The organism is Rhodococcus sp. GQ147 (assembly GCF_059759155.1).
Window position 1 is genome coordinate 1 of the sequence record NZ_JCAXDU010000025.1, and the last position, 53,203, is coordinate 53,203.

The 53,203-nt window shown below is 66.6% G+C and carries 74 protein-coding genes, 2 tRNA genes, 1 other RNA gene and 2 pseudogenes; 22 read left to right on the forward strand and 57 right to left on the reverse strand.

Features of this window, described 5'->3' with window-relative positions; all coding sequences use genetic code 11:
• Window positions 1–150: 150 nt before the first annotated feature.
• Genes AC6CID_RS22115 through AC6CID_RS22190 form a run of 16 tightly spaced genes read right to left on the reverse strand, consistent with a single transcriptional unit; the run spans window position 151 to window position 13,850 of the window.
• A complete protein-coding gene (locus tag AC6CID_RS22115; RefSeq protein ID WP_498354472.1) occupies window positions 151–1,026 on the reverse strand; it encodes an alpha/beta hydrolase family protein in 876 nt (291 codons plus the stop codon).
• A gap of 1 nt (window position 1,027) precedes the next feature.
• Complete coding sequence (locus AC6CID_RS22120) at window positions 1,028–1,921, reverse strand: LamG-like jellyroll fold domain-containing protein (protein ID WP_498354473.1); 894 nt, start codon at window positions 1,919–1,921, stop codon at window positions 1,028–1,030.
• A gap of 12 nt (window positions 1,922–1,933) precedes the next feature.
• A complete protein-coding gene (locus tag AC6CID_RS22125) occupies window positions 1,934–2,404 on the reverse strand; it encodes a hypothetical protein (protein ID WP_498354474.1) in 471 nt (156 codons plus the stop codon).
• Window positions 2,404–2,697 carry a hypothetical protein gene (locus AC6CID_RS22130; protein ID WP_006550286.1) on the reverse strand — a complete coding sequence of 98 codons (294 nt, stop codon included), beginning with the start codon at window positions 2,695–2,697 and terminating at the stop codon, window positions 2,404–2,406. Before AC6CID_RS22130 ends, AC6CID_RS22125 begins: the two co-directional genes overlap by 1 nt.
• Window positions 2,698–2,708: 11 nt before the next feature.
• Window positions 2,709–4,034, reverse strand: coding sequence for a fibronectin type III domain-containing protein (locus tag AC6CID_RS22135; protein WP_498354475.1), 1,326 nt, complete (start codon window positions 4,032–4,034; stop codon window positions 2,709–2,711).
• Window positions 4,021–4,383: a putative phage holin gene (locus AC6CID_RS22140; RefSeq protein ID WP_498354476.1), complete on the reverse strand. Its 363-nt coding sequence runs from the start codon at window positions 4,381–4,383 to the stop codon at window positions 4,021–4,023. Before AC6CID_RS22140 ends, AC6CID_RS22135 begins: the two co-directional genes overlap by 14 nt.
• A complete protein-coding gene (locus AC6CID_RS22145; protein ID WP_498354477.1) occupies window positions 4,380–4,586 on the reverse strand; it encodes a DUF7620 family protein in 207 nt (68 codons plus the stop codon). Before AC6CID_RS22145 ends, AC6CID_RS22140 begins: the two co-directional genes overlap by 4 nt.
• A complete protein-coding gene (locus AC6CID_RS22150; RefSeq protein ID WP_498354478.1) occupies window positions 4,583–4,867 on the reverse strand; it encodes a hypothetical protein in 285 nt (94 codons plus the stop codon). The genes AC6CID_RS22145 and AC6CID_RS22150 overlap by 4 nt, the downstream gene beginning before the upstream one ends.
• A 3-nt stretch (window positions 4,868–4,870) precedes the next feature.
• Window positions 4,871–5,209 (reverse strand): hypothetical protein, encoded by a 339-nt coding sequence (locus tag AC6CID_RS22155; RefSeq protein ID WP_094980354.1) that lies wholly within the window; start codon window positions 5,207–5,209, stop codon window positions 4,871–4,873.
• A complete protein-coding gene (locus AC6CID_RS22160) occupies window positions 5,206–6,180 on the reverse strand; it encodes a glycoside hydrolase family 25 protein (protein WP_498354479.1) in 975 nt (324 codons plus the stop codon). Before AC6CID_RS22160 ends, AC6CID_RS22155 begins: the two co-directional genes overlap by 4 nt.
• Window positions 6,177–6,716, reverse strand: a complete 540-nt coding sequence (locus AC6CID_RS22165) for a murein hydrolase activator EnvC family protein (protein ID WP_094980352.1) — start codon at window positions 6,714–6,716, stop codon at window positions 6,177–6,179. The genes AC6CID_RS22160 and AC6CID_RS22165 overlap by 4 nt, the downstream gene beginning before the upstream one ends.
• Window positions 6,716–7,093 carry a phage gene 29 protein family protein gene (locus AC6CID_RS22170; protein ID WP_498354480.1) on the reverse strand — a complete coding sequence of 126 codons (378 nt, stop codon included), beginning with the start codon at window positions 7,091–7,093 and terminating at the stop codon, window positions 6,716–6,718. The genes AC6CID_RS22165 and AC6CID_RS22170 overlap by 1 nt, the downstream gene beginning before the upstream one ends.
• A gap of 1 nt (window position 7,094) precedes the next feature.
• Window positions 7,095–8,762 (reverse strand): Gp37-like protein, encoded by a 1,668-nt coding sequence (locus AC6CID_RS22175; protein WP_498354481.1) that lies wholly within the window; start codon window positions 8,760–8,762, stop codon window positions 7,095–7,097.
• Window positions 8,753–9,625, reverse strand: coding sequence for a hypothetical protein (locus AC6CID_RS22180; RefSeq protein ID WP_498354482.1), 873 nt, complete (start codon window positions 9,623–9,625; stop codon window positions 8,753–8,755). Before AC6CID_RS22180 ends, AC6CID_RS22175 begins: the two co-directional genes overlap by 10 nt.
• A gap of 50 nt (window positions 9,626–9,675) precedes the next feature.
• Window positions 9,676–13,578, reverse strand: coding sequence for a phage tail tape measure protein (locus AC6CID_RS22185; RefSeq protein ID WP_498354483.1), 3,903 nt, complete (start codon window positions 13,576–13,578; stop codon window positions 9,676–9,678).
• A gap of 11 nt (window positions 13,579–13,589) precedes the next feature.
• Entirely contained in the window at window positions 13,590–13,850 is a 261-nt protein-coding gene (locus AC6CID_RS22190; RefSeq protein WP_498354484.1) for a hypothetical protein, read from the reverse strand.
• Between AC6CID_RS22190 and AC6CID_RS22195 the strand changes: the two genes are divergently transcribed.
• Entirely contained in the window at window positions 13,842–13,994 is a 153-nt protein-coding gene (locus AC6CID_RS22195; RefSeq protein ID WP_498354485.1) for a hypothetical protein, read from the forward strand. The two genes, AC6CID_RS22190 and AC6CID_RS22195, sit on opposite strands and share 9 nt — an antisense overlap.
• On the opposite strand, the gene AC6CID_RS22200 is transcribed toward AC6CID_RS22195, so the two are convergent.
• From AC6CID_RS22200 to AC6CID_RS22385, 38 genes are all read right to left on the reverse strand, one after another.
• Window positions 13,991–14,476, reverse strand: coding sequence for a hypothetical protein (locus AC6CID_RS22200; RefSeq protein ID WP_498354486.1), 486 nt, complete (start codon window positions 14,474–14,476; stop codon window positions 13,991–13,993). The two genes, AC6CID_RS22195 and AC6CID_RS22200, sit on opposite strands and share 4 nt — an antisense overlap.
• Window positions 14,457–14,768, reverse strand: coding sequence for a hypothetical protein (locus AC6CID_RS22205; RefSeq protein ID WP_498354487.1), 312 nt, complete (start codon window positions 14,766–14,768; stop codon window positions 14,457–14,459). Before AC6CID_RS22205 ends, AC6CID_RS22200 begins: the two co-directional genes overlap by 20 nt.
• 71 nt (window positions 14,769–14,839) lie before the next feature.
• Window positions 14,840–15,667 (reverse strand): hypothetical protein, encoded by an 828-nt coding sequence (locus tag AC6CID_RS22210; RefSeq protein WP_498354488.1) that lies wholly within the window; start codon window positions 15,665–15,667, stop codon window positions 14,840–14,842.
• Between the two features lie 45 nt (window positions 15,668–15,712).
• Window positions 15,713–16,105, reverse strand: a complete 393-nt coding sequence (locus tag AC6CID_RS22215) for a hypothetical protein (protein WP_498354489.1) — start codon at window positions 16,103–16,105, stop codon at window positions 15,713–15,715.
• On the reverse strand, window positions 16,102–16,350 hold the full coding sequence (locus tag AC6CID_RS22220; protein ID WP_498354490.1) for a hypothetical protein: 249 nt from the start codon (window positions 16,348–16,350) through the stop codon (window positions 16,102–16,104). The genes AC6CID_RS22215 and AC6CID_RS22220 overlap by 4 nt, the downstream gene beginning before the upstream one ends.
• Before the next feature lie 48 nt (window positions 16,351–16,398).
• Entirely contained in the window at window positions 16,399–16,722 is a 324-nt protein-coding gene (locus AC6CID_RS22225) for a hypothetical protein (protein ID WP_498354491.1), read from the reverse strand.
• A complete protein-coding gene (locus tag AC6CID_RS22230; RefSeq protein ID WP_498354492.1) occupies window positions 16,719–17,228 on the reverse strand; it encodes a hypothetical protein in 510 nt (169 codons plus the stop codon). Before AC6CID_RS22230 ends, AC6CID_RS22225 begins: the two co-directional genes overlap by 4 nt.
• A complete protein-coding gene (locus tag AC6CID_RS22235; protein ID WP_498354493.1) occupies window positions 17,225–17,368 on the reverse strand; it encodes a hypothetical protein in 144 nt (47 codons plus the stop codon). Before AC6CID_RS22235 ends, AC6CID_RS22230 begins: the two co-directional genes overlap by 4 nt.
• Before the next feature lie 14 nt (window positions 17,369–17,382).
• The gene (locus AC6CID_RS22240) at window positions 17,383–18,654 is read right to left on the reverse strand and encodes a phage major capsid protein (RefSeq protein ID WP_498354494.1); all 1,272 of its coding nucleotides are present in this window, start codon (window positions 18,652–18,654) and stop codon (window positions 17,383–17,385) included.
• Window positions 18,651–19,436 (reverse strand): HK97 family phage prohead protease, encoded by a 786-nt coding sequence (locus tag AC6CID_RS22245; protein WP_498354495.1) that lies wholly within the window; start codon window positions 19,434–19,436, stop codon window positions 18,651–18,653. Before AC6CID_RS22245 ends, AC6CID_RS22240 begins: the two co-directional genes overlap by 4 nt.
• An 18-nt stretch (window positions 19,437–19,454) precedes the next feature.
• Window positions 19,455–19,727, reverse strand: a complete 273-nt coding sequence (locus AC6CID_RS22250; RefSeq protein ID WP_498354496.1) for an endonuclease VII domain-containing protein — start codon at window positions 19,725–19,727, stop codon at window positions 19,455–19,457.
• Window positions 19,728–19,960: 233 nt separating this feature from the next.
• Window positions 19,961–21,253, reverse strand: a complete 1,293-nt coding sequence (locus tag AC6CID_RS22255; protein ID WP_498354497.1) for a phage portal protein — start codon at window positions 21,251–21,253, stop codon at window positions 19,961–19,963.
• A 9-nt stretch (window positions 21,254–21,262) separates the two neighbouring features.
• On the reverse strand, window positions 21,263–22,783 hold the full coding sequence (locus AC6CID_RS22260; protein WP_498354498.1) for a terminase large subunit domain-containing protein: 1,521 nt from the start codon (window positions 22,781–22,783) through the stop codon (window positions 21,263–21,265).
• Window positions 22,731–23,009, reverse strand: a complete 279-nt coding sequence (locus AC6CID_RS22265; RefSeq protein ID WP_498354499.1) for a hypothetical protein — start codon at window positions 23,007–23,009, stop codon at window positions 22,731–22,733. The genes AC6CID_RS22260 and AC6CID_RS22265 overlap by 53 nt, the downstream gene beginning before the upstream one ends.
• Before the next feature lie 267 nt (window positions 23,010–23,276).
• Entirely contained in the window at window positions 23,277–23,717 is a 441-nt protein-coding gene (locus tag AC6CID_RS22270) for an HNH endonuclease signature motif containing protein (protein ID WP_498354500.1), read from the reverse strand.
• A 63-nt stretch (window positions 23,718–23,780) separates the two neighbouring features.
• Window positions 23,781–24,524 (reverse strand): hypothetical protein, encoded by a 744-nt coding sequence (locus AC6CID_RS22275; RefSeq protein WP_498354501.1) that lies wholly within the window; start codon window positions 24,522–24,524, stop codon window positions 23,781–23,783.
• A 364-nt stretch (window positions 24,525–24,888) separates the two neighbouring features.
• Window positions 24,889–25,836: a hypothetical protein gene (locus AC6CID_RS22280; protein ID WP_498354502.1), complete on the reverse strand. Its 948-nt coding sequence runs from the start codon at window positions 25,834–25,836 to the stop codon at window positions 24,889–24,891.
• The gene (locus AC6CID_RS22285) at window positions 25,833–26,210 is read right to left on the reverse strand and encodes a DUF4326 domain-containing protein (protein WP_498354503.1); all 378 of its coding nucleotides are present in this window, start codon (window positions 26,208–26,210) and stop codon (window positions 25,833–25,835) included. The genes AC6CID_RS22280 and AC6CID_RS22285 overlap by 4 nt, the downstream gene beginning before the upstream one ends.
• Before the next feature lie 252 nt (window positions 26,211–26,462).
• Window positions 26,463–26,870 (reverse strand): hypothetical protein, encoded by a 408-nt coding sequence (locus tag AC6CID_RS22290; protein WP_498354504.1) that lies wholly within the window; start codon window positions 26,868–26,870, stop codon window positions 26,463–26,465.
• Window positions 26,863–27,426 (reverse strand): hypothetical protein, encoded by a 564-nt coding sequence (locus AC6CID_RS22295; RefSeq protein ID WP_498354505.1) that lies wholly within the window; start codon window positions 27,424–27,426, stop codon window positions 26,863–26,865. Before AC6CID_RS22295 ends, AC6CID_RS22290 begins: the two co-directional genes overlap by 8 nt.
• Entirely contained in the window at window positions 27,423–28,412 is a 990-nt protein-coding gene (locus tag AC6CID_RS22300; RefSeq protein WP_498354506.1) for a hypothetical protein, read from the reverse strand. The genes AC6CID_RS22295 and AC6CID_RS22300 overlap by 4 nt, the downstream gene beginning before the upstream one ends.
• Before the next feature lie 145 nt (window positions 28,413–28,557).
• Window positions 28,558–28,704 (reverse strand): hypothetical protein, encoded by a 147-nt coding sequence (locus AC6CID_RS22305; protein ID WP_498354507.1) that lies wholly within the window; start codon window positions 28,702–28,704, stop codon window positions 28,558–28,560.
• A gap of 8 nt (window positions 28,705–28,712) precedes the next feature.
• On the reverse strand, window positions 28,713–29,117 hold the full coding sequence (locus AC6CID_RS22310) for a hypothetical protein (protein ID WP_498354508.1): 405 nt from the start codon (window positions 29,115–29,117) through the stop codon (window positions 28,713–28,715).
• On the reverse strand, window positions 29,114–29,386 hold the full coding sequence (locus AC6CID_RS22315) for a hypothetical protein (protein WP_498354509.1): 273 nt from the start codon (window positions 29,384–29,386) through the stop codon (window positions 29,114–29,116). The genes AC6CID_RS22310 and AC6CID_RS22315 overlap by 4 nt, the downstream gene beginning before the upstream one ends.
• Window positions 29,383–29,511, reverse strand: a complete 129-nt coding sequence (locus tag AC6CID_RS22320) for a hypothetical protein (RefSeq protein ID WP_498354510.1) — start codon at window positions 29,509–29,511, stop codon at window positions 29,383–29,385. Before AC6CID_RS22320 ends, AC6CID_RS22315 begins: the two co-directional genes overlap by 4 nt.
• The gene (locus AC6CID_RS22325) at window positions 29,511–29,885 is read right to left on the reverse strand and encodes a hypothetical protein (protein WP_498354511.1); all 375 of its coding nucleotides are present in this window, start codon (window positions 29,883–29,885) and stop codon (window positions 29,511–29,513) included. The genes AC6CID_RS22320 and AC6CID_RS22325 overlap by 1 nt, the downstream gene beginning before the upstream one ends.
• A gap of 11 nt (window positions 29,886–29,896) precedes the next feature.
• The gene (locus AC6CID_RS22330; RefSeq protein WP_498354512.1) at window positions 29,897–30,073 is read right to left on the reverse strand and encodes a hypothetical protein; all 177 of its coding nucleotides are present in this window, start codon (window positions 30,071–30,073) and stop codon (window positions 29,897–29,899) included.
• Window positions 30,070–31,065: a hypothetical protein gene (locus tag AC6CID_RS22335; protein ID WP_498354513.1), complete on the reverse strand. Its 996-nt coding sequence runs from the start codon at window positions 31,063–31,065 to the stop codon at window positions 30,070–30,072. Before AC6CID_RS22335 ends, AC6CID_RS22330 begins: the two co-directional genes overlap by 4 nt.
• On the reverse strand, window positions 31,062–31,955 hold the full coding sequence (locus AC6CID_RS22340; protein WP_498354514.1) for a YqaJ viral recombinase family protein: 894 nt from the start codon (window positions 31,953–31,955) through the stop codon (window positions 31,062–31,064). Before AC6CID_RS22340 ends, AC6CID_RS22335 begins: the two co-directional genes overlap by 4 nt.
• The gene (locus AC6CID_RS22345) at window positions 31,952–32,173 is read right to left on the reverse strand and encodes a hypothetical protein (RefSeq protein WP_006550329.1); all 222 of its coding nucleotides are present in this window, start codon (window positions 32,171–32,173) and stop codon (window positions 31,952–31,954) included. The genes AC6CID_RS22340 and AC6CID_RS22345 overlap by 4 nt, the downstream gene beginning before the upstream one ends.
• Entirely contained in the window at window positions 32,173–32,469 is a 297-nt protein-coding gene (locus AC6CID_RS22350) for a hypothetical protein (RefSeq protein WP_138941494.1), read from the reverse strand. The genes AC6CID_RS22345 and AC6CID_RS22350 overlap by 1 nt, the downstream gene beginning before the upstream one ends.
• A complete protein-coding gene (locus tag AC6CID_RS22355; RefSeq protein WP_006550331.1) occupies window positions 32,466–32,726 on the reverse strand; it encodes a hypothetical protein in 261 nt (86 codons plus the stop codon). Before AC6CID_RS22355 ends, AC6CID_RS22350 begins: the two co-directional genes overlap by 4 nt.
• Window positions 32,723–32,932 carry a hypothetical protein gene (locus AC6CID_RS22360; RefSeq protein ID WP_006550332.1) on the reverse strand — a complete coding sequence of 70 codons (210 nt, stop codon included), beginning with the start codon at window positions 32,930–32,932 and terminating at the stop codon, window positions 32,723–32,725. The genes AC6CID_RS22355 and AC6CID_RS22360 overlap by 4 nt, the downstream gene beginning before the upstream one ends.
• Window positions 32,929–33,276, reverse strand: a complete 348-nt coding sequence (locus AC6CID_RS22365; protein ID WP_497151493.1) for a hypothetical protein — start codon at window positions 33,274–33,276, stop codon at window positions 32,929–32,931. The genes AC6CID_RS22360 and AC6CID_RS22365 overlap by 4 nt, the downstream gene beginning before the upstream one ends.
• 64 nt (window positions 33,277–33,340) lie before the next feature.
• Complete coding sequence (locus tag AC6CID_RS22370; RefSeq protein ID WP_170318470.1) at window positions 33,341–33,514, reverse strand: hypothetical protein; 174 nt, start codon at window positions 33,512–33,514, stop codon at window positions 33,341–33,343.
• A complete protein-coding gene (locus tag AC6CID_RS22375) occupies window positions 33,511–33,858 on the reverse strand; it encodes a hypothetical protein (protein ID WP_006550334.1) in 348 nt (115 codons plus the stop codon). Before AC6CID_RS22375 ends, AC6CID_RS22370 begins: the two co-directional genes overlap by 4 nt.
• 222 nt (window positions 33,859–34,080) lie before the next feature.
• Entirely contained in the window at window positions 34,081–34,293 is a 213-nt protein-coding gene (locus tag AC6CID_RS22380) for a helix-turn-helix domain-containing protein (protein ID WP_006550335.1), read from the reverse strand.
• 11 nt (window positions 34,294–34,304) lie between these two features.
• Entirely contained in the window at window positions 34,305–34,529 is a 225-nt protein-coding gene (locus AC6CID_RS22385) for a hypothetical protein (RefSeq protein ID WP_006550336.1), read from the reverse strand.
• A 159-nt stretch (window positions 34,530–34,688) separates the two neighbouring features.
• Between AC6CID_RS22385 and AC6CID_RS22390 the strand changes: the two genes are divergently transcribed.
• The 3 genes from AC6CID_RS22390 to AC6CID_RS22400 are packed head-to-tail and all read left to right on the forward strand — an operon-like array spanning window position 34,689 to window position 36,783.
• A complete protein-coding gene (locus AC6CID_RS22390) occupies window positions 34,689–35,153 on the forward strand; it encodes a hypothetical protein (protein WP_498354515.1) in 465 nt (154 codons plus the stop codon).
• An 8-nt stretch (window positions 35,154–35,161) separates the two neighbouring features.
• Window positions 35,162–35,545 (forward strand): ImmA/IrrE family metallo-endopeptidase, encoded by a 384-nt coding sequence (locus AC6CID_RS22395; protein WP_039957791.1) that lies wholly within the window; start codon window positions 35,162–35,164, stop codon window positions 35,543–35,545.
• Window positions 35,545–36,783, forward strand: a complete 1,239-nt coding sequence (locus AC6CID_RS22400; protein WP_498354516.1) for a tyrosine-type recombinase/integrase — start codon at window positions 35,545–35,547, stop codon at window positions 36,781–36,783. The genes AC6CID_RS22395 and AC6CID_RS22400 overlap by 1 nt, the downstream gene beginning before the upstream one ends.
• A 4-nt stretch (window positions 36,784–36,787) precedes the next feature.
• On the opposite strand, the gene AC6CID_RS22405 is transcribed toward AC6CID_RS22400, so the two are convergent.
• Window positions 36,788–38,002: an acyl-CoA dehydrogenase family protein gene (locus tag AC6CID_RS22405; protein ID WP_498354517.1), complete on the reverse strand. Its 1,215-nt coding sequence runs from the start codon at window positions 38,000–38,002 to the stop codon at window positions 36,788–36,790.
• A 28-nt stretch (window positions 38,003–38,030) separates the two neighbouring features.
• On the reverse strand, window positions 38,031–39,425 hold the full coding sequence (locus tag AC6CID_RS22410) for an acyl-CoA dehydrogenase family protein (RefSeq protein WP_024101462.1): 1,395 nt from the start codon (window positions 39,423–39,425) through the stop codon (window positions 38,031–38,033).
• A gap of 166 nt (window positions 39,426–39,591) precedes the next feature.
• On the opposite strand from AC6CID_RS22410, the gene AC6CID_RS22415 reads away from it, so the two are divergent.
• Both AC6CID_RS22415 and AC6CID_RS22420 read left to right on the forward strand, forming a co-directional pair.
• Complete coding sequence (locus tag AC6CID_RS22415) at window positions 39,592–39,825, forward strand: MerR family DNA-binding transcriptional regulator (protein WP_232512219.1); 234 nt, start codon at window positions 39,592–39,594, stop codon at window positions 39,823–39,825.
• A complete protein-coding gene (locus AC6CID_RS22420; protein ID WP_052227240.1) occupies window positions 39,752–40,216 on the forward strand; it encodes a GyrI-like domain-containing protein in 465 nt (154 codons plus the stop codon). The genes AC6CID_RS22415 and AC6CID_RS22420 overlap by 74 nt, the downstream gene beginning before the upstream one ends.
• Window positions 40,217–40,261: 45 nt before the next feature.
• Here the strand turns inward: AC6CID_RS22420 and hisN are convergent, their stop codons facing one another.
• Window positions 40,262–41,047 carry a histidinol-phosphatase gene (gene hisN / locus AC6CID_RS22425; RefSeq protein WP_006550344.1) on the reverse strand — a complete coding sequence of 262 codons (786 nt, stop codon included), beginning with the start codon at window positions 41,045–41,047 and terminating at the stop codon, window positions 40,262–40,264.
• A gap of 146 nt (window positions 41,048–41,193) precedes the next feature.
• Here hisN and prfB point away from each other — a divergent pair, with 146 nt between their 5' ends.
• From prfB to AC6CID_RS22505, 16 genes and pseudogenes are all read left to right on the forward strand, one after another.
• A complete protein-coding gene (gene prfB / locus AC6CID_RS22430) occupies window positions 41,194–42,312 on the forward strand; it encodes a peptide chain release factor 2 (protein WP_006550345.1) in 1,119 nt (372 codons plus the stop codon).
• A gap of 21 nt (window positions 42,313–42,333) precedes the next feature.
• Window positions 42,334–43,221 carry a mechanosensitive ion channel family protein gene (locus AC6CID_RS22435; protein WP_006550346.1) on the forward strand — a complete coding sequence of 296 codons (888 nt, stop codon included), beginning with the start codon at window positions 42,334–42,336 and terminating at the stop codon, window positions 43,219–43,221.
• Window positions 43,218–43,724, forward strand: coding sequence for an Rv3103c transmembrane domain-containing protein (locus tag AC6CID_RS22440; protein WP_006550348.1), 507 nt, complete (start codon window positions 43,218–43,220; stop codon window positions 43,722–43,724). Before AC6CID_RS22435 ends, AC6CID_RS22440 begins: the two co-directional genes overlap by 4 nt.
• Before the next feature lie 55 nt (window positions 43,725–43,779).
• The gene (gene ftsE / locus AC6CID_RS22445; RefSeq protein WP_064061580.1) at window positions 43,780–44,469 is read left to right on the forward strand and encodes a cell division ATP-binding protein FtsE; all 690 of its coding nucleotides are present in this window, start codon (window positions 43,780–43,782) and stop codon (window positions 44,467–44,469) included.
• Window positions 44,470–44,518: 49 nt separating this feature from the next.
• The gene (gene ftsX, locus AC6CID_RS22450; protein WP_006550352.1) at window positions 44,519–45,424 is read left to right on the forward strand and encodes a permease-like cell division protein FtsX; all 906 of its coding nucleotides are present in this window, start codon (window positions 44,519–44,521) and stop codon (window positions 45,422–45,424) included.
• Window positions 45,425–45,493: 69 nt separating this feature from the next.
• Window positions 45,494–45,970: an SsrA-binding protein SmpB gene (gene smpB, locus AC6CID_RS22455; RefSeq protein WP_024101458.1), complete on the forward strand. Its 477-nt coding sequence runs from the start codon at window positions 45,494–45,496 to the stop codon at window positions 45,968–45,970.
• Complete coding sequence (locus AC6CID_RS22460; protein ID WP_051121498.1) at window positions 45,967–46,824, forward strand: DMT family transporter; 858 nt, start codon at window positions 45,967–45,969, stop codon at window positions 46,822–46,824. Before smpB ends, AC6CID_RS22460 begins: the two co-directional genes overlap by 4 nt.
• A 255-nt stretch (window positions 46,825–47,079) precedes the next feature.
• Window positions 47,080–47,448: a transfer-messenger RNA gene (ssrA, locus tag AC6CID_RS22465) on the forward strand.
• A 410-nt stretch (window positions 47,449–47,858) separates the two neighbouring features.
• Complete coding sequence (gene pgm, locus AC6CID_RS22470; RefSeq protein WP_498354518.1) at window positions 47,859–49,487, forward strand: phosphoglucomutase (alpha-D-glucose-1,6-bisphosphate-dependent); 1,629 nt, start codon at window positions 47,859–47,861, stop codon at window positions 49,485–49,487.
• Window positions 49,488–49,547: 60 nt separating this feature from the next.
• The gene (locus AC6CID_RS22475) at window positions 49,548–50,765 is read left to right on the forward strand and encodes an MFS transporter (protein WP_033097228.1); all 1,218 of its coding nucleotides are present in this window, start codon (window positions 49,548–49,550) and stop codon (window positions 50,763–50,765) included.
• Window positions 50,766–50,791: 26 nt separating this feature from the next.
• Window positions 50,792–51,283, forward strand: coding sequence for a MauE/DoxX family redox-associated membrane protein (locus AC6CID_RS22480; RefSeq protein WP_006550358.1), 492 nt, complete (start codon window positions 50,792–50,794; stop codon window positions 51,281–51,283).
• A 41-nt stretch (window positions 51,284–51,324) separates the two neighbouring features.
• On the forward strand, window positions 51,325–52,074 hold the full coding sequence (locus tag AC6CID_RS22485; protein WP_006550359.1) for a DsbA family protein: 750 nt from the start codon (window positions 51,325–51,327) through the stop codon (window positions 52,072–52,074).
• Between the two features lie 146 nt (window positions 52,075–52,220).
• Window positions 52,221–52,293: transfer RNA gene (locus AC6CID_RS22490), tRNA-Ala, on the forward strand.
• Between the two features lie 73 nt (window positions 52,294–52,366).
• Window positions 52,367–52,439: transfer RNA gene (locus AC6CID_RS22495), tRNA-Ala, on the forward strand.
• Window positions 52,440–52,602: 163 nt separating this feature from the next.
• Window positions 52,603–52,743 (forward strand): annotated as a pseudogene (locus AC6CID_RS22500) (IS256 family transposase); the annotation flags it as partial.
• Between the two features lie 220 nt (window positions 52,744–52,963).
• Window positions 52,964–53,167, forward strand: a pseudogene (locus tag AC6CID_RS22505) (IS1634 family transposase); the annotation flags it as partial.
• Window positions 53,168–53,203 lie beyond the last annotated feature (36 nt).

Genomic DNA, 53,203 nt, shown 5'->3' on the forward strand with positions numbered 1-53,203 from the left:
CTTGGATGCAGTCGCGGTGGTGGAGATGCTTCCCGCCCTGCGCGGCCCGCTTGCGCAATGCCGACATCATCAATTGCTGAACATCTACGGACATGAGCATGCTCACTTTCAGGTCATGTAACTGCCATCGCGGGATGCGTTACGAGCGGGTCAGGGGGTGAGTTGCACGAGCGATCCAGACACCGACGCCCACATGTCGCCTTCGGTCATCCCGAACGGCAACGGAGACAGACTGTCGGCCGGCGCGCCCGTCAGCCCGGCCGCGAGGAACCCGACCGCCTCCTGCGGGAAGTAGTTCGGCGCCTCCACGTGCCCGGCAGTGCCGGACACGTACACCACCTCATCCGCAACGGACGTGACCCGAGAATGGAACACGTCCGAATGCTGCACTTTCGGGATCGCAGTATCGGCAGGGGATGCCGACAGGAACAGTCGCTTACCCGCGAACCGCTGCACGTCGACCAGGCACGGATCATGCCCCGCCGTCGCAGTCGGATAGGTCGCATCGTCGGTGATTCCGTACGCGGTGCGGATGTGCGACTTATAGCTGGACGACGCCCACGCCGCGCCGAGGCTGAGAGACCCGTCTATGCTCACCACCCCACGGACTCGAGGGATCGCATCCCGCGCTACCACGTTGACCAAAGTCAACGCGCCCATCGACTGCCCGTGTAGCACTACGTCGGTAACCTGCCACTGCGAGGCCGCCCACGTGTAGAGCCGCTGGTAGTCGCGTAATGCCACCGCGTTCGACCAGGCCCGATCATGCGCGAACGCCGACATGACAACCCAACCCCGCTCGAGCATTGCGTCACGGGTGGGCAGCATCGCCGCCCCGTTGATGGTTTCCTCGGTCCCGCCCGACCCGTGCGCACAGATTGCGAGCACCGCCTCAGCCCCGAGGGCGACACCCGCCGGGATGCACGCCAGTGCCCGGTCCTGCACCCCGAGGGGGTAGATCACCACCTCGTCGTATGCGGTGCCGCCCGCTGTGGCCTTGGTTGTGCGGCTCGATTCGTTACGCATGTCAGATCCCGTAGTGAGCCATGAGAGCGGCGGACACGTCGGACTTTTCCTGCGTGGTCAGCGCCCGACTCCACACCAGCACCTCAGCGATGTGCAGCTTGTAGAACGAGGTGATCGCAGAGTTGGCACCGATGCGAACCCCGTCGAGTGTGTTCGCGCCCGCTGCGCCAGCAGAGACCGATGCGCCGTCGAGGGAATAGTCGGAGGTAGCGCCGTTGAACAGCGCGTGATGCAGGTGCCACCCGCCGTCGTTTACGACGGTTGAGACGCGACCCGAGCCGCCGTAAATCTGGAATCGTCCGTCAGCTGCAAGCCCGATGGTCTGCGACACCGACGTGGTAGTGGTGCCACCCCACAGGATCTGATTGCCTGTGACTGCGTCGGGATAGCGTCCGACAACCATCGTGGTCGATGGCTGCGCGATGGTCGACCCGAACGCGGCCGACAGATAATCGTTCACACCGTCGAGTTCGACGTAACGCCTTCCGTCCGCGTTGCGCAGTATCGGGCCGCCGGTCAGTGTCAGCGGCACCGTGCCCCCCATAGCGGGCCAGGACGTCACCGCACCGTCGAGTGTCCCGACGGCATCGTGCGAGGTCCAACGAGCCACCAAACCGGAGGTCGGCACGGCAGGGGGTGGCGTCACGACTGCGCCGGTTGTCGGCTTGAGCAACAGATCGACGCCGTCGAGGAACGCGGTGGGCTTCACGGTGCCGACCCAGATGCGTCGGCCCGGCGCTGTCCCACGCGGTGCGTTCACATCGTCGCCGTGCTGGATGAACACGACACCCGATTCGACGGGGGCATAAGTGGCATTCAGGTCTGTTCGTACCGCAGCTGGCAACCGTGATCCGGCGGGCTGTGCGTCGTCCAGAGAAATAAGCTTCTTGGCCATCGCGGCCTCCAATCAGATCAGGTACAAGCCGGGATTACTGGGGTCCTCAGTGAGGCCGGCGGATGACGGGGAGTACAGGCCGGAACCAGGCGGGTCCTCCACCAGCGTTCCGCCACCCCCGCCACCGGCTTCGGCCCGGTCGGCCGCGGCCTCGGCGCGCTGCACCAGCTCAGCCACCTCGGAGATCACCGGCTCGGTGTAGGAGTAGGTCTGCTCGCGTAGTGCCCACAGGTCGACGTTCCCGGAGTCGGGCACGAGCGCCTCGAACACGGTGTGCGCGCCCTCGGTCGTGATCGTCACGAGGATCGGGCCGGGTTCGACCTCGATCGGCGCGAACGTGCCGTCAGTGACGTCGACGGTTTTCGCGCCGGTGTCGATGAATGTGCCCGCCCGGCCGCGGACTTGCGGGGACTCGACGGTGATGTCGCCGTTCGATAGTCCGTTGGCGACGTTCTTGATCGTGGTGCCGGTGATCGTCGTCATCACGCCCCCATCTCATCGACCGAGTCCACCAGCCGATACCCGCCGGCCATCTGCAGCGTGAACGGATGATTCGGATCGTTCGTCGCGTGCGTCCCATGCGTCGGGCGGGAGTCCTTCACCTGCGCGTCCTCATCCGCGAGCAGCACGACCATCTGGCCGACCTGCCCGTACATCGGCGGCTGATGGAACAGCAGCAGGTGATCCTTGCCTTCGATGGGCGGGTCGACGCGGTAGAGGGTCGCGGGCCCGGCCCATCCGCCGAGCCCGTCGGCGACCTGTAGTGCTGTAGGCATCGAGTGCTCTCCTATGCGGTCGTGGTGAAGTTCAGGACGGTCGAGAAGGCCGACCAGTTGCCGTTGTCGTCGACAGCGCGCAGCTTCACCGCGTAAGCCGTGGACGGGGTGAGGCCGGTCAGCGGGAACGAGGTCGCCTCGGTGTAGCCGCGCACCACGTTGTTGACAAGGACTTCGTACTGGTCGACGCCGAAGTCGTCGGTCGACGGAGCCCAGGTGATCGTCGCCGTCGTGCCGGTGACCGCTGTCGCGGCGAGCCCGGCGGGCACTGAGGGTGGGACGACGCGGGTGTCGCTGATGCGGGTGGAGATATAACCGGCACCCGCCGCCCCCACGCCGCCGTTCCCGGCGAAACCGAAGGAGACGTACGAACCGCCACCGCCTCCAGGTCCCGAGGGCCAGCCCCCGTCACCCCCGCGGGCACCGTTGCCGGTTAGGTCCGCTCGCGCTCCGCCGCCCCCACCTGAGCCGACGCCGATTTTTCCTGCCGGGACACTGGCACCATTCTCCCCTTCACCAGACCCCACACCACCTTTACCGCCAGGGTCGAAGGATCCCGACGACCCACTGGTTCCATCGGCAGCACTGCCGGATCCACCGCCATTGCCGCCGCGCACCCGGTACGTGTTGTTTCCCTCACCGTATTTGCGGTCCACCGAACTTCCCCCGGTGGCCTGAGCAAGGATCGTGCCGTCCGGGGCGTAGAACGTGGTGGTCTTTCCGGTGGTGCCGTGTCCGCCGTCGCTCGTGGCCCCCGGTGCGGGTTCGCCGACGACGATGTCGATGTATGGCGGGCACTGGTCGTACGGGATGATGACCTTCTGCCAACCGCCTGACCAGCCACCGAGACCACCGCGGTAGGTGCCGCCCGATCCGCCGTTGTTCGACCGGCCACCGCCGGACGCCCCGGCGATGCAGTCGAACACGATGTCGCCGTACGCACCCGCAGGCTTCCACCACCGGCCCGAGTACCCGAACGTCGCGATCTGCACGACGCCCAACTCATCGGCGAGCGTGTCGATCCTGTTGTCGAGACGCACCACCTCACGTGCCAGACGAGACTCCGTGCCCCGGAATCGGTCCGCGAGATCATCGAGATTGAAGATCCCGAACGTAATCCCGTCCAGCGCATCGAGCAGATCACCGATGAAGTTGTTGATCATGTTGAGGATCCACTGCCCAATCAGATCCCCGAAGCTGTTGACCTTCCCGTACCGGCCCTCGACCTGACTGTAGATCGAATCCCGCCACTGCCCCTCGGTCGTGCGAGCGTGCGAGGACATCCCGCCCGAGCCGGAGAGACCACCGGACGGGACACCGCCGTTAGGTGACGTCACCGCGCACCTCCTCGTGCTGGAACCGCCACAACACCATGAGGCGATGCAGCAACGACAGCACTAGCACCGAGACCACAGCCGACCGCACCTCAGCGCGGAACGGATAGTCACCGAACCACCACACCGAGATCAGCTGCAACCCGATCAACCCGAGAGCGACCGCCGTATACATCAGCGTCTTGCCGGCCTCAGTGGTGCGCCACGGAGAACGGAACCCGTACAGCGCAACGAACAGCCACGCCAGGATTGTCATGGTCGTCAGCAGGATGCGGGCCTCTTCCTGTGGATCGAACACCGCAACCACTACACCGCACGCGACCCCAGCCGACGCCAGGGTGATCCGTCTCATGCGTTCCGCCTCCTCATCGCCGCCGCGGCAGACGCACCAAACCCGTTCACCCTGATGTGTTTCTCCGCAAGTTTGGCCAATTGCTCCACATACTCGCGTTGCGCCTGCACCTGCTCGAGCCGCTGCTCGGTCACAATCCGTTCCGCCCGCGCCCTCTTCACCGCCGTGGATTCGGGCTTCTGCTTCTTTCTCCACCACGTCACAGCCCCTCCCCTGCACCGAGTTTTTTCAGCGTTTCGGCCATGTGCACCGACAGTTCGATCTTCGGGATGAGCAGGGAGATTTGAGACGCCTGCTCGTCGATGATCTTGCGTTGCACCAGCTTGTCTTCGCGGTGCTCTTCGATCTGCCGGTCCTTCTCGGCGAGTGCAGCTCGGTGCTGCCTCCATGGGACGAGGCCGCCGAAGATGATGAGCAGTATGACTGCCGAGAGGATGCCGCCGAGGCCGATGTCGGAGGTGAAGAACGTCGAGAACTGCTCCATGCGCTACCCCCTGCGGATGAACGGATCGACGTACCGCTCCCGCAGATCGTTCACATGGTCGATACCTGCCTGCACGTGCGGCTGCGCACGCTGCGCGACTCGCTCGAACCCGACCTCAACGGCCTGCTCGATCTTCGCCTCCTGCGCAGGGGAGGTGCGGTCGACGAACAGGCTGGCAAGCAGGTTGCCGAGGGTTGTCAGCACCAACGTCGCGTACCCGAGATACTCGGCCGATTCACTCTCGGTGATCAGGCCGGCACCGACGGCGATGGCGCCGAGCACGGTCAGGATGCCGTAGATGACCTGCCGGATGGCCGGGTAGTTCTTCGCGATGCTCTTCACTGCGTGCCTCCGAGAAGTCGGTCAAGTTTGGATTCGATGCGGTCCAGCTGCGCCTTCTGCTGAACCTGGCGGGCGGCGATGGTCTGCACGAGCGCCACGAGGGAGCGGCCGACGTCGTCGGGGACGTCGGCGTATTCGGGGCGGATGTCGTAGCCGTCCCACGCGATCTCGTTCCAGAGGTCGCACCAGATGTCGTACGGCCACGGCTCGGCCGGGGTGCGTGTCGATGGGTTGACGTTCTGCTGCCGGTTGATCGGGCGCAGGCGGCCAGGCTGCGGATGCAGCTGCCCGGCTCCCTGCTCGACGATGTCTGCCACGGATTCCCCCTCGGGTTGGGCGCTGCCGAACAGCGCGCGAAGCTCGTTCTCGGTGCCACGGAAGGCGTTGACGTCGACGGCTTGGCCGGCGACCTGTCCGCGTTCGGAGAACTGCAGCAGGACGACCGGGGGTGCGCCGGTGTGGAACTCCGCCCATCCGGCGTGTCCATCGCCCGGGTAGAGGACGGAGGCGTAGCCGGTTCCGTTCACGTAGTGGCTGTTCCAGATCGGCGGGGTGCCGTCCAGTCGGGGTGCGCCCATGTGGCCGATCCAGTACCAGCGCGGCAGATAGTTCACGAACACCCGCATCCCGCGCTCTTCGATGGCCCGGATGAGGGCCTTCATATTGTCGATGGAGCCTCGGTTGCTGGTGTCCTCGTAGTCGAGCTGCACCGGAATGCTCGGGTCGCCAAGGTGTGCGAGGAGCGCGTCGGCCTGCCGGTTCACGTCGACGTTGTTGCGTGCGAAGTGGTATCCGCCGAACAGGCCCGGGAAGTGCTCGCGCATCTGGTCTCGGGCGCGGGGCCAGTACGGGTCGCGGTAGCCGTCACCCTCGGTGACTTTGTGGGTGGCGAACACGAACCCTTCTCGTTTGGCCGCCCCGAAGTCGAACTCACGCTGATGATTTGAAATATCGATGCCGTAGAGGGTCATCGGTTTCCCTTCGGTGGGACGAGTTGCGCGAACCCTTCCCGCACATAGTCGGAATAGCCCTCGCGCTGCGCACTGGATGCCGGCGTAGGGGGCACCTCGTCCGGGAACAGCGCCCCGGCGAGGAGTGGGAGTGGGTCGAGTCGATTCGGGCCGGGCGGTGACCACACGGCCCGGTGCCACTCGAGGTGCAGATGCGGCGCGACGCCGCCGTTCGTGCGGGAGTCCGGATTGATGTGCCCGATCCGCTGGCCCGCTTCGACGCGCTGACCCGCCCGCACCTCGGGAACGATGTGCCCGTAGACCGTGGTGCCCGAGCCATCGGCGGTCGGGTGATCGAGCACGACCCACTGTCCGAACCCCGAGGCAGGCCCGACGTTGACGACAGTGCCGCCCTGGACGGCATAGACCGGCATACCGGCCGATCCGCCGTCGCGACCGAAGTCCACACCCCAGTGGGTGCCGCCCCGCCACCTCTGGTAACCGAAGGTGTCGGTGACGGCATGCCCCCGCGTAAGCGGCCAATACCGGGGCGCCATCACTGCTCCTCGGGTGGCAACATGCCGCGCGCCCGCAGCTTCGCCTCATAGTCGGCTCGCTGCTGAGCCGCCAGACGCGCGTACATATCGGTGATCGGCTCCGGCTCGTCCGCCGGATTCTCGTACACCCACTGCCCGCGCTCGAGATGCTTGATCGGCTCCTCGACCGGGCGAGCGCCGAGCTCCCACAGCTGCTTCGAGACCTGCCGGTAGTAGTCCGGCCCCATGATCATCGACGCACCGTTGACGCCAGGCAGGCCGACGAACATCCACAGGAACGCTTCCTCGGGATTGTTCGGATCACAGTTCTCCCGAGTCGGCAGATCCTGCAGTACATCGACGGGGTTCTCTGCGCCCTGGTCGACTGTCTCGCTCATGTCAGAACACCCCTAGTGTCTTGGCGATGCCGTTGAGTTTTTCGAGCCGGGCCGCCATCGCGACTGCCGGATCTTCGTCCTGCTTCGGGCCGACGGTGACGCCGAAGTTCCCGCGGTCACCGCGCTTGCGCGTGTACTCCATCTGCGAGACGCGCTCGACGATGAGCTCGGTCGAGATGCCCTCGAGATCGGTGATCAGACGATCGCCGACCCAGAAATCACCGGTGCCGGGCCAGCCCGCCACGTACGGTTCGGCCGATTTGATCTGCATCGACGCCGACCGGAACGAGCGTGTTTCGTACATCGCCTGGCGGATCACCATGAGCGTGCTCAGGGTGTACGCCTTCCCGGCGGACTCGATGTGCTTCTCCCAGTAGTGCGACTCACCTTGTGACGCAATGCGAGGCGGAATCTTGACCGAGACCCAGGCGGCGACCGTGTCCTCGTAGAAAGGCTTGAGGATGGTATCGATAGATCCGCCAATGCTGCCTATTTGCAGCGCATTTCCGACGATATCTCCGATGGCCTGGATGCCTGCGGACATGGTTTCGTTCACGCCTGGGAACGAGTGACCACCCGTGTTGATGATCACGCCCTTGGATGGGCCCTGCGTGAACTTCTTCGACACCGCCGCCGGAGAGTCGTTCGGGAAGTAGACGTGTGGCCACGCCTTCTTCGTCCCACGCCCCGGCACGTACAGATCCGACGTCGGCGAATCGGTGAGCAGAGACTCGGTGGTGTCGAGAAAATCGGCGGTGAACTCGCGGATCGTGCGGAACAATCCGTCGAACATCGTGCCGCCGTGCGCCGTGCCCGTCATCGCGCCGGACTTGTCGACGATGTCGACGACCAGCGCGCCGTCCTTGATGTTCGCGCCGAGCCACGGATCCGGATCGCCGGTGCGCCACCGTCGCGTCACCACGGTCAGCTCAGCGTCGGCGAGGATCGGGGCCGCGATGTCGTGCCATGTTCCCCACCGCGAGGCGAACACGGCCCACTGGGTGCCGGCCGCCATGTCCTCGAAGAACGTCGTCGGATTCACGACGATGTCCCACGTCGACATGTTGAGCCCGTCGAGCCATGTCGACGGATCCATCGGATCGTCGGGGATCTGCCAGATCCCGGAGAACAGGCGCCACAGGTTCAGGAACAGTGCGGTCTTGAGCGTCCAGATCGCCGGGCCCGCGAGGATGAAGATCCGCGGGAACTGAAAGATCGCGGGCAGGAACGGGTTCGACCAGCAGTCGATCCACTTCAGATTTTCGTATTCGTGCAGGAACGTCAGCCGCAGATAGCGGCGCCCATCTTCGCCTTCCTCGACGTCGTGCGGTTCAGCCCTGCCGGACCACCTGACGCCCGCGACCTCCACCTCGATGTGGAGGTTCGTGCCCTCACCGCGCTTGCGCCGGCCTTCCTGGTCGAGGACCCATTCGGCGACGTAGTGATCGGCGTCGATCAGGATCGTGCACGAGCCTGTGTCGTTCTCGATGTCCTTGAACGACAGCTCGTGGTAGTCGAGCAGGAGGTGTCGGATGACCTGATTGCCGTCGGCGAGCTTGACCAGTGGGTCGTCGTTGCGGATCTCCCAGTCGCGGCGCTCCGCTTCGAGCGTCGCATGCCAGATCGCCTCGCACTGTTCTTCGAGTGAAGCCTCGAGATCTACCGCCATTCCAACCCCCATGCTCTCGACCACAGGCGTTCCATGTGGAGCTCAGCGCGCGCACCCCCCGCCGGCGCTCCGGTCACGGAGATCGGCAGCATTGTCTTCGGGGTGTACGGCGGGATGACGTGACGCAGCCACTTGCCCTGCATCCGGGCCTCGTACGGGGTGCCGGTCGCCGATGTGGCGTGCCGCTTCGACCGATCCATCTGGATCGTCACGCCACCGTCGGCAGCGGTGATCTCCGGCAGTGGCTGCACCCGGTTCGGGAAGGCGCCGCCCGGCTTGCGCTTACCCTTCGGTCCGGTCCACGTCGGATCGGGCAGAGTCCAGATTCCGCGGGTGAGTTCCCAGCGTTGTTCGAGCGGCCGGTCCGTCGGGTTCCACACTTCGATGAAGCCGGAGCCCGACGAGCCGGACGTCTCGAAGAACCGCATGTCCGGCTTCGATCGCCACATCGGCTGATACGCGCGCAGCTGATAGGTGACGTCGAACATCTCGTCTTCGATCGGATCGTCGTCGAGAACGACGTCCGGCGCCTCCGACATCCACACCTCGAGGGTGCGGGGCCCCGACAGCGGCGTGACGACCTTGACTCGCGGCGGCCGGAAGTCCGGATCCCACCGGTCGGGCTCGGCGACGAACGCCTGCCGCAGCCGCGACTCCAACTCACCGGTGCGCCCGAGGTACTCGTCCTCGAACGCGTAGAACCGCAGGATCATGTCGCGCACCGGATAGTCGACGCCGCGTAGCGTGCCGCCGACCTGCTTCACAGTCGAGTCGTGAATGACCGTGATCGGCGCGTCGAGGACCCCGTCGACACCCTTGTCGGAGATGACGACACCCGTGCGGCCGGCGTACTTTCCAGCCACCGGCCACACGGATCCGTCAGCGCCGAGGATTGTGATATCGACGCGATCTCTCACCTACTCCACCTCCCGAGATGCCGCTTCATGTCGAGCCGCTGCTCCTGGGCCCGGCGGCGGTAGTACTCGTCCTCGTCGCGGAAGGTGGCATAGGTGTTGTAGACATTCCCTCCACCGCCCACCGCGGCCCCCGCGCCGACGAGCTGATCGACCTTGTCGACGTTCGCCTTCGCGGTCTTCCAGTGCGCGTCCTTCAGGACGTACTCCGGCTCGGACAATCCGTTGAACCCGAACGTGTTCGGCTCCCACACACCACCGGTGTCGAACAGCCCGACGCTCTTGAGGAAGCCCCGAGCCTGCTCGAGCAGCGGCGCCACATTCAGATCACCCTTGATGCCGTTCGCCGGATCGAGCGGCGACAGTGGAGGTGGCGGCGGTGCCGGTGTTGCACCCGTCTCTGGCGTCGGTGTCGCGGCCGCCGTAGCGGTGCCGCCCTCCGCCTTGATCGTGTAGCGGTCCGCGAGGTCCAACCACTCACCGAGGCCGAGAGCCTCGACCGCGGCGTCGGCCCAGATCCCGCCGAGTTCCTCGCCGAACTGCTTGAACCGCTCACGGCCGGAGAAGGTCTGCGTCACCTCGGTACCCGACGTGCCCGCCGTCGACGCCCCCGACGACGTCGACGGTGAGCTTCCCGCAGTCCCCGGCGACGTGGTGCCGCCGGTCGACGGCATCGTCACGGTGCCGTTGTCACTCGGGAAGGTGATCGGCGAGACCTGCTCGACCGACGGCTGCACGAGCTGCGCGATGATCATCGGCAGGTGTGCGTGGTCGGTGAACATCGAGTCGCGGGCACCTGCCGCGCCACCGCCGTACTGGCCGTTGCCGCGGTTGCCGCCCATCTCGAAGTTCACGCCGTTCGGCAGCGTCGCCGCCGTGTGACCGCCGTACGGTCCGCCGTTGTACCAACCGACCTGCAGGGACCCCGCAGGGCCGAGGCCCGGCTTGAACCCGCGTGCTGCGAGCTCGGCCCCCTCGGTCATCGTGGCGAACCGCGAGGCGAACGGGGCGAGACCGGTCGCGAAGTTCGCCAGCGCGGAGACGGCACCGGAGCAGTCGCCCCAGTTCACGCCGCCCCACACGTACGGCTTCCCCTCGACCCCCTTGGCGAAGTTCACCAGCTGATCAGGTGAAACCACCGCGCCGCCCTCGGCATAGCCGGGAACCCAGCCAGCATTGAGCGCGGCGACGACCTGGTCGCCACCTGCGTCCATCGCCGACTTCTTGACGACTCCCTCGCCCGCCGACACGCGCGCCGTCGGAACGCCGCGAGTGTCGATGCCGAGGATCGAATCGGAGGTACCGGTGCCCGGACCCCACAGCGTGCCGTCGGAACGCCGTCCAGCGACACCGCCGGTGGCGAGCGTGGGGATGTCGGGCAGGCCGAGCACGAATCCGTCCCACTTGACCGGGCCGACCTCGAATCCGGGGATCCGGAACTCGAGGGCGTTCCACACCTGGATGATGTAGTTGATCGCCGCCTTGAAGGCGCTCTTGATGCCGTCCCACATACCCGACGCCGCCGACGCGATCCGCCCCGGCAGGCCGGTGACGAATCCGACGAGCTCGTTGAACTTGCCGACGACCCAGTCCTTCGCCTCGGTCGCCTTGGTTCCGATCCACGACAGGGCATTTCCGAAGGCATCGATACCGGTGGAGACGGCGCCCCACATCCAATCCCAGCCAGCCCGGATCGCATCCCATGCCGCGGTGACGATTCGCTGCCCGACTTCCGTCTGGGTAAAGAACCACACGAGGCCGGCCACAAGCGCCGCCACCGCTGCGATGATCAGGCCGATGGGGTTGGCCGACAGTGCCGCGTTGAACGCCCACTGCGCTGCCGTCGCCGTTGCTGTCGCAACAGCTCCTGCGACCATCACCGCGCGCTGTGCGATGAACGCTGCACCCTGCAGCGCGAGCGCGCCGACGGTCTTCGCCGACGATGCGACCCACGCGCCCGCAGCGATCGCCGCCTGCGCCGTAGCAGTGGCACCGGCTGCGATCCACTGGCCGACCATGATCGCACCGTTGGCGACCGCGGCAGCACCGGCAGCAACCCACCCGGCGACCGTCTTGTACTGGGCCGCGACCTGAGCCGCCGCCGACGCGATGGCCGAGGCCTGCGTCGAGATCCACACCGCGGTGAGCGTCGCGCCACTGGCGACCGCGCTCGCCGCCGAGGTCGCGAAGCCGATCGTCATCGACGTCAGCGCCGGAAGTAGCCCGACGGTGATGACACCAGCGACGATGCCTGCCACGACCTCGTGCTCACGGAACCAGTTCACGACACCGGCGACAGCGTCGGCGACCTCGCCGAGGATGCCGACACCGGTCTGCAGCGCCGACCAGATCGCGGGCAGGGTCGCCGAGGCAATACCGCCGACGACGGCACCGATCTGTTTCCACAGGTCCGCGTGCTCGACCAGGAACTGCGCCGCGGCTCCGATGCCGTCGGTGATCGTGGACTGGATGGTGTTCTTCAGGACCGTCATCGCATGGTTCGGTCCGGAGTTGACGGTGTCCGACATCTCCTGTGTGGACCCTGCGAATCCGGCCATCGCGTTCTCTGCGCCCGTCAGGCCCTGCAGGAACGCAGGGATCTGGTCGATCGACAGATCCTCGAGCGGAGTTCCGAACAATGCGATCGCGGTGTTCGCTTGCTCCGCCGGATCCTCGATCTCGAGCAGTCCACGCGCGGTGGCCTGCAGTGCTTCCTGCGCACCTTCTCCGCCAGCCGCGATCTGCTTCGCCATCTCGGCGGCGTCGAGGCCGACTGCCTTGAACGCGTCCGTCGAGGCGGTCGACATGTCCGAGCCTCTGATGGTGAATTCCTTCAGGGCGTCACCGGTCTTGTCGAGAGCGAACTTCCCCTGCTCAGCAGCGGCGACAAGGATGTTGAAGGACTCCTCGCCGTCGAACCCGAGCGCGCGGAAGTTGGTGCCGTACTCCTGCAGGATCTCCGGCAGTTCCTCGCGCATTGCTGCAGGCACGGTCTGGAAGGCCCGCGTCATCAGATCGAAGGCCTCGCTGCTGTCCTTCGCGAGTCCGTTCTGGATGAGCTGCGACGCGGTCTGCACCGAGCTGCCGACGTCCTGCTCGAAGACGTTCGCGAAGGTCGTTGCGTTCGCGGCGATCTGCTCCATCGAGGCTTCGCCCTCGAACCCCGCGTTGCGGAAGCTGTTGGCGACCATGCCGATCGCCGAGGCGGCTTCCTCCATCGAGCCCGCGATGCCGGACTTGTAGAGCTCACCCGCGTGTTCGCCGTACTCGGCGGCGAGATCACCGGTGGCGCCGAGCTGTGCCGCGAGGTTGCTGGTGACGTCCATGTTCTCGAAGGCCTGGCCGACGAGCTCCATCGCGCCGCCGATGCCGGCAGCTGCGACGGCCATTCCGGCAACGGACTTCGCGGCATTCGATGCCGAGCTTCCGATGCCGTCGAGCGAGTCACGCCACCGGCGGGTGGCCTGCTCGTCCTCGTTGGCTGCGCTGGCCGCCCGGGCGCGCGCTGCGGTCAGATCATTGACCGCAGCGATGCGCGCCTGCTGTGCGCGATCGGCACCGCGCTGCACTGATTCGAGACGCTCCAGCGCGGCAACATAGGCGGCCGTTCCCTCTTTGCCCTTGTCTCGCAGCTCCTGCAGCTTCGCCTCGGCGACGCGGACCTTACCGGCCGCGTCGGCTTCCTTGTCCCGAGCCGCGGCCAGCTTCGCCGATGCCTTCGACACCGCCGCCCGCGCGGACTCGATACCGGACGCCATGCCTTCCCCGGCGGCACGGCCGGCCTGCTCGCCTGCCTGCTGCCCGGCTTGGCGCATCGGTCCGGCGAGCTGCCCCGTGAGTTGCCCCGAGACTCCGCGCATCGTCGGGATGATCTGCAGCGAAGCCCAACCGATAGATGCCACTCAGGGGCCTCCTAACTTCTTGCGCGCAAAGCTCTTTCGCGGCGCGCTTTCGCACGCTCGAAGGCGGCCCGTTTCCGGCTGCCGCGTTGCGCCATCTGTTTCGACTGCACCTCGAGACGCCGCGGATTGCGGATCACCGGCGTGCCCTTCTTCTTGCCGCGGTTCGCTTCCTGCTCCCACCGGTCGGCGAGCAGATGCTCGACCATCGACCAGGGCATGAGTCCGCCGTTGTCGTCGATCGCCAGCGCAGAGTCGCGGGGCAGGTGACGCACGTACACCCACACCTGCCGGTGGGTCAGCAGGGGGAAACCCTCCTCGTCGCGCCGCCACAGGTCCCGAAGGTCGACGTCGTAGAAGCGGCGCAGATCCGCCTCTACGACGTCCGCCTTCCGGGACAGCAGCGCGAGGAGGCCTAGGAGTTTCCCACCGACTCGAATCCGCCTTCCTCGGCGAACAGCTCCATGACCTTGTTCGCGGCCTCGAACGGGCTGAGCCCTTCCTGGCGGGCCTTGATGCAGAACCAGCCGAACTGCTTCTGCCCGAGCAGACCCTTGACCATCTGCAGCGGATTCTTGTTGACGGCACCTTCCTGGAAGTCCCAGGACACGGCCATCGCGGAGCGGTCGATGCGCAGTTCCTCGTCCCAGAGGGTGAGGACGATCTCGACGTCCTCGGCTTCGGCCTGCTGGGCGGATCGCTTCGGCTGCCGGTCCCGAGGCTGTGGTGCGGTCTCAGGAATGGTGACGCCGCTGCGCTTCTTCTTCCCGCGTCGCTCACCTCGGTTCGGGTGCCGGCGGACGACCTGCGGTTCGGCGATCTCGGTGTCGAGGGGTTCGTTCTCGAACTCGTCCTCGTCGTAGACCTCGTCGTCGAAATCGTCATCGTGGACCTTCGGCATGTGCAGCTCCTTGGTTCGCGCGCCAGACGTCGGGCGCAATTGCCGCGACCACACGGGCCGCAGCGTCGTCGGAAAGTCCGGCCCCGATGAGGCCGGCGAATGTGTCGGAGATGGTGGAGACGAATTCGGCCGACGAGGCATCACGTGCTTCGTCGGCCGAATCCATCTGCACCGCGAGTTGGAGTGCCTTCGCGACCTTCGCTCGAATCCGTGGTGGGACCGGATCACCCGGCTTCGTGTGGCCGAGCTGGACTGCGGCCTGCCTGATCTCGGACTCGGTTGGGGTACGCATCGCGATTCGCTCCTTGTGCAGCAGAGAGGGCCAACCGCCCGGCGGGCTGCACTCCACCGGGCGGCTGGGTCTTACGCCGGTACGGCCGCGGCAGCCGGGTTGGTGCCACCGGTCAACCCCGCACCGCTCACGGTCAGCGCACCGCCGTCGGGCAGGGTGATCGTGTACGGGCCGCCGGCCGAACCGGTGACCGTCGCACCGTCCACCGTCGACAGCGCGTTGATCGCGGTCTGCACCGCCGTCGCCGTCGCGTTGTAGGTGATGCCCGTCGTGGTCTGGCCGTTGACGGTGATCGTGAACGTGCCACCGGTCGGGGCGCCGGTGATCGTGACGGACCAGGCGGTCTCGCCCTCGATCGTCTCGACCCGCTCGAACACGTCGCGGTTCGGATCGTTGGCGTGATGCACGGTGATCGCGTACATCTCCTGCTCACCCTCGGCCTTGGTGAACGAGCCGAGCTCGAACAGCGCCGGGCGCAGCGACACCCAGATGTCGGTGATGATGTCCTCGTCACGCAGGACGTACATCGTGTAGAAGTACACGCCCCGCGGGGCGCCGATCTTCTTCGCCGTCGAGCCGGGGAGGACGAACTTCCGGGTCACCGAGTTGTCCTCGAGTGCCGTGAAGCCCGTCGACACGGTGCCCTTGCGCGCCTTGCTGCGGTACCGAGAATGACCGAAGGCGTCGTAGTGGACGATCTCCATCTCGGGATTGACGGGGATGCCGGCGGCCGCGTCGAGCAAGCCGACGAACTCCCACGCCTCATGCGGTTCGTCGTCGACCTTTGTGGGGATGAACGGCGTGATGTTGCCGCCGGGGACGGCCGAGCGAGCCAGGACGTAGACCTCGGCCTCGTCCCAGATCCTCGACGCATCGGGATTGACAGCTGGTGCGGTCATGCGAAATACACCCCTTCCAAGGGTGGTCGGTCACCTCGCGGCGACTCAGAGAGATTTGGTGCGAATCTTGGCGATGACGGTGGCGCTCGCCATGAACCCGCCATTGTCGGGATCGCGGTCGTCGATCAGGCCGGAACCCGGGCCGACGTGAGCCAGCCCAGGAACGCGGTGCGACAGGAGCAGGCCGATGCAGCGGCCCGCCAGATCGCGAGCGCGAGTGCGGCCGTCGGCCCAGACGGTGACGCGGATCGTCGACGTCGTCGACACCGGCCACTGCTGCGGGCCGCTGTCGTCGAACACCACCACGGCCGGCGTATCGGTAGGCGTCCACTTCTTCGGCAGGGACATGCCGACGGTCAGCACGGACGAGTCGAACTGTCCGTACAGGAACTCTTCGACCCGATCCGCGGCGTCGGCCGGCGCGCGCGCCGCCTTCACCGCGACCTCACCTCGAGACCCACCATCGCCGCGGCCCGAGTGAGCGAACCGTGCTTGGCCTGCATCGCCTTACCTGCCGGGTGGCAGATCGCCACCGAGACTGCCGCGCGGTCGGAGGTGTAGCTCGTCACCGATACCGTGTCAGCGATGTCCGGCCGCAGTGACGACCGGAGGGCAGCAGCCACCTGCTCACCAACTCCGTTGACCATGTCCCGTACCGCCTGCGAGGTGAGAAGCTCACGCACGCCCGCACGGTCGAGTCGGAACTGAACTCCACTTCGAGATGCCATGATTCACCCCCTTCCGATCACGGCGAGGACTTCCATTGGGTGACGACCCGTACCGAACGGTGACAGCCCGTAGTCGAGAACGCGGACATTGCATATCAATCCGCGGATCTCAAGCTGATCGTCGTTCGTCAGGTCTGGTGCCTTCTTGAAGTAGGCCGTGTACTCGATGGTCTCGCCGTTCCGAGCCTGCCGCGCGTTACGACGAGAGGCGCCGGGGGCTACCGCGCTCGCCTGTAATGGCGTCCGTTCGACCGTGGACGGGATCGGGTTGTTCTTCCGATCCAGACCGCCGGGGGTCTTCCGGATCCGGTACACCACTTCGCTCATGGCAACCTCGGCAGCCGATACCGATCGAGGATCTGCAGCTCGTGCGCGTACATCACCGTCGACCCCTCCGATGCCGTGAAGCTGAACGGGCCGATGGTTTCGGCGGCACCCCCGAGTTCGGAATTCACCGCCCGCGCCGCAGCGTCGACCAGGACGCCGAGCAGATCCGCCGGCTGGTCGTAGCCGTGCTCCATCGTCACCTCGATCGACCGCCACCGGTCCGGCCACCTGCCGCGCAGGCTTCCGTCCGATGACCACTCGACGTCCTCGACCGCCTCACCCTGCACCTTGACCTCCACGAGGGAGATCAGGCGCAGGGTGGGCAGGTTGAGGATCGTGCCGCCGTCGCCGTCGAGCGTGACGGTTTCGACGAGGACCGGTGTGACGTGCCATCCGCAGTACGAGCGGATGGCCGCGGAGGCGACGCCGAGCTGCCACTCCTCGAGTCCGGATCCCGCAAGTAATTCGCGGAACTGTGCGATCCCGACGAGTGGCTGCATGGTCACGCCTCCTTGTTGCGCGTGCGGGAACGTGCCTTGTTCGCCGGAGGCTTCGCGGCCCGGGTCGCGACCTTGTCGGTCACCCCGAGCTTCTTCGCCTCGTCGTCGGACAACTGCACCGTGTGGGTGATCCCGCCAATCACCATCCGGTACTCACGCATCACGGAGCCGTGGTGCCGAGGGTCAGCTTCACGAAGCCGAGGGGCTGACGGACCGCGAGCGCGATGCGCTCCTCGGCGCGGATCGTCACCAGGTTGTTCGTGAAGTCGTCGTCGTGCGAGTTCGTCGACTCGACCCGGACGCCGCCCTTGCGGTACAGCGTCGCCGCCTGAGTGAACGCGCCGACGAGCACGGTGCCGGGAGTGATCGCTGGGGTGACGACGGTGCGCTGACCCCACAGCGGCGGATCCATCGGGACGCCGCCGTTGCCGTACTGCCCGGAGAAGAACCCGCCGCCGAAGTACTGGCCGTTCGCGTCCTTGGACAGCCGGAACTTCTGGTAGTCGATCGGGTTGATGACGATGCCGTCGGCGTTCAGACCCGAGGCAGTCGCGATCTTCGTGATCGCGCGGAACACCGCATCGGCGTCGTCGGCAGGATCTGCCGAAGCCTCGGTCTGGATACCGGACCGATTGAGGATGCCGAGCTGGTTCTGACCGGTGCCGCTGCCATTGAGCAGCTGCTGCTCCTCGAAGACGCCGAGCTTGTAGAGCAGGCGGTTGTCGATCTCGGTCTTGAGGAACGGCGCGTCCTCGACGAGCTCGTCCGAGACCTTGATCCAACCGGCGATCTTCTTCAGAGCGTCGGTCTTCGGCTCGGGCTCAAGGAAGTGGAGCTGCGGCTTCGCGGCACCTTCGGCGACGCCGGCGAAGTCACCTTCAGCGGCCTGCTCGACGAGGTAGGTGATCGCGTTCCCGGAGATCTGCCCCTTGCCGAGCAGGTCGGCGATGACCAGCTTCGGGCGGTAACCCTGGACGATGGTGCGATCGAAGTCCGTCAGGTACGGGGTACCCGCGGTCCAATCGCTGATCGTGTGGGTATCAGTGGCCGCCTTGAAGTCAGGTGCCGACAGGGAGAACCGCCGGCCCTTCACCTGCTTGAGCGAGTCGCCCGCTTCCTTGATGAAGTGCTCACCGAGGGTCATCGCCTTGCGGCCCGAAGAGGTGAAGCCCTTCGGGGCACCGGGCTCGCCTTCACCGCCGTCGTCGCCGCCGGCTGCGGCCGATGCCTCGCCGAGGGCGTCGAGGGCCGACAGCAGCTGGTCACCCTTGAGTGCCGCTGCGATCTGCTCGTCGAACGCCTTCACCTGATCGATCAGACCCTGGACTTCTGCGGCCTGCTCGGGGGTGAGTTCGACGCCGCCGGCCTTCGCGCCGTCGATGATGCCCTGCGCCTTGGCGTACGCCTCCGCGCGCTTTTCCTTGAGGTTCACAGCGAACCCCCTTCTGCCGCCCACATCGGGGTGGCGAGTAGTTGCATGGATAGCGCCAGGGAGACGGACGGATTTGGCGTGGCCTCATCCGGCGCCGACTTGCTGGTCGGCCCGGAGGACGGTTCCTTACCGCTGGCCTGTTCCTGGTCTTGTGCCTCACTGAGAACAGCGAGGACTTGCCCGATAGAGGCAGATGCCTCATCGAGTTGCTTCTGGGCGTCACGCAGAATGTTCTCGTTGGCGGCCGAGAGTGCCCGGCCAGCCTTGGCGCACATCGCCTGTGTGACGGATTTGACGGAGAGGATCTCTGTCTCCTGGTTCGCACCGATCGGCACAACGGAGACTTCGTAGAGCTTCACCTCATCGAGGGACACATGGTCAGGTAGTCCAGCGCCTGCCTTGACATCACGCTTCTTGACGATGTCGAAGGCGAACGACATCTGAGCCAGACGCCGTCCCTTGAGGAGTCGGTAGACCTGAGCGCCCTTGGGTGTGTCTACGTCGATTCTCGCGTGAACCTTCAGGCCGCGATCGTCCTCCTCAGCGGAGATGACAGCGCCGACGTTGAAGTCTGGGTCGCTCATGTTGTGGCCGTAGAGGACCGGCAGGACATTCCCCGACTCGGCCCACTCTTTCAAACTGTTCGCGAATGCGCCCTTGGCAACTACTTCCCCGTAGCTGTCCACATTTCCGAAGACGCTGGCGTAGCCGATGAACTCACCCTCAGCCAGGCCATCGTCTTCATCTTCCTTGACGCTGATCGCGAAGTCCTTAAGCTCCACGGTGCGTTCCTCCTGGTATCAGGTTCGGGGGCATCCGGCGCCGCCTCTCTCGAGATAGGCGATCGCGGATTTCAACCGCTCGATGTCGTCGCCCATATGACCGATCGCGATGTTGCAGCCCATGCACAGCAGGCCACGGACTTCACCGGTCTCGTGGTCATGGTCGACATTCATCAGTTCCCGACCGGAACCCGGATCGTCGGTGCCGCATATTGCGCACCGACCGGACTGCTCTGCGAACAACCGGTCGTAGTCCTCGGGGAGGATCTTGTAGAGGCGCCAGAGCTGCATCCGTCGCCGTTCCTCGGCAGACCGCTTCGGCCGTTTCCGTTCGTACTCACGCAGCCGCTCCGCGTTCTTGGCACGCCAGGCCGCGTTCCGCTTGGACGAGCACGGTTTGCAGTACGGGTACAGGCCGTCCCGGGCTCGCTTGTGAGCGTGGTAATCCGACCTCGGTTTCCCTTCGCCACAGTCGCGACACACCTTCAGCACGTCGGTCGTCTCAAGGGGTACTGACTCAACGCTCACGGTTGTACCTCCTCGGCCGGGTCCGTCCCCGGTGGTTGTTCGTCCGTCGGTTCAGGTGGCGGTGATGATGCGGGCGGATCCGATGCAGCCGGAGCCTGGTTCAGGTTCGATACGAGCAGCGCTGCGTCGCCACCAAGCGCCGGCATGTTCTGCGTTGCACGCGCTTCGTCGGCAGTCATCCACGGACGACCCACCGCGGTCTGCAGCGAGCTGGCTTCCTCCTCGAAGGAGCCGCGCATCTTCTCCTTGACGTTGAACTCGACGAACCGGCCCGGCTGGATCCGCGGTACGAGGAACGTATTGATGCGGTCCTGGATCATCCGCAGCGTCGGGCCGAGCGTGTCGGAGTAGAGCATTCGTGAGAACTCTTTGACGTTCGAGTAGTTCGCGTTGTCGAGGATGCCGACCATCACCGGGTTCACGTGGTAGACCGACGCGACCGTCGTCAGCGACAACTTCGCCGCGTCGATGTACTCGTCTTCCTTCGAGGAGAACCCGAGCCGCTTGAGCTCCATGCCATCCTCGAGCAACGGTGTGCCACCGGCGTTCGTGCCGTTGCCCGAATAGGACTCGCGGTACTGCTTCGCCCACTTCGACTTCGCTTCGTTCGACCACGGCGGCGCCGAGGCAGGGCGTGTGATGAACGCGTCGACGCGGCCGCCGCGCTCCCACCGTTGGCGCCGGTACTCGGTCGCGGCGATCTGCTCGCGCAGTGTCGCCTTCAGCGCCGACACCGGCGACGACCCGATTCGGGCGTCCTCCGGATTCCAGCCGTGGAAGACGAGCATGTCCTCGGCCGGGATGATCACAGACTCGGTGATCTCCGGAAGCGAGACCTCGTACTCCTTGATGCCGAACGCGCCATCGGCTTTCGCGTCGGTCACCCACGTCGGGCGGATCGGCCGGATCGTCCAGCCCGCATCCGACTTCGTGTCGGGCACTACCGCCCAGTACGCGATGTCGTACAGCGCCAGCGTCGCGACCAGGTCGTAGATCAGCTCGTACGTCGTCTGCTGCGGATTCGGCAGCTTGATGAGATCCGACAACGCACCCTCACGCACCCGCACGTGGTTGCCGTCGTCCGACCGCTCGAACACATGGAGTCCGAGCTGTGCGACGTTGCGAGCGAGGAAGTTCACCACCGTCCGCAGGTTCGGCTGATCGCGCCACAGCTTCTCGACGGACTGTCCTCGCAGGCCGTCGAGGTTGACCTCTACGGCCGGCGCCGAACCTGCGGTCGCGCCAGCAGGAGCCTTCGCTCCGAAACCCAGCCAGGAGGCAAGGCCCATCACTACCTCCTAGAGCATGATGAAATCTGATTCCTCATAAGCGGATTGCTGCGGTTCCTCGTCGACGTCGGCCCACATACCGAAGCGGGCCAGTGAGACGCAGACCATCGGCGAGATCACCGAGCCCGTCTTGCGGTCCCAGGTCCACGCGCCACCCGCGCCGGCCGATCGCTTCTCGGCTACCTGCAGCGCGCTCTCGAACAGCTCGTCACCGGTGTGGGAGGTGAGATCCGCTGCGAGCTCGTCGACGAGCGCGCCGTTCGCCTGCGCCTGCTGCTGCTCGTTCACCAGGATGATCTCGACACCGGCGTCCTCGAGGTCGGGGACGATCGACATCGCAGGCGACGAACGCGAGACGCACACCGCGCGAGGATTCTTCTCGTTGACCTTCGTGAGAGTCTCGACCGCGTCGCGGGCCTTGCCGTGGAAGACCACCTCGTAGTGGATGCCGCCGTCGACACGCCGCGTCGCCGCGCCGATCGTCAGCACCGAGCGATCCTCGGGCATATCGAAGGAGACGGCGAAGTCGTCGAAGTCCAACTCCGGCTCGGCGACCACGTGGTCACGCCATGCGTCGAGATCGATCACGGGCTCGAACCTTTCGCCGCTCAGGTCGGTCGGCCAGCGGCCACGACCGAGGATCTCGACGTCGAAGCTGATCTTTCCGCCGGCCGTCACGCCGAGCTCGCGCTGCGTGTTGCGGATCTTCGCCGCCGTCTGGATGACGCCGTACGACGGGCTCGCGTATCGCCAGGTGTCCTCGGAGTCGCGGTCCATCTCCTCCGGAGCCATGAACTCCGAGAAGTACACATCGTCCGGCTCACCCGACAGGCCGAGCTCACGCAACCCCGAGAGCACGAACCCGTCCGGGTGCTGCGCCTCGTTCACCGCCGACGAGGCGAAGATCGTCTGCGGATCGTCGGCAGCCATCTTCAGCGGCGCGAGAGCAGACATCTCGCCGTCGGTCAGCGAGTACGCCTCGTCGTAGATGATCAGGTCGAGCTTGGTGAAGCCGCGGCCGGCATCGGCAGACCGGGTCGTGAAGACGACCTTCCCGCCGTTCTTCAGGTGGATCGTGCCGCGGCCCTGCGAGCAGGTGTGCTTGACGACGTTCCGGAGCAGCGACGGCTGCCCCTCGATCAACGCCCAAATGCGCAGGTAGATGTCCTCGGCGGTCGTCCACCTCTGGGCGGTGTAGATGATGTTCTCGCCCAGCTTGAAGAGCCCGAACAGGACGCGGACGATCAGGATCTCGGACTTACCGTTCTGACGTGGGCAAATGATCACGCACAGCGGGTGCGTCCACATCCCGTCCGGCCGCTTCGCCAGGATCGCGAGCTGAGCATCACGCTGCCACGGCATCGACCGGCTGCCGGCGCGGGCCGCGAGCGTGAGGGCCTTCTCCCCGAGGTCGTGATCTCCGGCCTGCTCGAGGAGGTGGTGCGGCTTCTGCCGGCCGGTGAGTGTCGGCCAATCCTCATAGGTCGGCGAGGATGTCGTCCTCTCGATCGTCGCTCCCGCCGCTGTCACTGCGCCCCCTCATGATCTCCGCACGGATCTGCTTGAGCACGACTGCCTGCTGCCTGGCTTCCTGCATCGCCCCGGTCACTCGGAGCACGTACTCGGTGGAGTCGTCCCGGGCCGGGATCAGGCGCAGCCACTCGTCACTCGCCCCGGTCAGCACCGCGTCGAGCCGGGCCAGCCGGTCGGCGATCCGGGCGGCCTCGGCTGCGAGGGCCAGGTCCACAGCGGCCATACAGGGCGACGTGAGCTCGTCCCAGACAGCGACCCCAGCGGGACCCATGCCCGATGGTCGGAGAGCCTCGGCTCGGCTGACTGGGGGCATCCTGGGGCACCTCCTGCACGTGGCTACAGCGGGCGCGTAAAAATCGCTCACTCGCGGCGACCGAAGGAGTGAGGGGACCGGGGAGCCTGGTGATCTCCAGGCCCCCCGGCTTCGGCCCCAGCGCGCTCATGCAGCCGCCCAGCTGCCTCGCTGGCAGCCCGTCGCGTCAGGGGTCGATCAGGTGGTCACGGCATGGCCGCTTGGAGTGCCGGCCCTGTCCCGATATCGACGGGATGCCTCGGCGCGACAGGTGCGGCAGTGGCGCCGTCCCTGGGAGTCGAGCCAGGTGTTTTCGGCGGTCCGCACATGCCCCTTTTTGCACCGGCCCGTCTCGCGCGACTCGCAACCCCTACGGATGTTCTCCTCGTTGGTCACCGGCTCCATGTGGTCAGGGTTGACGCAGTGCCGGACCCTGCAGAGGTGGTCGATGTGGAGGCCGTCCGGGATCGCTCCCCGATGGCGCTCGTATGAGACACGGTGAGCGGATAGAGGCCTGCCGCCGACCTTGATGCGCCCGTACCCATCTCGATCCAAACATCCGGCCCACTCCCAGCAGCCGGTCTCCGGATTGATTGTGCTGTTGCGCTGAATGCGCACACTGAGGTCTACCCTTGCCATGTCGACTCCTAGACAGTCGTCAGCCCCGGGCCTGGTAGCACAGGCGCCGGGGCGTCTTGGTAGTTACAGCCACTGCCTCGTGGTCAGCGGCTTCTGTGGTGCCGGCTCTTCGCTCGATGCGATAGCCGGCCGTTCATGGTCTCGGGATCCATCGCCGCGAGATCGGTTGCAGTGCCGGTGAAGCAGCCGGTCGGCTGTGACGCCGCCCTGCGACCGTGAGGTGCTGTGGTCGGCCTCGAGCTGCGCCCCGTCCCAGTTCTGTGCGGGATCGCGGTACATAGCCCTGTTGCACCACCAGCACAGCGTGCCGTCGACGTGGGATGCCTTGAGTCGCTCGCGCTGCTTCTGGTGTTGCCACCCGAGGTTCGGGTCGGTCTTGCGCTTGGCCTTGCTGATCCCACGGGTCGGGTCCTGCTGGGCGTACCAGTTGCGGATGGCACCTTGCATCCACCATGGCCGCTCTCGCTTGGCGCGTTCGAGGACGACGTCCATGCCAGGGTCGATCACTTGGATGTGTGCGCCTCGGGCTCGGTAGGTGTCGAGCAGCTGGCGGCTCGGCGTGGAGTGGATGAGGTAGACGTCGACGTCACGGCTGAGGGTGAGTGCCTTGTCGATGGCAGCTTGGCGCGCCGCCTTGGTCACAGCCTTCACTGCTTTGCTGTGCTCGTGCTTGGACTCGCCGTCGCGTGGCGGTGAGAGGGCGAGGGCGATGAGGTCGTGGTCGATGATCACGTCGTCAGGTCCGGCCTGCTGCCGGCACCAGGTGCTCTTGCCTGCGGCGGGCGGGCCGATGACGACGGTGAGCATTGGCCCTCCTTCACTCCCGGATGGGCGGTGTCACCACCACACGCCGGTGGATATCACGCCGAGGATGTACGCGATCGTGATGACGACTGCCGCAATGGATGCGGCGGCGGCGAGAAGGGCTAGAATCGCGAGTCTCCATGTCGGCACGGTCAGCTCCTCAAATTGGGACCACTCGGGCAGCGTGCCCCTCTGCTCATGGGAGATCGGGCGTCGTGGGGGTGCTTCGCCGGCGTTGCTACGACGTTGGGACCCGAGTGGTGGTCGAGGGGTCTCGGCATGTGGCCTGAGACGACGAAACCCGACGGTAGAGACACGTCGGGTAGTTCGCCTTCATGATTACACGCAGGTCAGCGCGTTGTCACCTTCACGCGCCCACGTTGCGTGTCGCCGCCTGTCGACGCGCGGCTTGCGCGATGAGCACGCGCACATCACCGAGCCGGTAGACGGGCTGATCGCTGCGCCGGATCCAGTGGTCGGTGATCTGCCCGTCGGGTGTGCGCCAGCCTCGCGGCCGTAGCTCACGCCGATTCGCCCACACGTGAATCGTGTTGGGGCGTACGTCTTCTCCGTACGCGGCGAGGACGCGCACGAGATCGGGCACAGTGAAGCTCATCTGCTCGGCGTTGCGCAGCGCCTGGTCGTCGAGGATCTGCACGTTGTGCATGGCGCCACACCGCCGGCACCTGACCCAGTCCTCACCACGCTCGGCGTAGAGGTCGGTCTCGCACAGGCCGCCGTCGACGATGGCACTGCACGGGCCCTTGTAGACGAGACCAGGCTGGTTGTCGATGGCCGAGCGTGCGCTGGCGACGACGTCGGTGATCTCGTCGTAGAGCTCGTCGATGTACGGGTACCGGCGCAGGTCGTGATGATGGCAGGCGAGCCACACTGCGGCGAGCTCGATGGGCAGCAGTGGTTCTCCGGTGAGCGCTGCCGGGTCGGGTCGCCCGCCGCCGCGGTTGTTGCCGGCGAGCTGGCGCAGGCCTCGGCGCTCGAGGATGTCGGCGAGATCGACGTCGAGCGTGTCGGCAACGCTGCGTGCCCATCCGCCGACGGCGTTGACGACGGCATCGAGCGGGAAGGCTCGCGGGTTGCCGTTGCGGTCGGCTGCGTAGGGCAGGAGCGTTTCGGCGCTCTTGCCGACGGTCTTGCCACGGCTCATGCGGGCTTGCCGGGTGAGGGTGACGGTCATGTCGGCGATGAGGCTCGGCACGGCGAGCAGGTCGCTCGTGAGCGTCCCGGTACAGGTCTCGCAGAGCGGGAAGTGGTCGGCGACGGTGCGGCCGCAGTTGTGGCATTCGACGCTGGTCACGGCGCCTCTCCGTTCGCGATCTCGAGCAGGACATCCGCGTGGCAGGGACGGTCGGGCGGGCACCAGCATGCAAGGTCACGGCCGGCGAGCTCTGCGCGGATCTCGTCGATGCTCGGATAGGTCCACTCAACCGGGCCGCGGCCGCCACTGACGTAGCGCCAATTTGGGAATGCGAGCCTGCCTTTCGTAGCGAGAACCCGGAAGTCGCGGACCGTGAGTGTGGCGACTCCGCGCTCGTCGAGGCTCGGGTACTGGGCTGCCACGTCGGATAGCCCGATCGGGTTGCCCCATTTGCTTCCGCGGCCGACGTAGACGACACCTTCGGGCATCCGCCATCCAGCGGTGCGTCGGCGCTGAATCCGTGTCGGGTTCATCGGTTCCTCCTGCGTCGCTGACGGTTCGGTTGGACGGCCCACATGGGCGGCTCGTTGGACGGGCGCGGCAGGGCGCGCTCCTGTGGCGTCTGCGGTTCCGTCTCGGGCTCGGGATCAGTCGCGAAGGGATTCGGCGGAAGAGTCCACGAGAGGCCGACGTCGTTGAGTACGTCCCGCATCACGTCCTGAATCGAACGCAGGCGATTTTCCAGGACCTCAGCGGGAGTCAGGGTGAACGGGATTCCCCGCCGCTCAAGAAAGGGGTTCGACCACATCTCGCTTCGGACCACCATCAAGCGGTCGAGTGTCCAAGCCCCGGGGGGGGCGTCCCCATTCGGCGGTTATCACCCCTTCGCGAATGCGCCTGAGCTGCGCCGGATTCGCCCACGGTCCGATGAACTCGGAGCCGGGGCACCAGATCGGCGAGTCGTCCTCGTCGACGCGGTACTGATCGAGCTGATCGGCACACGCCGGGCATCCGCAGTAGTAGGCGCGCATCTCGCGCACACGCTCGGTCATCGGCAGGCCGTGCCACTCACCGTCGCAGTGGGGGCACTTGTCGATGCCGACGTTGTAGTCGTAGCCGGTGCGCTCGTCGTAGCGGCTGAGCTGCTCATCGACGAGCTCGTCGATGCGGTCAACGATGTCGCGGTCAGACACGGGTCAGCTCCTTCGGCCAGTTGACGTTCGGTGAGACATGGCAGGGCAGTTCGGGTTCGTGCCACCCGAGGCGGTGCGCGCCCATCGATGCGAGCAGCAGCGCGTCGGCGGCGTTGTGGTCGCGCACCTTCGCGTGCGGCCAAAGTTCGCGGGCCGCGGCGAGCATCGCGGGCTTCTCGGCGCGGCCGTCGCCGGTCGCGAACTTCTTGAGCGTCGTCGGCGAGACGGTCGCGATGGGGATCTTGCGTGCGGCGAGGAAGGCGAGCAGCGCCCAGTAGAGCCCGCAGCGTTCGGAGTGCTTGCCGGGTGCGTTCGGGTTGGGCCGGGGGAGTGCTTCGACGACGACGAGCGAGACTTTCGCGGGCATCGATCGCAGGATCGCGTCGCGTTGCCGCTCGATGCGCAGTGCGGTCTCGGAGTCAGTGGCATCGATTGACCCTCCAGCGCCGACGGAGACGCATCGGGGGACGTTGGGGGTACCCGCGTGCTGGGGATGGGGGATAGCGGCGATCCCAGCGGCCGTGAGCGAGGGGTCGAGCCCGACGACGTACGTCACGCTGCCCCCTTCGGCTTCGCGATGGCAGCTCGGACCGCGGCCATGCCGCGCTGGGCGCGCTCGGCCGTGTGTGGGTCGTGATCGCACACGGCGGTGCCGGCGTAGCCCTCGTCATCGCACAGCTCGCATTCGAGGATGGCCCGGGCTCGGAGTTCGGCTCGCTCCAGCGCTGCGGCCGAGCGGGCGGTGATGACGTCGAGGTCTCGCCGAGCCTCCCATTCACGGCGTGCGCGCTTGGCGTCGCCGCAGGCGCGGCATGGCGCATCCGTTCCGCCGGGGTGTCGAGGGCAATGAGGGGAGGGTGGTGTTTCGCCCTCGCGCGCGTGTGCGTACGCGCGCGACCCCCCAACTGAATTACTACCTAAAGAGAGTTCTCCTACTCCCTCTCCTACTCCTAGGGGTTCCGGAACCCTTTCGGAAGGGTTCGAAATCGGAAGGGTTCCGGAAGGGTTCGCGAACTGTTCGACCTGGGGATTTGCCGAAGGGTTCGGGAAGGGTTGCGAAACCGTTCCGGAAGGGTTCGAGAAGGGTTCCGGAAGGGTTCGGGTGATGGGACCTGGATCGATCTCTTCGGCCACGAGATCGGCATCGGCTCGACTCAGCCGGCGCAGTTCGACGGCGACCTCGTGACGCAGGAAATCGGACTCGACGAGACGCGCCGACTTCAGCGCGGACTTGAGGAGGTTCGGCGACTTCACGACCTGTGAGTTGCGCGCGTACGAGCGGATGAACAACTCCTCGGTGTCCTCGTCGAAGAACACGAACCGGTGCTCCTGGAGCTCGTGCAGAGCACGCCAGACGTCGTCGATCGTGGTGTGGTCGCACCCCTTGGACCACTGGGAGACCATCAGGGGCTGCATCCCCATGCGGTCGAGATCACGCTGGGAGAGCAGAAGCATGTACATGCGTTGCGCTTCCGGGGTGCGGGCGCGGAAGTCCTTGTCTCGCCAGATCGTGACGCTGATCTGTCCAACGCTGTTCGCCATCAGGATGCCCTCCTTTCTTCGTTGTCGGTGGGGTAGATGTGCCCGGACATCGGGCAGGTGTGGTGTGCGGTGTCGTCGTGTCGGCAGACGCGGCCGGTGCAGTCGGTGGCGTGCACCTGGCGACGGCAGACGGGGCAGGGGACGGTCATGGCGAGTCGCTCTCGTCGTCGATGTCTGCGTCGGTGAGTGATATGCCGAGATCTCCGCCTGGGCCGCCGCTAATCGTGATCTGACTTCCGTCATCGAGTTCGATGACTCGGCTGCGCGTCGTGTCGTCGGGTGAGGGGGTCATGAGAGCTCCTAGAAGAGCGTGGGTTCGGTGTCGCGGGATTCGGCTGGCGCGAGAAGCTCGGCGGTGACCTGGCGCTGTTCCTCGCGAGTCGCGGTCAGTGCCTCGCGGGCTCGCTCGCGCTGCTCGTCCGTGAGTGCTGCAGACCAGGCCGTGATCTGAGCCCAGGTGAGCGTGACGGCGTGCTCGAGGTCGCGGGCGGTGCGCTGGCGGGTGTAGTCGCCGTAGCCGGTCATTGCGATGCCCCATCGGTACGTGGCGCGCATGAGTCGCGCTGCCCGACACTGCTCGTCGAGCGGGGTGCCTCCGCCATGCCGCTCGCGCAGGCTCGAGCAGGCGCCATCAGGGTCGACGGCGAGGCCGAGGATCTGCCACGGGTCGAGTTCGGCGAGGAGGCGGAGCTGGTTGGGGGTCACGGCCGGCCACCTACCGAGTTGTCTTCCGATGGATTTTTGCTGCCATGCCATTGGTTAGAAATTTTTCCAATGGCATGGGCCCGTTTTGCCACCGTTTCGGACTCGCGTCGCGGGTGGTCTCCGGTGATCCGTTCGAGGGCGCCTGCGATGTCGCGGAGCAGAGCGGTGGTCCCGATGGCACCGAACTCGAGGTAGAGCTCGGCGTCGGTTCGGAGCTGCGCGGCGTAGTCGCGGACGCTGTCGATCCGGGTCTGCTCGTCGGCGTTCACAGCGACTCGATTCGTCGGTCACACGCCTCGGCGATCCGCAGCGCCAGTCGGGCGCCGAGGGTCGCCCCCGCCGTCGCGGCCGAGAGGCACACGACGACGAGGGCGGAGAGCTCGGGGCGGGTCATTACGCGACGCCGTCCGGCTCGTCGGCGGCGGAGAACTGCGGGCCGTCGAACTTCACGACCTTCGCGGCGACGTCACCGAGCGTCTCGGGCTCGTCATCCTGGTCGTCCTCGTCGGCCGAGTCGAAGAGGTTCGGCTCCTCGTCGACTTCGTCCTCGATCGACTCGTCGACGCCCGAGAGGACCCGAACGACCTTCATGTTCACCGACTTGCGCGTGCCCTCGTTTGCCATGGCGCGCTCGGTGTGCGACTGGCAGACGGCGATGATCGTGTACGTGCGCTGCTCGCCGATCTGGGGCACATCCTCGAAGTCCTCGGCGGAGAGGCCGGAGAACTGGAGTCGAGCCGAGTCGATCAGGGGCTGGTTCTGAGACATGCTGTGCTCCCTCAGGATTGGTGGTTTTCGAGTGCGTCGGCTATGGCGAGCGCAGCGTGGGCGATTGCGCGATTGAGGTGGTAGTGCGCTTCGAGCAGGTCATTGCGCATGTGATGAGCGGCGCTTGCGTCGACGAGACGGCTCTCGGCGAGCTCGTAGTGGCTGACCTTCGCCTCGGTGTCGCTCACGACTGCTCACCGCCGGACACCTGCTCCTCGCCCGTCTTGACGAACTGGACGATCGAGGCGACCTCGTCGCGGGTGAGCTCGCGGGCGGCCTTCAGCTCACGGCCAGCGCGCGCGGAGAGGAAGGTTCGGCGCTCGCCGATGTCGGTGATCCCCGCCTCGGTGAGTGCAGCGTCGAGGCGCTTGAGGTCCGCAGCGGTCGCCGCCGGAGGCGCCTTCTCTGCCGTGGCCGGTTCGCTGACCTGCGCGGGTTCCGGTTCTGCCACCTGCTTCGAGGCGATCCCGAGAGCGGCCCGGGCGCCCGCAATACCGCGCTGCTTCGGTGCGCTGCGCTGGACGGTCGCCTCCTCCGGCGGATCGAGCTCGAGGTCCTCGCGGGTATGCGCGATACCGAGGAGGACATCGGGCGCGAGCTTGCGGCAGACCTCCGAGGCGGCCTTCGCGTAGAGCATCGCCTGCGGGTCCTTGAGGTACTTCTCGTTCCCGATCAGCTTGCCGTTCTCGTTCGTCTTGAACTTGCCGGTCTTCTCATCGACCGTCGGGACGTAGCCGGCCTTCGTAGCACGCTCGATATCCCAGGTAGAGGACTCGGAGATCCCGGAAGGCGCCTGTCCGCAGACCGTCACCGACTCGTCGGTGCTCTCCTCGGTCCAGATGTGGTAGCCCTTCACCTTCAGCAGAGCGACCATCGTCCGGGCATAGATCGCCGGTGTCCCGTGTACGACGAAGATCTGCTGCAGGGACTGAATCGGGTTGAGGCCCAGCTCGGCGCCGTACAGGATCGCCGCTGTACCGTCGGCGGGCTTCCCGCGGTAGATGCTCGGCACGAGCGCGGTCTTGCACATGCCTTCGGCGAGCTTGTATGCGATATCCATCGCCTTGGCGTGCGACATGAGGGTGTCGATCGCCTTGCTCGAATCGGTGGTCGCGACGAAGCTTCCGCCCGAGGGGACGATGTCGGCCTCGTCCAGGGGCGCGATGTCGTTGGTGGTCATGCACTTACTCCTTCGAGGAAATCGGACTTGCTGTTCGGATAGAGAGAAACGTTGTCGCCCTTGGAGTTGCGGCGATCGGCGATCTTGTGGCCCTGGCACATCGCGAACTGGGCGCGGCCCATGCGGTCGAGGATCCGGATCTTCAGACCTCGCTCCTCGGCGTCGATGAGCTTCCGGTCGGCGACGGTGCGCAGGTAGTCGGCGGCGAGCTGCTCGTCGAGTTCGACCTCGGCGCCGCGATCGATGTCCGGGTGCAGCCTGCGCAGGCACTCGTACGTCGTGACCGAGTTGTCGAGGTCCGGCGGGGTGCCGGAGTCGATGGAAGCGACCCAGGCGATGACGCGGACGAGGATGGTCTTCGCCAGCTCCTCGTCGAACTCGATCGGGTAGATGCGCGGCAGCCCGTACTGCGGCCACAGGACGAGGTCGGCCTGGTGGATCTGGGCGATGAGCATCTGCCAGGTGATCTGCACGGCGTAGTCGATCGGCACTTCGCCCGATCCGTCGTCGCCGAACTCCTCGAGGTCGCGTGCGGTCTTGACCTCGATGATCTTGCGGGCGTTGCCACGTGACCCACGCCGATCGATGGTGGCGACAGCGAGCGGGATGCCGACGAGGTCGGTACGCATGTACTGCACCTCGCCCTGCGACGCCCGCCAGCCGGGGTTACGGCGCAGCCAGTACTCGCGGGCGGCGAGCTCGGCGGCGTGACCGTAGTCGAACAGCTCCTGCGTCGACTGGCTGATCGGTGCCGGGTCGACGAGGCCGGCCATCTCGTGCCACAGCGCGTACTGCGACTGCCAGCGCGAGACGCCGAGGATGGCAGGGACCTTCGAGGCGGTGACGGTGCGGCGCCACTCGGGCGAGCCGGGGGTGAGATCGAGGGTCATTCGTCCACCTCGATCCCTGTCGCCTTTTCGGCCACGCCCTCTTCGATGTAGAGCTTCGGCATGCAGCTGTAGTCCGAGGCGTAGTTGATCTCGCGAGCAACCTTGGCGACAGCTCGCGCCTCGTCGCGCGTGAGCTCGATACGAACAGTGGCGCTGTCGTCGCAGCCTTGCGTGGTGATGGTGTGGGCGTAGGTGTCGGGAACGTCGAGACGTGCCATTACGGAGTCACCCCCAGGGAGCAGTCGAGAGCGATCTCGCGAGCCCGGTCGGCCGCGGCGCCGTCGTCGAAGACGGGCTTGTTCGCCTCGGGATCCGGATCGGCGACGAGGTGCGCGATCTCGATCTCGTCGCCGGGTGTGCTGATCTCGATGTACGCAGTGGCGTGCGTGTGCTTCTCGCAGATGCGCTGCCATTCGAGCGGGCCTACCTCGCGCCACGCTCCGTGGCCGTCGACGTTGGGCATTTCGTTGACGACGTCGAGGACGCTGTCGAGGATCTCGTCGGGTGCGCTCATGCCCACGCCTCCCCACTGGCTGCGAGGGACTTCTTCCAGCGGAGGATCGAGCGCGAGGTGATGCCGAGATGCTCGGCGATAGCCTCGTCGTCACGTCCCTTCGCGGCGAGAGTGCGCGCGGCGGTGATCATGACGCCGCGTTCGGCGTAGCCCATCTTCGAGCGGCGCATCGGGGCGCGGCGCCGGCATTCGACGAGGATCTCGACGTCGAGAGCGTCGGAGTCCTCGGGAGTCCATTCGGCGAGGCGGGTGCTCATCGGGTGCCTCCGTTCATGTGTGCGATGAAGTACTTGGTCTGGTGTCGGTCGCCGTGGACGACGTCGACGATCGCGACGGGCAGGTCGTCCTTCCATGCGCGGTGGTAGGCGCGCTGGTCGACGAGCTCCCACGGGCCGTGCCCGGGAGGGCTGGGCGGCAGGGGATCCCAGCTGTCGGCTGGGTCGGGGTACGGGTGCGCGCTCATTGCAGTGCTCGCTTCGCGCGGTCGAGCAGGTCCTGTACGCGCTGGTCGCGGGGGCCATCGGCGAGCCTGGAGGTTGCGAGGCTGGCGAGGATCCGCACCTCGTCACCGAGGAGCGTGAGGACCTCGAGAGGGCCCGTGGCATCGAGCTCGTTCGCGATTTTCGCCCGGGAGACGGCGTGCTGGCTCGGCGCGAAGTCGAGACGATCCTCGATGTCGGCCAGGCGGTGCAGGGCCTCGGCGGCGTTGGCGTAGTCGAGCGCGAGAATCGGCCTGTTCTCGGAGTGCTTCGCGGCCTCCTGCGCCATGGTCAGAGCGGCTGCCCGGATATCGATCTGTTCGGTCATTGGGTTCGTCTTTCGTGGATGCCGGCGGCGATGCGGCGGAGTAGTCCCGCATCGCCGCCGGAGATCAGGAGGTGGTGGGGGTGGCGCCGGAGCCGGAATCCCCCGACTCCGGCGCCTCGGGAGCCGCGGCAGTCTTCCCCTCCTGCTCGCGGGTGGTCTTGTGATCGCGGAAGCCGCGGAGGAACGCGGTGCCGATGGCGGCCGAGAGGGTGACATCGGAGCGTCGGGGCCCGTTCATCGCTGACCGCCGGTGCGGTGATGCGGAGTGCGCTCGAGGAGGCGCTGTGCAGTCTGGGCGAGGGACTCGCCGACACAGCGATCGCACAACGTGCGGCCCGGCCCGACGTGCCCCTGGATGACGATCGACTCGGGATCGTCGGGGTGATACCCGATGGTGAGGATCGCCCCGGCGTAACGGATGGAGTCGCCGAGTTCGGCGAGGAGCTCCTCGGCGGTGGCCTGGGCGTCCTCTTCGGTGAACTCGGAGGATTCGCTCTTGTGGCGCAGGTGCAGTCCGAAGGCAACAGCTGCGATTCCCGAGACGGCGAATGCGGTGACGAAGCCGAACAGGAAGGTAATCACTGGTCCTCCCAGGTTTCGGTCGGAGCCTTGTACTCGCCGATGACGACCGGCTCGCTCGTGTAGTCGCAGGCGCCAACGGTGGCCGCGCCGAGGAACATCAGGATCAGAAGGAGCGAGATGCGGCGGCCAGTTCGTCGGTCCCTCCGCGGTATGCTCGTGCGTGACATTGGGTTCCCATCTCTTGTCGTGGCCGTCAGGTGTTCGCCCACCTGGCGGCCGTTCTTATGCGGATCGGGTCTTGCGTCGCCGGCCGACTTCGTCGCCGCCGGTCGTGTTCTGCGCTTCGAAGCGCTCGATCTCTGCGATCGGGATGCGGATCGTCTGGCCGATGTGGAGTGCGGCCAGGCCGCCGGAGCGCACCTGCTGGTAGATCGCGCTGACCGGGCAGCTCCACCGCGCAGCCAGCTGCTTCACGGACATGTGTGTCGAGTTCACGGAGTCGGCTCCTACGCGGACATGGAGATAGCGGCTTCGTCGGCGATGAGGACGCGGTCGGGTCGAGCACCGAGGCGGGCCAGCGCTTCCAGGACTTGAGGAGTGGGCCGCCGATCACGGAGGGCGGTAGACCAGGTCTTCCGCGTCAGGCCCGTAACCTCGGCGAGTCCGGTGACGCTCCGGATGCGGTGAGCGCGCTTCACCCGCTCGATCTCGTCCAAACTGAGTAGAAACATTCGCACTTTCACCTCCCTTAGCGGTGCGATGGGTAGAAGTTAACCCACACCGATGTGATTTGGCAATCAAATGACGCAAGTGGTGTGTAGTGAAGTGGGCGAATGTGCAGGTTGATGCTCACTTGACGGGTAAAAAGTTACTCAGTAGCATTGCCGTCCATGAGCGATCAACGAGCATGGTTCAGTGAGGTCACCCGCCGGCGCATCACCGTCACGGAAATCGCCGAGCACCTGGGTGTCTCACGCAAGACAGCGCAGAACCGCCTGGCGGAAGGGCTCAGCGCCGACGACCTGATCGCACTGGCTCGCGCACTCCATGTGAGCCCCATCGACGCCCTCGTCGAACTCCACAAGCTCGAATACAGCGAGGTGTACGGATTCCTCGAAGGCGAAGGCAAGCTCGTTGAGACCGCCACCGAAGGCGAACTGGCCCTCGAACTCGCAACACGACTCAACCCGACGCTGCAGTGGCGCACCCCCGGGCGCACGGGTGGCACTGTCCACCAACTCAAACCGCAGTCCGCTCCTACTCTCGAGGATTTGGAGGGAGAGGAGTACGTGGCAATGACCCGGGGCGACGACGAGTACGACGATGACTCGACGGACCACGATTACACGCCGTAGGACCGGTGGTGAAGCGGCTCTACGACGCCGTCGCTGCTGCTGGGATCTTCGTCGTCGAGGGCGATATCCCCAGCAGTGAGCCGGCCAGGTACTACCCCTCTCACCGGTGCATCGTCCTCAAATCCGGACTGCGCCAACGTGATGCTGTGAGCGCGCTCGGCCACGAGCTGGGGCACCACCACTACGGGCATCGGTGTGCGCTCGACGATCTACTGCACGCCAAGCAGGAGCGCCAGGCCGACGAGTTCGCTGCCCAGCTGCTCATCACCCCTGCCGAATACCGAGAGGCCGAGCGTCTCCACGGCACGCACGAGGGCGCGATCGCCCATCACCTCGGTGTCACCGTCCGCATCGTGCGGGTGTGGAAAGAGCTGTGGATGAGGAGAAACTGATGAAGCCCCAGAAGCGCATCCGCGGCGGGAAGGTGCGGTGGGTCGCGCGCTACATCGGCGCCGACGGCAAGGAACGCACCAAAACATTCGACTTCGAGCGGGATGCGAAAGACTGGGTTCGCGACCGCGAGAAGGAGGTCCGCGACGGTGACTGGATCGACCCGAAGTCGCAGGAGATCACCGTCGCCCACCTCTGGCGCTCATGGGAACAGGCAGCGCACACCGACGGAACCCGGAAGGTGCGGGAGCAGATCGGCCGCAATCTCGGTCGGCTCGCCGACATCCCGATCGGCAAGCTCCGCGGCTCCCACGTGCGCGATTGGCAACATGAGCTGCGCACCGGCCGCCCGTGGGTGAAGGGTTGCGATGGCCTCGGTGATACGACGGTGCGGAACTTCTCGGGCCAGCTCGCCGGGTGCATGAACATGGCCGTGTCCGACGGCCTGCTCCGTAAATCCCCATGTGCCGGCATCGCCACTCGGCGCCGCGGCGACAAGGCGGTCACCCGCGCCGAGATCCTGACCGGCGAGCAGGTGTGGCTCCTCGCGGACGCGGCTCGGCAGGGCGTGCCGAAGGGTAGGGGGGCGGTGCCGGCGCACCCGACGCTGGCGCGCATGATCGTCGTCGGTGCGGCGACGGGCCTGCGCGCGGGTGAGCTCGCGGGTCTGCGGATCCGGTCGGTGGACTTCCTTCGCAAGGAGGCCACGATCTCCGAGCAGTCGAAGACGGGGACGTCGGAGTTCTCGTGGGCGCCGCTGAAGACGAAGATGAGCCGTCGCCTTCCGCTCCCGGACGTGGCGCTCGAAGCGCTCGCGAAGGAACTCGAGGAGAACCCATGCGCGGACCGGTCGATGCCGATCTTCCGGACCGTGAAGGGTCAGATGTGGTCGTCGTCGACGCTGGGCAAGTCGTTCAAGCTGGTGCGTGATCGCCTTGGGTTGGACGAGGAGATCACCTGGCACAGCCTGCGGCACTTCTACGCGTCGACGCTGATCTTCTCGGGCGCGAGTGTGAAGACGGTGCAGGAGCGGCTCGGGCATTCGACGCCGACGACGACGCTCGAGGTGTACGCGCACCTGTGGCCGGGGGAGGACGAGCGGACCCGTTCGGCAGTCGACTCGGCGCTCGGCCGGGACCAGGTCGGGACCGACGATGAGGCGGAGGGGTCGGAAACGGAGGCTGCCCCCGCCGCCAGCGAGGGCGACGGGGGCAGCGACGTGGAAGAACGAGCGCTCTGACCTGCTACTTCAGTTCGGCCGAGGTCTTGCCCAACACCCGTCGAGCGACGATGAGCTGCTGGATCTGCTGGGTGCCCTCGAAGATGTCGAGAATCTTGGAATCGCGTGCCCACTTCTCGAGCAGCGGCCGCTGCGAATACCCGTAGGTTCCGGCGAGTTCGACGGCCTTGAGCGAGACCGCGGTGCCGGTGCGGCCGGCCTTCGCCTTCGACACCGACGCCTCGAGGGAGTTGGGCTTCTTGTTGTCGGCCATCCACGTCGCGCGCAGCGCGAGCAGGTAGGCGGCCTCCCAGTCGGCCTCGAGCGCGAGGAACTCGGCGGCCGCGGCATGCTGGTTGTTCGCGGGGATGTCGTAGGAGACCTCGACGCCCGCCTCCTTCAGGATCGTGCGCAGTTCCTCGAGTACCGCACGACCGAGACCCACGGCCATGCCGGCCACGATCGGACGCGTGTTGTCGAATGTCTGCATGACCCCGGCGAACCCCTTCTCGGTGTTCACCTCCGGGGAGCCGAGGATGTTGTCCTTCGGGATGCGGCAGTTGTCGAGCACGAGCACCGCGGTGTCGGATGCCTTGATGCCGAGCTTCTTCTCGAGACGCGCGACCGAGAGTCCGGGAGCCTCGCGCGGCACGACGAACGACTTGATCGCGGCGCGGCCCTTCGACCTGTCGACGGACGCCCACACGACGATGTGCGTGGAACGCTCACCGGCGGTGACGAAGATCTTCTCGCCGTTGAGGACCCACTCGTCGCCGTCGAGCACGGCCGTGGTCGTCACGGCCGCCGAATCGGATCCGAAACCGGGCTCGGTGATTGCCATGGAGGCCCACACCTTGCCGAAGCGTTCGAGCTGCTCGTCGGTGGCCACCGCGGCGATCGCGGAATTGCCCAGGCCCTGGTAGGGGATCGACAGGGTCAGGCCGACGTCGCCCCAGCACGTCTCGATGACATTGAGGAGTCCGGCCATGTTGCCGCCGTTGGCATTTCCGGCGGGGCCGTCCTGCTTGGCCTTGCTGTCGCGGCCGAGCGCGGCACCCGCCGCGCCCTGGCCGGAGTCGTTGAGCCCTTCGACCATCGCGGCCATGGTGTCGAGTTCGATGGGGTACTCGTGCTCGGCGAGGTCGTACTTGCGGGAGATCGGCCGGAAAATCTGCGCGGCGACCTGATGGGCCTGGTTCGCGGAAGCCTTGAGCTTCCGGGGAAGTTCGAGATTGATCATCACAGGTTCCTTGTTCGGGTCGGGCCGATCAGACGAGGACGACGCCCTCGGCGACTCCGATTGCTCGCAGGTCGCGGTACCAACGTTCGACGGGGTGTTCCTTGGTGTAGCCGTGGCCGCCGAGCAGCTGGACGCCGTCGAGGCCGAACTGCATGCCCTTGTCGGTGGCGAGCTTGCGGGCCAGGGCCGCCTCGCGAGCGAACGACAGGCCCTGCTCGGCCCGCGACGCACCGCGCAGGGTGACCAGACGTAGACCGTCGAGCTCGATCTTGATGTTGGCCACCATGAACGCCACCGCCTGCCGGTGGCTGATGGGCTCGCCGAACGCCTCGCGCTCGTTGACGTAGGGGACCACGTAGTCGAGCACGGCCTGACCGGTGCCCATCGCCAGAGCTGCCCAGCCCAGGCGCGACAGGCGCACGGCGTCGGCGTACTGCTCGGCGCGGACGTCGGCGTCGTCGTCGCCGAGACGTGCCGATTCCGGCACCGCGACGTCCTCGAGCAGAAGGCGGCCCAGTCCGGCGGCGCGCAGGCCCATGCCCGGATCGGCCTCGATCACGACGCCCTTGCTCTTCGCCTCGACGAGGAAGAGGGACGGCTTACCGTCGAGTTCGGCTGCCACGACGAACAGTTCGGCGCTGCCCGCCGCCGGGACGAACGACTTCACGCCGTTGAGCCGGTAGCCGCTGGGGGAGCGCACCGCCTTGGTCTGCAACGCGAAGGGATCGAACAGGGCGCGCGGCTCGGCGACGACGACCGACGCCTGGGGGACATCGTCGCCGGCGAAGGCCGGCAGGTAGGTCTTCTGTTGGTCCTCGGTGCCCCACTGTGTGAGCGCCACGGCCACACCGCTCGGCGCGAGGATCGGCAGGGCCAGGCCCATGTCGCCGTGCGCGAGGGCCTCGGCGACCAGCACGTTGGTGACCACGCCGCGCTCGTCGGCGGCGCCGTCGAACGCCTCGGGTACGTTGACCATGGTGATGCCGAGTTCGGCTGCGCGCGCGAGCAGATCGGCCGGGGCCGCGGCGGCCTCGTCGGCGTCGTGCGCGGCGGGGCGCAGGATCTCGGCGGCGAACTCACGCACCGTCTCCGTGATCATCTGCTGATCGTCGGTCGGGGTGAGATCGAAGAAGTCGGCGTTCTTCGCGGTGGTGAGACGCTGCGGGCCGCTCGCGCCGCCGGACATCTTCTTGAAGGTGCGCGTGGCGGCGCCGAGGGTCTTGAAGCCGGTTTTCGTGGACTGGTACGTGATCCGGTCGATCGTCTCGCGGATCTTGTACCGGTCGGCCAGTTCGGAACCCGTGATCCGGGTGAGCACGCGCATGGCAGCACCCATGGCGTCGCGTTTGATCGGATTGAGGCCGACGGCGGACGTGTCGCGAGGCGTGTGGCGGCCCACGCTGTCTTGCTTGCTCATGATCACCAGAAGTCTCTCGATGCGGCAGCGGACACTCCCGATCTTACTTCTGAGTAAGGTCACTGTCTACCGCGCAGTAAGTTCCGCGGTGGACGCGTGTCGCCCAGCATCGTCCGCTGTGTCGCGAGCACGAGTTGACTCTCACACCGTGTGAGGTCGCAGACTCGGCGCCATGGCCGACACCACCAGGTTGATGTCCATCGGAGAGTTCTCGTCCCTGACCCGGATCAGCGTGCGGATGCTGCGGCACTACGACTCGCAGGGAGTGCTGATCCCCGCCGTGGTCGACGAGGTCAGCGGTTACCGCCGATACCTCCCCGAGCAGACCGCCGATGCCGCGCGAGATTCCTCAGCAGACGTACGTCTGCCTCCGCGGCACCGTCGCCGACTACTCGGCCGAAGGTGAACTGTGGCAACGCTTCATGCCCGCCCTGCAGGAGCAGGGCATCGTCCCGACCGGACCCGGCGGATGTATCGAACACGACGGCGAGTTCCGTGAGTCGGACGTCGACGAATCGGTGTTCCTGCCGGTGGCGCCGGGAACCACGGCCCGCGAGCCGCTGACGGTCCACGAGTTCCCCTCACGCCGGGCGGTCGTCGCCACCGTGACCGGGCCGTACGCCGAATCGATCCCGCGGGCCCACGAGGCGATCGCCGAATTCCTGACCGAACACGGCCTGTCCGCGGCCCGGGTCGACGACGACGTGGCCACCCACCACTTCAACGTCTATCTCGATGATCCGGGCGTCACGAACGAAGCCGACCTCGAGACCGCTGTGCATCTCCCGGTCCGCTGACGAACCCGGCCCCACGCGTGACCATCCGTGCGTGGGGCCGGCCACTCACTTCAGTCGACCGAGCACCTCGTCGTGCAGCGTGCCGTTGGTCGCGACCGCACTGCCGCCGTGCGGACCGTCCGCACCCTCGAGGTTCGTGAACCGTCCACCTGCCTCGCGCACCAGCACGTCGAGCGCGGCCAGATCCCACAGCGAAACCTCGGGTTCGAGCGCGATCTCGAGGGCGCCCTCGGCGAGCAGGCAGTAGGAGAAGAAGTCGCCGTAGGCGCGCACCCGCCACACGTCGTCGGTCAGGGCGACGAAACGATCACGGATGCCACGCTCGTGCCAGCCGCTCAGGCTCGAGAAGCTCAGCGACGCCGACGCGAGGTCGGTCACCTCCGACACCGAGATGCGCCGGGGCTCGGCGCCGTCGTGCGACACCCAGGCGCCGCCGTCCGCGGCCGCCCACCACCGACGGTTCAGTGCCGGGGCGCTGACCACGCCCACGACAGGCACACCGTCCTCGAGGAGCGAGATCAGGCTCGCCCAGACCGGTACGCCACGCACGAAGTTCTTCGTGCCGTCGATCGGATCGACGACCCACTGCCGCCCGCGGAAGACCGCGTCGCCACCGAACTCCTCGCCGAGCACCGCGTCGTCCGGTCGCTGCTCGCCGAGCATCTCGCGGATGGCGCGCTCGACGGCGAGGTCGGCGTCGGAGACCGGACTCAGGTCCGGCTTGTCGTCCACCTTCAGGTCCAGCGCACCGAAGCGGTCGCGGGTGATGGCGTCGGACGCGTCGGCGAGTCGGAGTGCGAGGTCCAGGTCGGCGGTGTAGTCGGTGGTCATGACGGAAACGCTAGCCGCCGTCGTCCGGGGCCGAGCAGCTTGCCGTCCACTCCGGGGTCGGCGCGGTGCTCGACCCGACCGGGGCCCTGCCGTGTCGATCGCTGCCCACGGCGGGCCGGTTCGTCGCTCCGGTAACCTGTTGAATCGTGCATCCCGATGTTTCCGCAGCCCTGACCGAGCTCGACACGACCCTCCGCACCGTGGAGTCGGTCCTCGACGTCGAGGAGCTGCGACGGCGCATCGACGAACTCGAACACCAGGCCGCCGACCCCGAGCTGTGGAACGACCAGGACCACGCCCAGAAGGTCACCAGCGAACTGTCGCACGCACAGGGTGAGCTGCGCCGGGTCGAGGGCCTGCGCCAGCGGCTCGAGGATCTCCCGGTTCTGTACGAGCTCGCCGAGGGCGAGGAGGGCGAGGCCCGCACCGCCGCCCTGGCCGACGCCGAGGCCGAACGCGAGAGCCTGCGCGCCGACATCGAGGCGATGGAGGTGCGCACGCTGCTGTCCGGCGAGTACGACCAGCGCGACGCGCTCGTCAACATCCGCGCGGGCGCCGGTGGCGTCGACGCCGCCGACTGGGCCGAGATGCTCATGCGTATGTACATCCGCTGGGCCGACAAGCACGGCTACGGCGTCGAGGTCTACGACACCTCCTACGCGGAAGAGGCCGGCATCAAGTCCGCCACCTTCGCCGTCAAGGCGCCCTACACCTACGGGACCCTGTCGGTCGAGATGGGCACGCACCGTCTCGTCCGCATCAGCCCCTTCGACAACCAGGGCCGCCGCCAGACCTCCTTCGCCGAGGTCGAGGTGCTGCCCGTCGTCGAGACCACCGACCACATCGACATCGACGAGAACGACGTCCGCGTCGACGTCTACCGCTCGTCCGGCCCGGGAGGCCAGTCGGTCAACACCACCGACTCCGCCGTGCGCCTGACGCATATCCCGACCGGCATCGTCGTCACCTGTCAGAACGAGAAGTCGCAGTTGCAGAACAAGGTCGCGGCCATGCGTGTCCTGCAGGCCAAGCTCCTCGAGCGCAAGCGCCAGGAGGAGCGCGCCGAGATGGATGCGCTCAAGGGCGACGGCGGCAGTTCGTGGGGCAACCAGATGCGCTCGTACGTGCTGCATCCCTACCAGATGGTCAAGGACCTGCGCACCGAGTACGAGGTCAACAACCCCTCGGCGGTGCTCGACGGCGACATCGACGGATTCCTCGAATCGGGCATCCGCTGGCGTATGCGAGAAGAGCAGAAATCGTGATCGGAAACAGGAGAGGGGCCTGTGCCGTTTCTTCCCGGAGCTAGACTGCTCGACTGGTTGTCGACGAGCGGGCTGCTGATCGCACTCACGATTCTGGGGGCGGTTCTGATCGCCCGGTTCGTCTCCTGGATCGGCAGCCGCATCACGCGCCGCATCGACGAGCGCTACACGCAGTCCGACGACCTCGTGCGGTCCGAGGCGACGAAGCATCGCCATTCGGTCGCCCAGGTGGTCACGTGGATGGCGATCTCGTTCGTGTACATCGTTGCGACCCTGAAGGTGTTCGACTATCTGCAGCTGCCCATCGGCAGCCTGGTCGCGCCGGCGACCGTGCTCGGCGCGGCGCTCGGCTTCGGTGCCCAGCGCATCGTGCAGGACATCCTCGCGGGGTTCTTCATCATCACCGAACGGCAGTACGGCTTCGGCGACACCGTGCAGATCTCCGTGACCGGTGCGTCCGAGGACGCGATCGGCACCGTCGAGGACGTCACGTTGCGCGTCACCCGGGTGCGTAGCACGGCGGGTGAGGTCATCACCGTCCCCAACGGGCAGATCAACAAGGCCGTCAACCTGTCGAAGGACTGGGCGCGCGCCGTGGTGGACGTGCCGATCCCGGTGACCGCCGACATCGCCGACGTCACCGAGATGCTGCGCGAACTGGGTGTCGCCGCATACAAGGAACCCCGCCTGCGGGAGCTGTTGCTCGACGAACCGAGTGTGATGGGTGTCGAGAGCCTCGAGGTGGATCAGCTCAGCGTCCGCATGGTCGCGCGCACGCTGCCCGGCAAGCAGTTCCAGGTGGGCCGTCTGCTGCGTGCGCGGATCGCGCGAGCACTGCGTGAACGGGGCATCACCGTCACGCCCCAGCTCGACACCGCCAGCGTGGTCGATCGAGTGGAGGCACAGTGACACCGGGTGGAGGGACGTCGGGTGGGGGCGCGGCCACCGAGCCGGAGGAGAAGCACCGCAGGCGCATCCCGTCGCACCTCCTCGGTGGGCGGATCAGGACCACGACCTTCGCGTTGTGCACCCTGTGGCTTGCGCTGTGGGTGACCTACCTGTTCCTCAACCAGCCCGAGGACACCCCCGATGCGCCGTCGACCGCCGTGATCATCTCCGAGACGCCCTACGTGCCGTACGTGCCGCCGGCGACCACCGCCCCGCAGGAGAAGTCCGTGCCGGAGACCACCGACACGCCCTATCCGCCGACGACCTCGTCGACCTTCCCGCCGACGACGGCGACCGGCGTGCCGGGCAGGGAACAGGGCGGGACGCCGCCGCAGGATGCCACGACGACAGCGCCCCCCACCACGACGAACAGGCAGTTCCCGTTCGACCTGCCCACGATCCCCGGACTGAACGACCAGCAGGATCCGACGGTGACCGAGGACACCGACGCTCCGTCGTCGTAGAGCACCGACGAGCCGGTGCCGTAGGTCACCGTCCGGTAACGGTTAGCATGTCCACGTGATCCGGCTGGAGAGTGTGTCCAAGTCCTACAAGACGTCCACGCGTCCCGCGCTCGAAGGGGTCTCGGTGCACGTCGAGAAGGGCGAGTTCGTCTTTCTCATCGGTCCCTCCGGATCCGGGAAGTCGACCTTCCTCCGGTTGCTCCTGCGAGAGGAGAAGCCCACCACCGGCGACATCCACGTGGCCGATTTCCACGTCAACCGGCTGCCGGCGCGTCGCGTACCGAAGCTGCGCCAGAATCTCGGATGCGTCTTCCAGGACTTCCGGTTGCTCCAGCGCAAGACGGTCGCCGAGAACATCTCGTTCGCTCTCGAGGTGATCGGTAAGCCGCGCGGAGTGATCGAACGGACGGTGCCGGAGGTTCTCGACCTGGTGGGACTGTCCGGCAAAGCCGACCGGTTGCCCGCCGAACTGTCCGGCGGCGAACAGCAGCGTGTCGCGATCGCGCGTGCGTTCGTCAACCGGCCGCTCGTGCTGATGGCCGACGAACCGACCGGCAACCTCGACCCCGAGACCAGCCAGGACATCATGCTGCTGCTCGAACGCATCAACCGCACGGGCACGACGGTGCTCATGGCGACCCACGACCACCACATCGTCGACTCGATGCGGCGACGGGTCGTCGAACTCGATCTCGGACGCGTCGTGCGCGACGAGGCACGCGGCGTCTACGGCGTCGGCCGCTAGATCCCGTCACCCGAGCATCCCCACCAGGCAACCGAAGGAATCCCACCCGATGCGTGCCAGCTTCCTGTTCAGCGAGGTCACCACCGGCCTGCGCCGCAACCTCACCATGACCATCGCGATGATCCTCACCACGGCGATCTCCCTCGCGCTGTTCGGTGCGGGGCTGCTCGTGGTCCAGATGGCGGGCAAAACGGAACGGATCTTCCTCGACCGGGTCGAGGTGCAGGTGTTCCTGACCGAGGACATCTCCTCGCTCGATCCGGAGTGCGAGCAGGATCTCTGCTCCACCCTGCGCAGCGACCTCGAGAGCACCGACGACGTGGTGTCGGTCCAGTACCTGAGCCGCGACGACGCCGTCCTCGACGCCACCGATCGTGTCTTCGCCGATCAGCCCGAACTCGCCGAACTCGTGAGTGCCGACAGCTTCCCTGCCTCCTTCAAGATCAAGATGTCCGATCCGGATCGATTCGCGGCGATCCAGGACGATTTCGGTACCCGGCCCGGCGTCGACAGCGTGCTCAACCAGCAGGATCTCGTCGAGCGTCTGTTCGGCGTGCTCGGCGGCATCCGCAACGGCGCGTTCGCCATCGCCACGATCCAGGCGATCGCGGCCGTGCTTCTGATCGCGAACATGGTGCAGATCGCGGCCTTCACCCGCCGCACCGAGGTCGGCATCATGCGGCTGGTCGGCGCGACCCGCTGGTACACGCAGCTGCCCTTCCTCCTCGAAGCGGTGATCGCCGCGATCGTGGGTGCCGCACTCGCCATCGGCGGACTCTTCGTCGCCAAGAGCATGTTCGTCGACGACATGCTCACCGAGGTCTACGACGCGAACATCGTCGCCCGCATCACCGACAGCGACATCCTTCTGGTCTCGCCGTTCCTGGTCCTCGTGGGCGTGGGAATGGCCGCTCTCACCTCGTATGTGACCTTGCGTCTGTACGTGCGTGAATAAGGTGTCGTGCGAGGTTCCTATGCTGGACGGTGTTCTGTTCGATCGATCGTGGACCGGAAAGGCCTGCACGTGAAGGAAAAGGGCCGGAAGGTCATCGCGACCAACCGGAAGGCGCGCCACAACTACACCATCCTCGACACCTACGAGGCGGGCATCGCCCTCGTCGGTACCGAGGTCAAGAGCCTGCGGGAGGGAAAGGCCTCCCTGGTGGACGCATTCGCGACCGTCGACGACGGCGAGGTGTGGTTGCGGGGTCTGCACATTCCGGAATACGGGCACGGCACGTGGACCAACCACGCTCCGCGCCGCACCCGCAAGCTGCTGCTGCACCGTCGCGAGATCGACGCGCTCGTCGGCAAGACCCGGGAGGGCAACCAGACCCTCGTGCCGCTGTCGATGTACTTCTCCGACGGCAAGGTCAAGGTCGAGCTCGCGCTCGCCAAGGGCAAGCAGGACTACGACAAGCGTCAGGATCTCGCCCGCCGGACCGCCGAACGTGAGGTGACCCGCGAGCTCGGCCGGCGAGTGAAGGGCATGAGCCGCTGATCGCGGTCGCGCTCGCGCTTCTCGCGGCGGTCGGGTACGGCCTCAGCGATTTCGCCGGGGGTGCCGCCTCCCGTCGCGCGAGCGCACTCGGCGTCGTCGCCGTCACCTACCCGGCTTCGCTCGTCGTGTCCCTGATCGCCGCGTCGATCGTCGGCGGCGACCTCACCGCGGCGTCCCTCGCGTGGGGTGCCGCAGCGGGCGTGGCCGGCGGCATCGCCGTCTGGTGGTTCTACCTCGCACTGGCGAACGGGCCGATGTCGGTCGTCTCACCGGTCACCGCTGTCGTCGTGGCCGGAATCCCCGTGCTGTTCGGGATCGCGACGGGGGACCGGCCAGGTCTGCTCGCCTATCTCGGCATCGTCGTCGCGGTGATCGCGGTGGGGCTGGTCAGCCGCGAATCCGACGAGACCGTCACCGGTGTCGGACACCCGCGCTTCACGTCGAGGATCGCGTGGTGGACGGTCGGATCGGGCATCGCCTTCGCGTTGTCGTTCATCGGCCTCGGTCAGGTCGGTACCGGCACCGGCCTGTGGCCGCTCGCCGCCTCCCGCGCGACCGCCACCCTCGTGGTCTGGCTGGTGATCGCCTTCTCGTGGCGCACCGTGGTGTGGCCGATCCGGTCGCTCCTGCCGATCCTGATCGGGATCGGCGTGATCGACGTGATCGCGAACGGTGCACTGCTGTTCGCCTACCAGCACGGCCTGCTGTCGCTGGTGAGCGTGATCGCGGCGCTGTATCCGGCGGTGACGGTGCTACTCGCCGTCATCGTGCTCGGAGAGCGCGTGAGCCGGGTGAAACTGCTCGGCCTGCTCGCAGCCGGACTGGCCGTCGCACTCGTCAGCCTGCCCGGCTGATCCGGGGTGGGGTGGGAAGAACACGAATCCTGGAGGCGCTGGACCCGGCATCGTGGAAAGCGCGTCACCGGACGGAGCGCTACGGGTGACACCCGGCGACGCCGGACTCGGGTCACCCCGACCCGGTTCCGTTGCCGGTGAGCGGCGGTGTGAGTAGCCTCATGACCCGGCAACGAATCGTTTTCGAAAATGGGAATGACATCGGGCCTTCGGGTCGTTACAGTAGGTAGTCCTGCGAAGGTCGCAGGCGCGTACGGGGCTGAACGGTTTCGACTGCGTACGTTGAGCAAGGGGAAGCGTGTCGGTGCAGGCAAGAGACCACCGTAAGCGTCGCTGCAACCAATTAAGCGCCGAGTCCACTCAGCGCGAGTACGCCCTCGCTGCCTAAGCGAGCGCGTCTCTGTCAGCCCGGGTTTGCTCTCGACCCGGATCCTGGCATCGACTAGAGAGCTCTACCGTACGGCTCGGTCGCGGAGACGTGCGGGACAACAAACAGCGACTGGGATCGTCATCTCGTCTTGTTCGCGAGAACGGGAGATCCGAGTAGAGACATAGCGAACTGCACACGGAGAAGCCCTCGCGAGGCGGCGGAGGACCCGGGTTCGATTCCCGGCAGCTCCACCATCGACCCGGGTAGGTGATCGACCATCGATCACCTACCCGGGTTTCTTGTTGTCCGGGTGAGCCTGATCGGCAGCTTCGGGAAACGGCAGTGCCCGCCGTCGAGACTCAGAGGGTGAGTGTTCTCGACGACGGGCACGGTCGCTGTCGGTCCCGGAGACGTCGGAGACGGCGCCGAAACAGTGAGAGCGAAACGAAGAAATGTCCTCCCCGGCATCGTCTTCATTTCGTTCACTGAAGTTAGCCCACCTAATTGTGAACGCCAATACTACTTTCGGGTCAGAAACTTTGGTCCCATGGCCGTGATGACCTTTTCGTCAGTATCCGTACCGACGCGCGGATCGGGGTACTCATCCCGCGCGTGCCGCGGATCGGCGGCAAGATGAGAACACCACCATCGACGAGGAGAGCACATGGCGCACGAACGAGCGGGACAGCCGGCCACCGCGGCGGATCTCGAAGATCTCGCACACCTTGTCACCGCCTACTACACCGTGCAACCGGATCCCGAGAACGCCTCGCAGCAGGTGGCTTTCGGCACGTCCGGTCATCGCGGCTCGAGCCTCGACGGTGCGTTCAACGAAGCCCACATCCTCGCGACCACCCAGGCCATCGTCGAATACCGCGCCCAGCAGGGCACTTCGGGCCCGCTGTTCTTCGGCCGCGACACGCACGCCCTGTCCGAACCGGCCTGGGCGAGCGCGCTCGAAGTGCTCGTCGCGAACGGCGTCGAAGTGGTCGTCGACTCCCGCGACCGCTACACCCCGACTCCGGCCGTCAGTCACGCGATCCTGCAGCACAATTCCGGCTCCGGTGCCCGCGCCGACGGGATCGTCGTCACCCCCTCGCACAATCCTCCGCGCGACGGTGGCTTCAAGTACAACCCCCCGTCGGGTGGTCCGGCCGACAGCGACGCGACGTCGGTCATCGCCGCTCGCGCCAACGAACTGCTCGCCGCCGGACTCGACGGGGTGAAGCGGGTGCCGCTCTCGTCGGCGCTCGCGTCCGCCGGACGACACGACTTCCTCGCCGCCTACATCGACGATCTGCCGAACATCGTCGATCTCGACGTCGTCCGTGCTGCCGGGGTACGGATCGGCGCCGACCCGATGGGCGGTGCGAGCGTCGACTACTGGGGCGAGATCGCCGAACGGCACGCCCTTGACCTCACCGTCGTCAATCCGCTCGTCGACGCCACCTGGCGGTTCATGACGCTCGACACCGACGGGAAGATCCGCATGGACTGCTCGTCGCCGAACGCCATGGCATCGCTGATCGGCAACCGCGAGGCCTACGACCTCGCGACCGGCAACGACGCCGACGCCGACCGGCACGGCATCGTCACCCCCGACGCCGGTCTGCTCAATCCGAACCACTATCTCGCCGTCGCGATCGACTACCTGTTCCGCAATCGCCCCGGTTGGGCGGAGTCGAGCAAGGTGGGCAAGACGCTCGTGAGTTCGTCGATGATCGACCGGGTCGCCGCCGGCCTCGGCCGCGACCTGCTCGAGGTGCCGGTGGGCTTCAAATGGTTCGTTTCCGGGCTGAGCGACGGTTCGCTGGGCTTCGGCGGGGAGGAGAGCGCCGGTGCGTCCTTCCTCCGGCGCGACGGCTCGGTGTGGACCACCGACAAGGACGGCATCGTCCTCGCCCTGCTCGCGGCGGAGATCACCGCGGTGACGGAGAAGAGCCCGTCCCGCTACTATGCCGAACTCGTCGATCGGTACGGCGACCCCGCTTACGCGCGCGTGGACGCCCCGGCGACGCGCGAGCAGAAGGCGGTGCTGTCGAAACTGTCGTCCGAGCAGGTCGGCGCCACCGAGCTCGCCGGCGAACCGATCACCGCGACGCTCACTGCGGCACCCGGCAACGGTGCCGCGATCGGTGGCCTGAAGGTCACCACCGAGAACGCGTGGTTCGCCGCCCGCCCGTCCGGCACCGAGGACGTCTTCAAGATCTACGCCGAATCGTTCCGCGGCCCCGACCATCTCGCCGAGGTCCAGCAGGCGGCACGCGAACTCGTCTCGTCCGTCCTGTCCTGAGCCCGCTCGCCCACCGCGCGACCGGGCGAGGTCGTGCGCCTCGCTAACATCGTGGGCATCATGCGGACACGTGATGCGGCTTTGCCGCGGGAAATCTGGGTTCTGGTCGTCGCGAGTTTCGTGATCGCGCTCGGCTTCGGTCTCGTCGCTCCCGCGCTGCCCCAATTCGCGCGAAGCTTCGACGTCGGTGTGACGGCGGCGACGGTCGTCGTGTCGTCGTTCGCGGCGATGCGACTGCTCTTCGCACCCGCGAGCGGGTCGCTGGTGCAGAAGTTGGGGGAGCGGCCCGTCTACATCACGGGCCTGCTCATCGTCGCCCTGTCGACGGGCGCGTGCGCATTCGCGGCGAGCTACTGGCAGCTGCTCGTCTTCCGGGCCCTCGGCGGCATCGGGTCGACGATGTTCACGGTGTCGGCGCTCGGTCTGCTCGTGCGGATCGCGCCCCCGGACGCCCGCGGGCGTGTGTCCGGCCTGTACGCGACCAGCTTCCTCATGGGCAACATCCTCGGCCCGCTCTTCGGCGGTGCCCTTATCGGACTGGGGCTGCGCGCACCCTTTCTCATCTACGCCGTGGCGCTGCTCGTCGCGGCCTCGGTCGTGGGGATCAGCCTGCGCTCGTCGGAACTCGCCCGTCCCGACAGTGGGGACGGCGTGCCCGTCATGCGCCTGCGCGACGCGCTGCGCTCGCCGGTCTACCGCGCGGCGCTGGGATCGAACTTCGCCAACGGCTGGGTGGTGTTCGGGGTCCGCGTGGCGATGGTGCCTCTGTTCGTCGTCGAGGCGCTCGACGAGGGTGAGGCGTTCGCGGGTGTCGCGCTGACCGCCTTCGCGGTGGGCAACGCACTCGTCCTCATCAAGTCGGGCAAGCTGTCCGACCGGTTCGGGCGGCGACCCTTCGTCCTGGCCGGTCTGGTGGTGTGCGGGGTCAGCACGATCGCCATGGGATTCACCGAGAGCGTCGTCTGGTTCCTCATCACCTCGTTCGTGGCGGGTATGGGGTCCGGGCTGTCGAATCCCTCGCAGCAGGCCGCCGTCGCCGACGTCGTGGGCAGCAAGGCCCGGGGCGGGCCGGTGCTCGCGACCTTCCAGATGGTCGCCGATGTCGGCGCGGTGATCGGTCCGGTCGCCGCAGGCTTCCTCGCGGACCGGTTGTCCTACTCGACGGCCTTCGCGGTCACGGGTGTGATCATGCTAGCGGCGACGCTGCCGTGGTTCGTCGTCGGACGCCCCCGGGTCGTCGAGCAGGCGACACAGGTGACCGACGACACGGCGCGGTGAGACGACCGCCCGGTATTGTCGCCGGCATGTGGGTCGGTCTCGTCTCCACGCTCGCCCGATACGGTCTGGCGGCGGTGTGGCTCGTCTCCGGTTGGGTGAAGTTCTCGGATCCGACGCAGACCGTCGTGGCGGTACGGGCGTACCAGATTTTGCCCGCCGGCTGGGTGCGGCCGTTCGCCGCCGCCTTCCCCGTTCTCGAACTGGCCCTGGGCCTGGTCCTGCTCGTCGGTCTCGCGACGCGCTTCGCAGCGCTCGTCAGCGCCTTGGGGCTGGTCGCGCTCGTCGCCGCGATCGCCTCGGCGTGGGCGCGCGGCCTGTCGATCGATTGCGGCTGCTTCGGGGGAGGAGGTGTGGTCGAGGGCGTCGACGGCCGCGACTACGCGATCGAGATCGCCCGCGACGTCGGCTTCCTGGCGATGTCGATATGGCTGGTCGTCCGGCCGCGCACCTGGTTCGCGCTCGGTCCGGGTTCATGTGCTTCCCTCTCAGCGGCCCCTCAGCCGTCGATGGCAGAGTGAGATCGTCCTTCCCCACCGACGAGCAGTAGAGGGCAGCATCCGTGAGCGCGAAGAAGGTCTCATCCGGCAAGTACACACCGCAGCCGACGTCGAACAGGGTCACCTACATTCTCGGCGGCATCGCGATCCTGGTGATCGGTGCGCTCGTCATCGGTGGTGTCCTGTGGTCGTCGGGCAGCGGCGATCCCCGCAACGACGGTTACGGCTCCGTGCAGAACGGCGCGGTGGAAGTGTCGATCGAGGACGACGGCGCAATCCTGCTGGGCCGCCCCGACGCCCCACGGACCGTCGACCTGTTCGAGGACCCGCTGTGCCCCTACTGCGCCGAACTCGAACACAAGCACTCGCAGGAGCTCGCCCAGGCGATCGACGACGGCCAATTGGCGATCCGGTACCGGATGCTCGCTTTCCTCGACCGGGCGTCGAGCAGCGGCGACTACTCGACCCGCGCGGTGGCGGCGGCGCAGTGCGTCGCCGAGAGCGGCGATGCCCGCGCGTTCTCCGCATTCCACGACGCCCTGCTGTCGCCCGACAACCAACCGGCCGAGGGTGGCGACGGTGACATCGACAACGCGGGTCTCGCGCAGATGGCGCGCGACGCGGGTGCCTCCGAGGACGTCGCGCAGTGCATCACCGACGGCGCCCGGATCGATCAGGCCTCGGCCGACGCGGAGGCGGGACGCCGTCTGCTCGCGACGACCGGAGCGGCCGGCACGCCGGCTGTCGTGTACGAGGGGACCGTTATCGACGCCCTCGGCGACGAGAACTGGGTGACCGAACTCGTCGGATAGACGGAGCGGTGGCGGGAGCTGCGCACGGTGCGTGCTCCCGCCACAGTCACGCTGTCTACCAGCCGATTTGTTGGCGTCGAGCGCGATGGTGTAGTTTTCTTTCAGCGCGAAGGGGTCAACCGGAGCGCAACGGTACAACCGAATACGGGGCTATGGCGCAGCTGGTAGCGCACCACACTGGCAGTGTGGGGGTCAGGGGTTCGAGTCCCCTTAGCTCCACAAGATCGCTACAGGCGAGAGTTCACGCTCTCGCCTGTAGTCTTCGGTGGCGGTCCCCGTCAGGGCCGTGCAAGGGGCTATGGCGCAGCTGGTAGCGCACCACACTGGCAGTGTGGGGGTCAGGGGTTCGAGTCCCCTTAGCTCCACGTAAGTTGAGAAAATCGAAACCTGCCCAGCCTGAGTGCGGGGCAGGCTCGTTTCTGCGGTCACCGGCTCGGGGATGTCGGTGTTGACGTGATCCGGGTCGGCCTGACACGCCGAGCAGCGAGCTTGGCGGAAGGATCGACCATGACGGAAACACTGGAGCCCATGGCGGACGAGATGAACCAGCTGGAGTTGGCGCAGCAACTACTGGCCCAGGCCGAGGAACAAGGCGTCTAACTGATGGGCCCGAACGGACTGCTCGGGCAGTTGACGAAGACCGTGCTCGAAACCGCACTCGACGCTGAGGAACGAGCCGACGAGAGTGTCGACGCGGTCGAGGTTCAGCCCGGCGACGAATTCGTCAAACGGGTGCAGGACATCAGCGAGGATCACCCCGTGTCAGACCTGAGTTCCACGAGTTGACGTCGTTTCTAGCCAATTCGTTAGGATCGCTGCAGGTCACGAGTTCGAGCATGTGGCGCGCGGGTCACTAATCGAGCGGAGTATGGAGGTGGTGGATCTGTACGTGGTGCAGTCCAAGACCGCCTCCGGGGCCATCGGCGTGCAGATCTGGGAGAAGATCCGCGGTCGGCGCCAGATGATCGCGCACATCGGCTCGGCCCACACGCCCGGCGAGCTTGCGGCATTGATCGAGATTGCTAAGCAACGAATCAACGCTAACCAGCACGAACTCGATCTCGGGCTGGAGGATCGAGCCTCGGCGGTGGTCCGAGGTGAGATAGTTTTAAGCCACCCACCGGATGGC

Bases quoted from the DNA above. Each gene is read 5' to 3' on its own strand.
- AC6CID_RS22390 (WP_498354515.1), top strand. From the start codon at position 34,689: ATGAGCGATCAACGAGCATGGTTCAGTGAGGTCACCCGCCGGCGCATC.
- AC6CID_RS22165 (WP_094980352.1), bottom strand. From the start codon at position 6,716: ATGGCGCCCCGGTATTGGCCGCTTACGCGGGGGCATGCCGTCACCGAC.
- AC6CID_RS22320 (WP_498354510.1), bottom strand. From the start codon at position 29,511: ATGACCCGCCCCGAGCTCTCCGCCCTCGTCGTCGTGTGCCTCTCGGCC.
- AC6CID_RS22335 (WP_498354513.1), bottom strand. From the start codon at position 31,065: ATGACCACCAACGACATCGCGCCCCTGGACGAGGCCGACATCGTCCCC.
- ftsX (WP_006550352.1), top strand. From the start codon at position 44,519: ATGCGTGCCAGCTTCCTGTTCAGCGAGGTCACCACCGGCCTGCGCCGC.
- AC6CID_RS22385 (WP_006550336.1), bottom strand. From the start codon at position 34,529: ATGTTTCTACTCAGTTTGGACGAGATCGAGCGGGTGAAGCGCGCTCAC.
- AC6CID_RS22250 (WP_498354496.1), bottom strand. From the start codon at position 19,727: ATGCAGCTCTGGCGCCTCTACAAGATCCTCCCCGAGGACTACGACCGG.
- AC6CID_RS22115 (WP_498354472.1), bottom strand. From the start codon at position 1,026: ATGCGTAACGAATCGAGCCGCACAACCAAGGCCACAGCGGGCGGCACC.
- AC6CID_RS22150 (WP_498354478.1), bottom strand. From the start codon at position 4,867: ATGGAGCAGTTCTCGACGTTCTTCACCTCCGACATCGGCCTCGGCGGC.
- AC6CID_RS22285 (WP_498354503.1), bottom strand. From the start codon at position 26,210: ATGAACCCGACACGGATTCAGCGCCGACGCACCGCTGGATGGCGGATG.
- AC6CID_RS22475 (WP_033097228.1), top strand. From the start codon at position 49,548: ATGCGGACACGTGATGCGGCTTTGCCGCGGGAAATCTGGGTTCTGGTC.
- AC6CID_RS22415 (WP_232512219.1), top strand. From the start codon at position 39,592: ATGGCCGACACCACCAGGTTGATGTCCATCGGAGAGTTCTCGTCCCTG.
- AC6CID_RS22355 (WP_006550331.1), bottom strand. From the start codon at position 32,726: ATGAGCACCCGCCTCGCCGAATGGACTCCCGAGGACTCCGACGCTCTC.
- AC6CID_RS22405 (WP_498354517.1), bottom strand. From the start codon at position 38,002: ATGATCAATCTCGAACTTCCCCGGAAGCTCAAGGCTTCCGCGAACCAG.
- AC6CID_RS22370 (WP_170318470.1), bottom strand. From the start codon at position 33,514: ATGAACGGGCCCCGACGCTCCGATGTCACCCTCTCGGCCGCCATCGGC.
- AC6CID_RS22360 (WP_006550332.1), bottom strand. From the start codon at position 32,932: ATGAGCGCGCACCCGTACCCCGACCCAGCCGACAGCTGGGATCCCCTG.
- AC6CID_RS22160 (WP_498354479.1), bottom strand. From the start codon at position 6,180: ATGACCCTCTACGGCATCGATATTTCAAATCATCAGCGTGAGTTCGAC.
- AC6CID_RS22365 (WP_497151493.1), bottom strand. From the start codon at position 33,276: ATGACCGAACAGATCGATATCCGGGCAGCCGCTCTGACCATGGCGCAG.
- AC6CID_RS22325 (WP_498354511.1), bottom strand. From the start codon at position 29,885: ATGTCTCAGAACCAGCCCCTGATCGACTCGGCTCGACTCCAGTTCTCC.
- AC6CID_RS22480 (WP_006550358.1), top strand. From the start codon at position 50,792: ATGTGGGTCGGTCTCGTCTCCACGCTCGCCCGATACGGTCTGGCGGCG.
- AC6CID_RS22225 (WP_498354491.1), bottom strand. From the start codon at position 16,722: ATGAGCGAAGTGGTGTACCGGATCCGGAAGACCCCCGGCGGTCTGGAT.
- AC6CID_RS22255 (WP_498354497.1), bottom strand. From the start codon at position 21,253: ATGGGCCTTGCCTCCTGGCTGGGTTTCGGAGCGAAGGCTCCTGCTGGC.
- AC6CID_RS22400 (WP_498354516.1), top strand. From the start codon at position 35,545: ATGAAGCCCCAGAAGCGCATCCGCGGCGGGAAGGTGCGGTGGGTCGCG.
- AC6CID_RS22205 (WP_498354487.1), bottom strand. From the start codon at position 14,768: ATGCGTACCCCAACCGAGTCCGAGATCAGGCAGGCCGCAGTCCAGCTC.
- pgm (WP_498354518.1), top strand. From the start codon at position 47,859: ATGGCGCACGAACGAGCGGGACAGCCGGCCACCGCGGCGGATCTCGAA.
- AC6CID_RS22170 (WP_498354480.1), bottom strand. From the start codon at position 7,093: ATGAGCGAGACAGTCGACCAGGGCGCAGAGAACCCCGTCGATGTACTG.
- AC6CID_RS22140 (WP_498354476.1), bottom strand. From the start codon at position 4,383: ATGAGACGGATCACCCTGGCGTCGGCTGGGGTCGCGTGCGGTGTAGTG.
- AC6CID_RS22235 (WP_498354493.1), bottom strand. From the start codon at position 17,368: ATGGTGATTGGCGGGATCACCCACACGGTGCAGTTGTCCGACGACGAG.
- AC6CID_RS22210 (WP_498354488.1), bottom strand. From the start codon at position 15,667: ATGACCGCACCAGCTGTCAATCCCGATGCGTCGAGGATCTGGGACGAG.
- AC6CID_RS22340 (WP_498354514.1), bottom strand. From the start codon at position 31,955: ATGACCCTCGATCTCACCCCCGGCTCGCCCGAGTGGCGCCGCACCGTC.
- hisN (WP_006550344.1), bottom strand. From the start codon at position 41,047: ATGACCACCGACTACACCGCCGACCTGGACCTCGCACTCCGACTCGCC.
- AC6CID_RS22420 (WP_052227240.1), top strand. From the start codon at position 39,752: ATGCCGCGCGAGATTCCTCAGCAGACGTACGTCTGCCTCCGCGGCACC.
- AC6CID_RS22120 (WP_498354473.1), bottom strand. From the start codon at position 1,921: ATGGCCAAGAAGCTTATTTCTCTGGACGACGCACAGCCCGCCGGATCA.
- AC6CID_RS22130 (WP_006550286.1), bottom strand. From the start codon at position 2,697: ATGCCTACAGCACTACAGGTCGCCGACGGGCTCGGCGGATGGGCCGGG.
- AC6CID_RS22305 (WP_498354507.1), bottom strand. From the start codon at position 28,704: ATGACCCCCTCACCCGACGACACGACGCGCAGCCGAGTCATCGAACTC.
- AC6CID_RS22275 (WP_498354501.1), bottom strand. From the start codon at position 24,524: ATGCTCACCGTCGTCATCGGCCCGCCCGCCGCAGGCAAGAGCACCTGG.
- AC6CID_RS22350 (WP_138941494.1), bottom strand. From the start codon at position 32,469: ATGAGCGCACCCGACGAGATCCTCGACAGCGTCCTCGACGTCGTCAAC.
- AC6CID_RS22265 (WP_498354499.1), bottom strand. From the start codon at position 23,009: ATGGCCGCTGTGGACCTGGCCCTCGCAGCCGAGGCCGCCCGGATCGCC.
- AC6CID_RS22175 (WP_498354481.1), bottom strand. From the start codon at position 8,762: ATGGCGGTAGATCTCGAGGCTTCACTCGAAGAACAGTGCGAGGCGATC.
- AC6CID_RS22300 (WP_498354506.1), bottom strand. From the start codon at position 28,412: ATGGCGAACAGCGTTGGACAGATCAGCGTCACGATCTGGCGAGACAAG.
- AC6CID_RS22125 (WP_498354474.1), bottom strand. From the start codon at position 2,404: ATGACGACGATCACCGGCACCACGATCAAGAACGTCGCCAACGGACTA.
- AC6CID_RS22200 (WP_498354486.1), bottom strand. From the start codon at position 14,476: ATGCCGAAGGTCCACGATGACGATTTCGACGACGAGGTCTACGACGAG.
- AC6CID_RS22345 (WP_006550329.1), bottom strand. From the start codon at position 32,173: ATGGCACGTCTCGACGTTCCCGACACCTACGCCCACACCATCACCACG.
- AC6CID_RS22270 (WP_498354500.1), bottom strand. From the start codon at position 23,717: ATGGCAAGGGTAGACCTCAGTGTGCGCATTCAGCGCAACAGCACAATC.